General features: G+C 63.2%; 52 protein-coding genes and 3 pseudogenes (1 of these 55 only partly in view). 32 read left to right on the forward strand and 23 right to left on the reverse strand.

Annotated features, from left to right (window positions below):
- Positions 1–116 precede the first annotated feature (116 nt).
- Together AB4Y97_RS15350 and AB4Y97_RS15355 are read left to right on the forward strand one after the other, a co-directional pair.
- Positions 117–1,529, forward strand: coding sequence for a dipeptidase (locus AB4Y97_RS15350; protein WP_441999915.1), 1,413 nt, complete (start codon positions 117–119; stop codon positions 1,527–1,529).
- 411 nt (positions 1,530–1,940) lie between these two features.
- On the forward strand, positions 1,941–3,059 hold the full coding sequence (locus tag AB4Y97_RS15355) for an ABC transporter substrate-binding protein (RefSeq protein ID WP_441999916.1): 1,119 nt from the start codon (positions 1,941–1,943) through the stop codon (positions 3,057–3,059).
- Between the two features lie 215 nt (positions 3,060–3,274).
- Here AB4Y97_RS15355 and AB4Y97_RS15360 read toward each other — a convergent pair whose 3' ends face one another.
- The 8 genes from AB4Y97_RS15360 to AB4Y97_RS15395 form a co-directional block, all read right to left on the reverse strand.
- Complete coding sequence (locus tag AB4Y97_RS15360; protein ID WP_442000014.1) at positions 3,275–3,832, reverse strand: RES family NAD+ phosphorylase; 558 nt, start codon at positions 3,830–3,832, stop codon at positions 3,275–3,277.
- Between the two features lie 77 nt (positions 3,833–3,909).
- Positions 3,910–4,530 (reverse strand): helix-turn-helix domain-containing protein, encoded by a 621-nt coding sequence (locus AB4Y97_RS15365; protein ID WP_441999917.1) that lies wholly within the window; start codon positions 4,528–4,530, stop codon positions 3,910–3,912.
- A 548-nt stretch (positions 4,531–5,078) separates the two neighbouring features.
- Positions 5,079–5,450, reverse strand: coding sequence for a monovalent cation/H(+) antiporter subunit G (mnhG, locus tag AB4Y97_RS15370; RefSeq protein ID WP_441999918.1), 372 nt, complete (start codon positions 5,448–5,450; stop codon positions 5,079–5,081).
- Positions 5,447–5,728, reverse strand: coding sequence for a K+/H+ antiporter subunit F (locus tag AB4Y97_RS15375; protein WP_441999919.1), 282 nt, complete (start codon positions 5,726–5,728; stop codon positions 5,447–5,449). The genes mnhG and AB4Y97_RS15375 overlap by 4 nt, the downstream gene beginning before the upstream one ends.
- Positions 5,725–6,213: a Na+/H+ antiporter subunit E gene (locus AB4Y97_RS15380; RefSeq protein WP_441999920.1), complete on the reverse strand. Its 489-nt coding sequence runs from the start codon at positions 6,211–6,213 to the stop codon at positions 5,725–5,727. Before AB4Y97_RS15380 ends, AB4Y97_RS15375 begins: the two co-directional genes overlap by 4 nt.
- Positions 6,210–7,841, reverse strand: coding sequence for a monovalent cation/H+ antiporter subunit D (locus AB4Y97_RS15385; RefSeq protein ID WP_441999921.1), 1,632 nt, complete (start codon positions 7,839–7,841; stop codon positions 6,210–6,212). Before AB4Y97_RS15385 ends, AB4Y97_RS15380 begins: the two co-directional genes overlap by 4 nt.
- On the reverse strand, positions 7,838–8,182 hold the full coding sequence (locus AB4Y97_RS15390; protein WP_442000015.1) for a Na+/H+ antiporter subunit C: 345 nt from the start codon (positions 8,180–8,182) through the stop codon (positions 7,838–7,840). Before AB4Y97_RS15390 ends, AB4Y97_RS15385 begins: the two co-directional genes overlap by 4 nt.
- Positions 8,182–11,118 (reverse strand): monovalent cation/H+ antiporter subunit A, encoded by a 2,937-nt coding sequence (locus tag AB4Y97_RS15395; RefSeq protein ID WP_441999922.1) that lies wholly within the window; start codon positions 11,116–11,118, stop codon positions 8,182–8,184. The genes AB4Y97_RS15390 and AB4Y97_RS15395 overlap by 1 nt, the downstream gene beginning before the upstream one ends.
- Positions 11,119–12,132: 1,014 nt before the next feature.
- Between AB4Y97_RS15395 and AB4Y97_RS15400 the strand changes: the two genes are divergently transcribed.
- The 12 genes from AB4Y97_RS15400 to AB4Y97_RS15455 all read left to right on the forward strand — a co-directional run bounded on the left by AB4Y97_RS15400 (position 12,133) and on the right by AB4Y97_RS15455 (position 23,646).
- Entirely contained in the window at positions 12,133–12,543 is a 411-nt protein-coding gene (locus tag AB4Y97_RS15400; protein WP_442000016.1) for a helix-turn-helix transcriptional regulator, read from the forward strand.
- A gap of 224 nt (positions 12,544–12,767) precedes the next feature.
- On the forward strand, positions 12,768–13,748 hold the full coding sequence (locus tag AB4Y97_RS15405; RefSeq protein WP_441999923.1) for a phosphate acetyltransferase: 981 nt from the start codon (positions 12,768–12,770) through the stop codon (positions 13,746–13,748).
- A 3-nt stretch (positions 13,749–13,751) separates the two neighbouring features.
- The gene (locus tag AB4Y97_RS15410; RefSeq protein WP_441999924.1) at positions 13,752–14,960 is read left to right on the forward strand and encodes an acetate/propionate family kinase; all 1,209 of its coding nucleotides are present in this window, start codon (positions 13,752–13,754) and stop codon (positions 14,958–14,960) included.
- Between the two features lie 16 nt (positions 14,961–14,976).
- Positions 14,977–15,489, forward strand: coding sequence for a hypothetical protein (locus tag AB4Y97_RS15415; RefSeq protein ID WP_441999925.1), 513 nt, complete (start codon positions 14,977–14,979; stop codon positions 15,487–15,489).
- 45 nt (positions 15,490–15,534) lie between these two features.
- On the forward strand, positions 15,535–17,949 hold the full coding sequence (locus tag AB4Y97_RS15420) for a DUF3141 domain-containing protein (RefSeq protein ID WP_441999926.1): 2,415 nt from the start codon (positions 15,535–15,537) through the stop codon (positions 17,947–17,949).
- Complete coding sequence (fabI, locus tag AB4Y97_RS15425; protein ID WP_441999927.1) at positions 17,946–18,752, forward strand: enoyl-ACP reductase FabI; 807 nt, start codon at positions 17,946–17,948, stop codon at positions 18,750–18,752. The genes AB4Y97_RS15420 and fabI overlap by 4 nt, the downstream gene beginning before the upstream one ends.
- A 103-nt stretch (positions 18,753–18,855) precedes the next feature.
- On the forward strand, positions 18,856–19,965 hold the full coding sequence (locus tag AB4Y97_RS15430) for an AI-2E family transporter (protein WP_441999928.1): 1,110 nt from the start codon (positions 18,856–18,858) through the stop codon (positions 19,963–19,965).
- Positions 19,966–20,071: 106 nt separating this feature from the next.
- The gene (locus tag AB4Y97_RS15435) at positions 20,072–20,719 is read left to right on the forward strand and encodes a CoA transferase subunit A (RefSeq protein ID WP_441999929.1); all 648 of its coding nucleotides are present in this window, start codon (positions 20,072–20,074) and stop codon (positions 20,717–20,719) included.
- 4 nt (positions 20,720–20,723) lie between these two features.
- Complete coding sequence (locus AB4Y97_RS15440) at positions 20,724–21,425, forward strand: 3-oxoacid CoA-transferase subunit B (RefSeq protein WP_441999930.1); 702 nt, start codon at positions 20,724–20,726, stop codon at positions 21,423–21,425.
- A complete protein-coding gene (locus AB4Y97_RS15445; protein WP_441999931.1) occupies positions 21,422–21,904 on the forward strand; it encodes a hypothetical protein in 483 nt (160 codons plus the stop codon). Before AB4Y97_RS15440 ends, AB4Y97_RS15445 begins: the two co-directional genes overlap by 4 nt.
- Positions 21,897–23,132: an HlyD family secretion protein gene (locus tag AB4Y97_RS15450; protein WP_441999932.1), complete on the forward strand. Its 1,236-nt coding sequence runs from the start codon at positions 21,897–21,899 to the stop codon at positions 23,130–23,132. The genes AB4Y97_RS15445 and AB4Y97_RS15450 overlap by 8 nt, the downstream gene beginning before the upstream one ends.
- A gap of 166 nt (positions 23,133–23,298) precedes the next feature.
- Positions 23,299–23,646: a phasin family protein gene (locus tag AB4Y97_RS15455; RefSeq protein ID WP_441999933.1), complete on the forward strand. Its 348-nt coding sequence runs from the start codon at positions 23,299–23,301 to the stop codon at positions 23,644–23,646.
- Between the two features lie 167 nt (positions 23,647–23,813).
- On the opposite strand, the gene AB4Y97_RS15460 is transcribed toward AB4Y97_RS15455, so the two are convergent.
- The 3 genes from AB4Y97_RS15460 to ppk2 all read right to left on the reverse strand — a co-directional run bounded on the left by AB4Y97_RS15460 (position 23,814) and on the right by ppk2 (position 26,923).
- Positions 23,814–24,071 (reverse strand): hypothetical protein, encoded by a 258-nt coding sequence (locus tag AB4Y97_RS15460; protein ID WP_441999934.1) that lies wholly within the window; start codon positions 24,069–24,071, stop codon positions 23,814–23,816.
- 130 nt (positions 24,072–24,201) lie between these two features.
- A complete protein-coding gene (locus tag AB4Y97_RS15465) occupies positions 24,202–25,887 on the reverse strand; it encodes a SulP family inorganic anion transporter (protein ID WP_442000017.1) in 1,686 nt (561 codons plus the stop codon).
- Between the two features lie 196 nt (positions 25,888–26,083).
- Positions 26,084–26,923, reverse strand: coding sequence for a polyphosphate kinase 2 (gene ppk2 / locus AB4Y97_RS15470; protein WP_441999935.1), 840 nt, complete (start codon positions 26,921–26,923; stop codon positions 26,084–26,086).
- Between the two features lie 243 nt (positions 26,924–27,166).
- Here ppk2 and AB4Y97_RS15475 point away from each other — a divergent pair, with 243 nt between their 5' ends.
- From AB4Y97_RS15475 to cax, 3 genes are all read left to right on the forward strand, one after another.
- Complete coding sequence (locus AB4Y97_RS15475; RefSeq protein ID WP_441999936.1) at positions 27,167–28,252, forward strand: AraC family transcriptional regulator; 1,086 nt, start codon at positions 27,167–27,169, stop codon at positions 28,250–28,252.
- Between the two features lie 94 nt (positions 28,253–28,346).
- The gene (locus AB4Y97_RS15480; protein WP_441999937.1) at positions 28,347–28,703 is read left to right on the forward strand and encodes a hypothetical protein; all 357 of its coding nucleotides are present in this window, start codon (positions 28,347–28,349) and stop codon (positions 28,701–28,703) included.
- A complete protein-coding gene (gene cax / locus AB4Y97_RS15485; protein ID WP_441999938.1) occupies positions 28,681–29,814 on the forward strand; it encodes a calcium/proton exchanger in 1,134 nt (377 codons plus the stop codon). Before AB4Y97_RS15480 ends, cax begins: the two co-directional genes overlap by 23 nt.
- Positions 29,815–29,958: 144 nt before the next feature.
- On the opposite strand, the gene AB4Y97_RS15490 is transcribed toward cax, so the two are convergent.
- The 5 genes from AB4Y97_RS15490 to AB4Y97_RS15510 form a co-directional block, all read right to left on the reverse strand.
- A complete protein-coding gene (locus tag AB4Y97_RS15490; protein WP_441999939.1) occupies positions 29,959–30,432 on the reverse strand; it encodes a helix-turn-helix transcriptional regulator in 474 nt (157 codons plus the stop codon).
- 452 nt (positions 30,433–30,884) lie between these two features.
- Positions 30,885–31,034, reverse strand: coding sequence for a hypothetical protein (locus AB4Y97_RS15495; RefSeq protein WP_441999940.1), 150 nt, complete (start codon positions 31,032–31,034; stop codon positions 30,885–30,887).
- Positions 31,035–31,058: 24 nt separating this feature from the next.
- Positions 31,059–32,219 (reverse strand): M20 aminoacylase family protein, encoded by a 1,161-nt coding sequence (locus AB4Y97_RS15500; RefSeq protein WP_441999941.1) that lies wholly within the window; start codon positions 32,217–32,219, stop codon positions 31,059–31,061.
- 18 nt (positions 32,220–32,237) lie between these two features.
- A complete protein-coding gene (locus tag AB4Y97_RS15505) occupies positions 32,238–33,473 on the reverse strand; it encodes a Zn-dependent hydrolase (protein WP_441999942.1) in 1,236 nt (411 codons plus the stop codon).
- On the reverse strand, positions 33,470–34,678 hold the full coding sequence (locus AB4Y97_RS15510) for a diaminopropionate ammonia-lyase (RefSeq protein WP_441999943.1): 1,209 nt from the start codon (positions 34,676–34,678) through the stop codon (positions 33,470–33,472). Before AB4Y97_RS15510 ends, AB4Y97_RS15505 begins: the two co-directional genes overlap by 4 nt.
- Positions 34,679–34,783: 105 nt before the next feature.
- Between AB4Y97_RS15510 and AB4Y97_RS15515 the strand changes: the two genes are divergently transcribed.
- Positions 34,784–35,272, forward strand: coding sequence for an Lrp/AsnC family transcriptional regulator (locus AB4Y97_RS15515; protein WP_441999944.1), 489 nt, complete (start codon positions 34,784–34,786; stop codon positions 35,270–35,272).
- Between the two features lie 336 nt (positions 35,273–35,608).
- Positions 35,609–36,787 carry an acyl-CoA desaturase gene (locus AB4Y97_RS15520; RefSeq protein ID WP_441999945.1) on the forward strand — a complete coding sequence of 393 codons (1,179 nt, stop codon included), beginning with the start codon at positions 35,609–35,611 and terminating at the stop codon, positions 36,785–36,787.
- Positions 36,788–36,950: 163 nt separating this feature from the next.
- Here AB4Y97_RS15520 and AB4Y97_RS15525 read toward each other — a convergent pair whose 3' ends face one another.
- Complete coding sequence (locus AB4Y97_RS15525) at positions 36,951–37,529, reverse strand: L,D-transpeptidase (protein ID WP_441999946.1); 579 nt, start codon at positions 37,527–37,529, stop codon at positions 36,951–36,953.
- A gap of 252 nt (positions 37,530–37,781) precedes the next feature.
- Here AB4Y97_RS15525 and AB4Y97_RS15530 point away from each other — a divergent pair, with 252 nt between their 5' ends.
- A complete protein-coding gene (locus AB4Y97_RS15530; RefSeq protein WP_441999947.1) occupies positions 37,782–38,381 on the forward strand; it encodes a M15 family metallopeptidase in 600 nt (199 codons plus the stop codon).
- A 398-nt stretch (positions 38,382–38,779) separates the two neighbouring features.
- On the opposite strand, the gene AB4Y97_RS15535 is transcribed toward AB4Y97_RS15530, so the two are convergent.
- The 3 genes from AB4Y97_RS15535 to AB4Y97_RS15545 form a co-directional block, all read right to left on the reverse strand.
- Positions 38,780–39,253, reverse strand: coding sequence for a YidB family protein (locus AB4Y97_RS15535; RefSeq protein WP_441999948.1), 474 nt, complete (start codon positions 39,251–39,253; stop codon positions 38,780–38,782).
- A gap of 370 nt (positions 39,254–39,623) precedes the next feature.
- Entirely contained in the window at positions 39,624–40,088 is a 465-nt protein-coding gene (locus AB4Y97_RS15540) for a hypothetical protein (RefSeq protein ID WP_441999949.1), read from the reverse strand.
- 297 nt (positions 40,089–40,385) lie between these two features.
- Positions 40,386–40,724, reverse strand: coding sequence for an integrase (locus AB4Y97_RS15545; protein ID WP_441999950.1), 339 nt, complete (start codon positions 40,722–40,724; stop codon positions 40,386–40,388).
- 543 nt (positions 40,725–41,267) lie between these two features.
- On the opposite strand from AB4Y97_RS15545, the gene AB4Y97_RS15550 reads away from it, so the two are divergent.
- The 3 genes and pseudogenes from AB4Y97_RS15550 to AB4Y97_RS15560 all read left to right on the forward strand — a co-directional run bounded on the left by AB4Y97_RS15550 (position 41,268) and on the right by AB4Y97_RS15560 (position 42,708).
- On the forward strand, positions 41,268–42,023 hold the full coding sequence (locus AB4Y97_RS15550) for an SDR family oxidoreductase (protein WP_441999951.1): 756 nt from the start codon (positions 41,268–41,270) through the stop codon (positions 42,021–42,023).
- A gap of 106 nt (positions 42,024–42,129) precedes the next feature.
- Positions 42,130–42,471, forward strand: a pseudogene (locus AB4Y97_RS15555) (cupin domain-containing protein); the annotation flags it as partial.
- 12 nt (positions 42,472–42,483) lie between these two features.
- On the forward strand, positions 42,484–42,708 hold the full coding sequence (locus AB4Y97_RS15560; protein ID WP_441999952.1) for a hypothetical protein: 225 nt from the start codon (positions 42,484–42,486) through the stop codon (positions 42,706–42,708).
- Positions 42,709–42,832: 124 nt separating this feature from the next.
- Here the strand turns inward: AB4Y97_RS15560 and AB4Y97_RS15565 are convergent, their stop codons facing one another.
- Complete coding sequence (locus AB4Y97_RS15565; protein ID WP_441999953.1) at positions 42,833–43,366, reverse strand: GNAT family N-acetyltransferase; 534 nt, start codon at positions 43,364–43,366, stop codon at positions 42,833–42,835.
- 451 nt (positions 43,367–43,817) lie between these two features.
- On the opposite strand from AB4Y97_RS15565, the gene AB4Y97_RS15570 reads away from it, so the two are divergent.
- From AB4Y97_RS15570 to AB4Y97_RS15610, 9 genes and pseudogenes are all read left to right on the forward strand, one after another.
- Positions 43,818–43,964: a hypothetical protein gene (locus AB4Y97_RS15570; protein ID WP_441999954.1), complete on the forward strand. Its 147-nt coding sequence runs from the start codon at positions 43,818–43,820 to the stop codon at positions 43,962–43,964.
- A gap of 2 nt (positions 43,965–43,966) precedes the next feature.
- The gene (locus AB4Y97_RS15575; protein WP_441999955.1) at positions 43,967–45,259 is read left to right on the forward strand and encodes an epoxide hydrolase family protein; all 1,293 of its coding nucleotides are present in this window, start codon (positions 43,967–43,969) and stop codon (positions 45,257–45,259) included.
- Between the two features lie 91 nt (positions 45,260–45,350).
- Positions 45,351–46,391: an alpha/beta fold hydrolase gene (locus tag AB4Y97_RS15580; protein WP_441999956.1), complete on the forward strand. Its 1,041-nt coding sequence runs from the start codon at positions 45,351–45,353 to the stop codon at positions 46,389–46,391.
- 110 nt (positions 46,392–46,501) lie between these two features.
- On the forward strand, positions 46,502–46,945 hold the full coding sequence (locus AB4Y97_RS15585) for a hypothetical protein (RefSeq protein WP_441999957.1): 444 nt from the start codon (positions 46,502–46,504) through the stop codon (positions 46,943–46,945).
- 331 nt (positions 46,946–47,276) lie between these two features.
- Positions 47,277–50,039 (forward strand): decarboxylase, encoded by a 2,763-nt coding sequence (locus AB4Y97_RS15590; RefSeq protein ID WP_441999958.1) that lies wholly within the window; start codon positions 47,277–47,279, stop codon positions 50,037–50,039.
- A 54-nt stretch (positions 50,040–50,093) separates the two neighbouring features.
- Positions 50,094–51,785: an aspartate-alanine antiporter gene (aspT, locus tag AB4Y97_RS15595; protein ID WP_441999959.1), complete on the forward strand. Its 1,692-nt coding sequence runs from the start codon at positions 50,094–50,096 to the stop codon at positions 51,783–51,785.
- A 28-nt stretch (positions 51,786–51,813) separates the two neighbouring features.
- Positions 51,814–53,475, forward strand: coding sequence for a bifunctional aspartate transaminase/aspartate 4-decarboxylase (locus AB4Y97_RS15600; protein WP_441999960.1), 1,662 nt, complete (start codon positions 51,814–51,816; stop codon positions 53,473–53,475).
- Between the two features lie 324 nt (positions 53,476–53,799).
- The gene (gene aspT / locus AB4Y97_RS15605) at positions 53,800–55,485 is read left to right on the forward strand and encodes an aspartate-alanine antiporter (RefSeq protein ID WP_441999961.1); all 1,686 of its coding nucleotides are present in this window, start codon (positions 53,800–53,802) and stop codon (positions 55,483–55,485) included.
- Positions 55,486–55,777: 292 nt separating this feature from the next.
- Positions 55,778–55,959, forward strand: a pseudogene (locus AB4Y97_RS15610) (IS701 family transposase); the annotation flags it as partial.
- A 160-nt stretch (positions 55,960–56,119) separates the two neighbouring features.
- Here AB4Y97_RS15610 and AB4Y97_RS15615 read toward each other — a convergent pair.
- Positions 56,120–56,212: pseudogene (locus AB4Y97_RS15615) on the reverse strand (ACP phosphodiesterase); the annotation flags it as partial.
- A 72-nt stretch (positions 56,213–56,284) separates the two neighbouring features.
- Positions 56,285–56,316: the 3' end of a hypothetical protein gene (locus AB4Y97_RS15620; protein WP_441999962.1), read on the reverse strand. 1,579 nt of this gene lie beyond the right edge of the window; 32 of the gene's 1,611 nt are visible here — the last part of the coding sequence; its start codon lies beyond the right edge, outside the window; its stop codon occupies positions 56,285–56,287.

Consider the following 56,316-nt stretch of genomic DNA (forward strand, 5'->3'; position numbering starts at 1 on the left):
AGAGCGGCTCAAGGCGAGAGCTGCCCGCAGCCTCGAAGCCTTGGAAGCAGAACTCAAACCAGCCCTCGACGCCATCACTGCAAAAGATGCCCGAGGCTGGATCAGGCACGCCGGCTATGTCCTACACTGAAACCAAAAGCGCTTTAGTTCTGAAACGGCTCGAATCCGACCGCAAAGGGATCCTGTCGCGCCTTTATGAATTCGTGCGTCATCCCTCGGTCGGTGCCGATCCCGCCTACGCGGACGGCATGCGCGGCGCTCAGGACTTTCTGCTCGGTCGGCTCGAGGCGATTGGCCTTCGCAACGTGCGGCGCCTGGAGGCCGGTGGTCATCCGGCCATTTACGGAGAATGGCTCGGCGCGCCGGGCAAGCCGACTTTCCTGATCTATGGTCACTACGATGTGCAGCCGCCGGACCCGTTCGAAAAATGGTCCTCGTCGCCGTTCGAGCCCACCGTCAGGAACGAGCGCATCTACGCCCGTGGAATTTCCGACGATAAGGCTCCAAGTCACATTGCCCTGGAAACCTTGGGCGCGTTTCTACAGGAGGAAGGGAGCCTCCCGGTCAATGTGAAGGTGATGATCGAAGGCGAGGAGGAAACCGGCAGTGCGACGCTCGGAGCCCTGTGCCGGCGCTATGCCGACCTGCTGGCCGCCGATGCCGTCATCTCGGCGGACGGTGCGCGGTGGCGTGCCGATCTCCCGACGGTCACCGTCGCTTCTCGCGGCAATGCCGGTTTCGAGTTCACCGTCACGACGGCCTGCAAGGATCTTCATTCCGGTCGCTATGGTGGGGCTGTCCCGAATGCGCTTCACATCATCGCAGAACTGATCGCCTCCTTCAGAACTCGCGAAGGTGGGATTGCGGTAGAGGGCTTCTTCGATGGCGCCGAACCGCTCCACGAGCAGGAGCGAACCGCGCTGGCTCGGATCCCTTTCGACGAAGAAGCCTTCTACGCCGAGCTTCAGACGGCGCCGAGCGGCGAGCCCGGATACACAGCTCTGGAGCGTCTATGGCTTCGCCCGACGCTCGAGGTGAATGGCCTGTGGGGCGGCTATACGGGCGCCGGCAGCAAGACAGTGATCCCAAACGAGGCCCATGCCAAAGTGACCATGCGTCTGGTACCGGGGCAGACACCCGAGCATCTGGTGGAAATGGTGAAGAGCCATTTGTTGCGCCACTGCCCTGACGGCGCGACGATCACGTTCGGAAAGCCACGCGGCGGATCCAGAGCATATCTTCTCCCTTCGGATCACCCGCTGCTCGCGGCAGCAGAACATGCTCTGACGGAAACACTGGGCAAGGCTCCAATCCGGGTCCGAATGGGGGCGACACTGCCGATGACCGACATCATGGCTCGTGAGCTTGGCATTCATACCGTGATGTTCTCGTTCTCAACCTCGGATGAGGACTACCACGCTCCCAACGAGTTCTTTCGCCTCTCCTCTTTCGATGACGGGCTGAGAGCCTGGGTGAAACTTCTGCGCAGGGTGGGGGAGCAGAGGGAGGCTGACTATCGCCGGCCTTGACCACTCGGACGGGGTTGATGCCTGGCGGCACACCGAAGCCGCCGGCGTCTCTCCATGACGGAGTTCAAGCAACACGCACCGATACTGGCTTGCCGGTCCGGATCATGCGGTTGAGGGCCTCGACTGCGAGCGCCACCTCAGCCCTGCTGACTGGGATGGGAACGCGCCCGCAGCCCGGCCTCGTACTCAGGCCAGTTTGGGACCCGGTCTTTGGCTCGAAACGCATTCTGGGACAGAATACGTTCAATATGGGCTTTCCGAGGTAGAACCGTCTCCTAGTTCCCCCTCGATGCCACGCTACGGCCGTTTCGGTCGTCCGAATGGGACCGAGCGGCGCTGGCGGGCCAGAGGGATGTTCAGGGCGCAGACGCCTCAGGTGTGCCTCCCTGATCGATCGACTGGAGGAAGGTTATGAACGTTAGGCCGCTGCTTTCCCTGTCCATCCTATCTCTCCTGGCCGCGACCGGGGCTGCGCGTGCGCAGGATATCACCATCGCGGTTGCAGGCCCGATGACCGGCGCTGTCGCCTCGATCGGCGAGCAGATCAGGCACGGGGCCGAATTGGCTGCCGAGGCCATCAATAAGAATGGCGGTGTCAACGGCAAGAAGATCCAGATCTCGATCCAGGACGATGCCTGCGATCCGAAACAGGCTGTCGCCATCGCCAACCGTGTCCTGTCGGCAGGCATCAAGTTCGTCGATGGCCATGCCTGCTCCGGCTCGTCAATCCCGGCCGCCGAAGTCTATGGCGAGAACAACATCCTGATGATGAGCCCGGCTTCGAGCGCGCCGAAGCTCACGGACGATGCGGCGAAGAACGGCTATGCGACAATCATGCGGCTCTATGGCCGCGACGATGCGCAAGGCCGTTTCATCGGGCCGTGGATCAAGGACAACTACGGCACGAAGAAGATCGCGATCCTGCATGACAGGAGCGCCTACGGCAAAGGCCTCGCCGACGTGGTGAAGGAATCCCTCAACGCGGCCGGCGTGAAGGAAGTTCTCTACGAGGGCATCAATGCCGGGGAGAAGGATTACCGCGCCGTGATCAACCGCTTGAAGAGCGCAGGCGTCGAGTTTCTCTATTTCGGCGGCTACCACACGGAGGCCGGGCTCATCAAACGGCAGGCGGCCGATCAGCACTACCCATTCCAGCTGATGATGGGCGACAGCCTCGCCACGCCCGAATTCTGGTCGGTGGCGGGACCGGCGGGCGAGGGCACCCTGTTCACCTTCCCGACCGATGCCCGCGAGACCGAGGCTGCGAAGGGCGCCATGGAACAGTTCAAGCAGATCAACTTCGTGCCCGAGGGCTTCAGCCTGTTCTCCTACGCCGTGATCCAGGCGATCGCCGGCGGCATCGCCGCGGCGAACAGCACGGACCCGGTTGCCGTCGCGAAGGCCCTGCGCAGCACGAGCGTCGATACGGTTCTCGGGCCCGTCAGCTTCGACGAGAAGGGCGACGTCAAGAACCCGCACTACGACATCAATGTCTGGAAGGACGGCAAGTACAGCAAGCTGACGCAATAACGTCGACGAAAGCCTCTGTGAGGCGAAAGCCGAGCCTTTGCATGCCGTGACGATGGCCGTCAGTCCGGCCCGCAGCGTCTGCGCTGCGGTTGCACAAGTAGATCACTCCACCCGCCTTCGGTACAAGCCACCGGAGTCCCGCCACCGCACTCATTTCCACGTCGTCGAAATAGGGCAGGTTCCGACGCTCTCATGGGGAGTGACTGTGATACCTGCTATGCGGGTGAGAGGGATTTGCCATATGCATCGAGCAGGGCCGCGACCTCATGCAACATCGCCGTCAACGGCGTCGTCGACCTGATGTCGAATGCCATGTCAGGACGCTCGAAGAGAGCCAGACATATTTGGTTCGACTCGTGCCGGGACTGATACGCGATTCCGTCCAGCTGGTCCGGATGATCCCAGAGGGCGTCCGACCACAAACCGCATGGTTCGTAGGGACCCGTGGAGATCGCGTTGTCGGTGCCGACCGCTTGTAGGCCGGAACCATAAAGCTTCACGACGCGCAGTTCACGGCGGCAGGCCAGCTCCGTCGCGGCGCGGTCTGTAATCTCCGAGGTGGCGACCATCAGGCGCTGCGGGTTGCGCAGCAGCGTTTCCGCCACGGCACCAGCCCGGTTCAAGCCGACATAAAGCACGCCGAACCGGCTGCTCGCGCTGTCGAACCGGTAGGTCGGTGGGACACCAGGGCCGGGACCAAAAAACACCGTTCCGAGTGATGCCCGGTGGATCCGGTGCAGCACCGTGCCGGCCGGCAGGACATCGATCGGCAAGCTCTTGCTGCCGAGCCAGGCGGGCGGAGGGGGCGCGGCCCCGGTCGGTCCACGGCTCTTGGGAGGTTGTGAAGGGGTCACGCGAAGCCGTCGCCCTGAAACCCGCGGACCAGGCGCATCACCGGGTCGCGGTCGCCAGCTCTCAACGCCTCCAGCGGCGTCCGGCCCGCCAGGTTCGCGTCAGGGGCGAGGAGGAAGTCCAACGCCACCCAGGGACTTGCCGCACCGAAACCGCGCACGACGTCCGGAATGCCGGCCACGACCTCGCCGTTGTCGAACTGGCAGACCGGATAGCGCCAGTCGCTGCCCTCCCGCACCGCCAGCAGGGTGCCGGCGCGCCGGCGCTTGTCGATCGCCTGGCGGGTGATCCCAAGAATCTGGCCGGCCTCGTCCGCCGACAATGCGCCACCGGCCCGGTTCAGGAGTGTCTGACGGTGCTCGACGTTCCGGGCCAAGGCCGGCGCGAGCGGGTCGAGATCGGTGACGGCCGACCCGACCACCTCGGAGCGGCTCAGCAGCTGGGCAAGGGAGCCGACGTCGGTGGGGGCGGCGAGGATCTCCGTCAGGGTCTTCGTCGGGACGTTGCCGGCGATCCGCTCGAGCGCGGACAGGGCCCGGCGCAGGAACGCCGCCTGCACCGAGTCGGGCTCGGCGTGGACGTTCAACATGAAGCTGGACGATGCGGATTGGCGGGCCATAACAGCCTCCTTGGTTGTCTTAGTCATAAGATGGCAATGAAAAGGAAGATGTCAACCATATCGATCTCAGCCGTTGGCATCGCGGAGAATAGGATGATGAGCCGTCCCGCACGAAGGACAATGATCCACTCAGTCCCTTCCAAGGGGTTGGCCGAGCGGCGGGGCCCGTTCCTCGGTTCTACGATTGGCTTACCCGGAGTTACCAGATCCTGAGGCGGATGAGTAAAACGGCATTGTCACGTTAACTGCTGCTGAGCGTCATGAGGCGCCATCGTGGTGCGCTCACAGGATGTCGCAGTCGATGAAGCGACGGTACTGGCGGCGCTTGTCAGCCGCCTAGCGACATTCAAGCTGCCGATTCGTCGCCGCGCTGCCGCGCAACGCCATGGACAAAGTGCAGAAGAACGTTCTGCGCAAGCAGTTCTCCAGCCTCTATGCGCCGAAACGCAGTTCCTAAAGCCGCGAACTGGCGCGAAAAATGCCTATACTTCGAATTTGCGACAGAACCACGGAAAATCCCCAAGGGTATGTGGATCTACATCCCGGCCCTATCCAGAGGGCGGCAAGTTCTCTGCCACCTCCGCTGCGGGAACGTCCCTGCTGCCCTCGGTGCGGTCGCGATATAGGGCCGCCCGAACGAGCAGCATCAGGGTCGCCGGCGTGGTCAGGGTGACGAACGTGATGATCAGGATCTCGTGCACGACGGGCCGCGCCTCGATCACGCTGAAGAACAGGGCCGATCCAGCCAGGATGCTGGCCGTGCCCAAGGTCGTGCCGAGTGTGGGCGCATGGACGCGGGCATAGAAGTTCCTGAGCCGTAGCAGCCCGAGCGATCCGATCAGGGTGACGATGGACCCGAGCAGCACGAGAAGGGCAGTCAGCAGCGCGGCCCAAGCCGGCAGATCTCCCACGGCGCTCATTCGATCACCTCGCCACGCATGAGGAACTTGGCAAGCGCCACGGTCGAGACGAACCCGAGGAGGCCGATGATCAGCGCCGCCTCGAAGTACAGGGTGCTGCCGGTGCGGATGCCGAACGTGACCAGCATCAGCATGGCATTCACGTAGAGGGAATCCAACCCGAGGATCCGGTCCTGCGCGCGCGGACCCGTGATGATGCGGTAGGTCGTGCAGCACATGGCAAGACCCAGCAGGACCTGGGCGACAGCGATGGCCCATGTCAGGATGAGAGCGCTCATTCGAAGACCTCCATCAGCCGCCGCTCGTAGCGGTCCTTGATGAGCCGGGTCCACGCCGTCTCGTCGACGAGGTCCAGCACGTGCAGCAACAGGGTTCCTTTGGCGGCGTCGTAGTCCACCCAGATCGTGCCCGGGGTCGACGTGATGATGACGGAGAGGACCGCGAGCCCGTGACGGTTGCGCAGCGCAAGCGGAATGGTCAGGAAGCCCGCGTTCACGCCGGGTTCCCGGGAGCGGACGATGATCCGTCCCACCGCGAGGTTGGAGCGCAGGATATCGATCAGCACCATGCCCGCAAGCCGCAGGATTGCGCCGGGACGGCGGAAGCGCGGCTTCTCGGGCCGCAGTGTCGCCATCGCCCATGACGCCAGCACGGCGAGGACGCCTCCCAGGATGATATGGCCGGCCGAGACGCTCTGGTTCAACAGCAGCCAGAGGACGAGCAAGGCGGCCGAGAGCAGGGGGTAGGGGAGGAGCCAGTTCATGGGTCGCCTCCTCCCTGGGCCGGTCCAGCCCGCTCCGCCGACAGCACGCCCGCGACATAGCCTTGCGGAGCCCGGAGGGCCTGCGTCGTCGCTTCCATGTAGCGCATCGCCGGCCCGCCGCCGACGGTGAGGCCGAGGGCGAGCAGCAGGAGGGCGAGCACCGGGGCCATCTCGATGATCCGCACCCGGGGAACGCTGTCGTCCAAGCGGGCCCAGAAGCTGCTGATGCCGGACCGCGTCATGGCAATCAGCGTTGCAAGCCCCGACACGGTCAGAAGCCCGATCATTGTCCAGGTCGCGGCCTGGACCGCGGTGCCGTCCATTTTGAGCATCGCTGCCATGATGGCGAACTTCGCGACAAAGCCCGAGAGCGGGGGTAGGCCCGCGAGGAGCAGGGCGCAGGCGACGAAGCTGCCTCCCAGCAGGGCGATCGTCGCCGGAATGGCCACCCCGATCTCGTCCGCCGGACCATCGTCATCACCCTCGCCATAGGCCTCCATGGTGACGGCGAGCACATCGGCGCCGGGGTCGCGGATGCGCTCGACCAGTTCCACGAGAAGGAAGAAGGCGGCAATGCCCAAGGTGGAGCTGACCAGATAGAACAACGTGGCGCCGATGACCGCCACGTCTCCGGTGCCGATGGCGGCGATCAGCGTCCCCGATGAGACGAGCACGCTGTACCCGGCGAGCCGCGACAGGGACTGCGACGCCAGGATGCCGATCGTGCCGAACACGATCGTCAGCATGCCGCCGACGAGCAGCCATTCACCGCCGAACCCGGCAAGCGGCCCCGCCTCCGGGCCGAATACCAGCGTCCACAGGCGCAGGATGACGTAGACGCCGAGCTTGCTCATGATGGCGAACATGGCGGCCGACGGTGCGGACGCGGCGGCATAGGTCGTCGGGAGCCAGAAGTTGAGCGGCCATGCGCCCGCCTTCATCAGGAAGGCGGTGCCGAGGATCGCCGCAGCGGTGGCCACGAGGGCCGCATCTCCGGGCACAAGGGCGGGAACGCGGTCGGCGAGGTCCGCCATGTTGAGCGTTCCGGTGACGCCGTACGCCAGGCTGGCGCCGATCAGGAAGAGAAAGGAGCCCGTCAGGTTGATGACGATGTAGGCCAGGCCCGCCCTGACCCGGACGATCCCGTCTCCGTGCAGGACGAGGCCGTAGGAGGCGGCCAGCAGCACCTCGAAGAACACGAAGAGGTTGAAGAGATCCCCGGTCAGGAAGGCACCGTTGAGGCCCATGAGCTGAAGCTGGAAGATCGTGTGGAACCGCGGCCCGGCCCGATGCCAGCGCGCGAGCGAGAACAGCAGCGACGCGAGGCCCAGCACGCTCGTCAGCACCAGCATGAGAGCGGACAGCCGATCGAGCACCAGCACGATCCCGAAGGGCGCCGGCCAGTTGCCGAGCTGGTACACCCTCACGGCCGATCCCCCCGACCCCGCGGGCGATATGTCGGCCAGGCGGAGCAGCATGACCGACACGATCAGCAGGGCGACCGTCGTAGCCATCCCGATTCCACCCTTGAGGATGCGGCGGCGCTCGTCGAGGAGAAGCATCACGGCCCCGGAGACGAGCGGCAGCAGGATCGGCACGATGATGAGATGATCGTTCAAGCCCATCATCGTGTGTCCTCCCGGCCGTCGACGTGGTCGGTTCCCGTGAGGCCGCGGGAGGCCAGCAGGACGACGAGGAACAGGGCCGTCATGGCGAAGCTGATAACGATGGCGGTAAGGACCAGCGCCTGCGGCAGCGGATCGGCATAGAGCGTCGGATCGACGGCCTCGGTGGTTTCGAGGACCGGCGGCGCTCCGATCCGCAGGCGGCCCATGCCGAAGATGAACAGGTTGACCGCATAGGAGAGCAGGGACAGGCCGATGATGACCTGGAAGGTGCGCGGGCGCAGCAGCAGCCACACGCCCGAGGCGGTGAGGATGCCGACCGCGAGCGCGAAGATGAACTCCATCATGCATCCTCCTTTGCCGTTGTAGGCGTCGCGACAGGAATCCGCGGACGGGCGGCTCGCGGGGTTCGGACCGACTGGTGCGCCAGGGCGATCAGGATGAGCACCGTCGCCCCGACGACGACGACGAAGACGCCGAGATCGAACAGGAGCGCAGTGGCGGCGGGAACCTTGCCGATGATGGGGAGGTCCAGGTACCGGAAGTGCGAGGTGAGGAACGGATACCCGAAGAGCCAGGTGCCCATGCCGGTGAAAGCGGTGCAGAGCAGGCCGAGACCTGTCCAGACGATGGGACGGATCTTCAGGCGCGCCTCCACCCAGCGGGTCCCGCCCGCCATATACTGGAGGATGAGGGCGATCGACATGGTGACGCCGGCCGCGAAGCCCCCGCCGGGCAGGTCGTGCCCGCGCAGGAAGAGGTAAATCGCGACCAGCCCGATCACGGGGAAGAGCCACTGCATGATCAGCCCAGGGATCGTAAGGTAGTCGGCCAGGGTATCGCCAACGGCACGGTCCGGACTGGCCCTGTCGTGGGCATCCTGCACCTGCTGCTGCTCGGGCGCGTCGACACTCTCCGGCGCAGGGCGGAAGCGGCGCAAGAGGGAGAAGACGGTAATCGCCACGACGGCGAGCACCACGATCTCGCCGAAGGTGTCGAAGCCGCGGAAGTCGACCAGGATGACGTTGACGATGTTGCAACCGCCGCCTTCCGCATAGGCGTTCTCGACGAAGTAGCGCGAGATGGTATTCGGCAGAGGTCGCGTGAGCATCGCGTAGACGATCAGTGTCATGCCCGTGCCGGCCGCGATGGCGAGGGCCAGGTCCCGTCCCCGGCGCACCCTTGCCTGAAATCCGGCAGACAGGCCTTCGCCCGCGACCTCGATCCGCTTCGGCAACCAGCGCAGGCCCAGGAGAATCAGCACCGTGGTGACGATCTCGACGAGAAGCTGGGTGATGGCGAGGTCGGGCGCCGAAAACCAGACGAAGGTGATGCAGGTGATCAGCCCGGCCCCGCCCAGCAGGACCATGGCGGCGAGGCGGTGGTACTTGGCCTGATAGGCTGCGCCGATAGCGCAAAGGCTACCGACGATCCAGAGCAGGAGGAAGGCGGGGTCGAAGGCGCTGCCGGCAAGGGGACCGGCTTCCGGGTCGATCCGGTAAAGTGGCCAAAGGGCCGCAAGGACCGCGAAGGCCACCAACAGGCGCAATTGCGGCTGAAGCCGCTGGGTCCCGAACAGACGCTCCAGGGAGCGGGCCCACTTCCACGACAGGTTGACCAGCACGCGCTCGAAGATGCGCTGGCCCTTGAGGCGACGCACCAGGGGAGAACCGTCGATGCCCTTCGCGAGATAACCCTGCAACAGCCAGTACAGGAGGACGCCCCCCACCAGCGCGATCACGCTCATGAGCAGGATCTTGTTGAAGCCGTGCCACACGGCGAGGCTGTAGGGCGGGGTGTCGGGTCCCAGTACCGCCCGGACCGCCGTCGCGAGGAAGGGCTTGATGGTCATCGCCGGGAGGATGCCGACGAGCAGGCACACCAAAACCAGGACTTCGATGGGGAACCGCATCCAATGGGGCGGCTCGTGCGGCTTGCGCGGCAGGTCGGTTGCGGGCGGACCGAAGAACACGCCGTGGATGAACCGCAAGGAATAGGCGACGCCGAAGGCGCTCGCCAGCATGGCGAAATACGGCAGGGAGTGGTCGAGAAGCGAGTCGACGTGGAAGGCCGCCGCCTCGGCAAAGAACATCTCCTTCGAGAGGAAGCCGTTGAGCAGGGGCACGCCGGCCATGGCTGCGGCAGCGACCATCGCCAGCGTGGCGGTGATTGGCATGAACCGGAACAGCCCGCTCAGGCGCCGGATGTCGCGGGTGCCGGACTCGTGGTCGATGATGCCGGCGGCCATGAACAACGATGCCTTGAAGGTCGCATGGTTGATGGTGTGGAAGATCGCCGCCACGGCAGCCAGCGGGCTGCTGAGTCCGAGCAGCAACGTGATGAGGCCGAGGTGGCTGACGGTGGAATAGGCCAGCAGACCCTTCAGGTCCTGCTGGAAGATCGCCGCGTAGGCACCGAGGAGCAGGGTGCAGAGGCCCGCCGTCACGACGATGTAGAACCAGGCTTCCGTGCCGGACAGCACGGGCCAGAGCAGGGTGAGCAGGAACACGCCCGCCTTCACCATGGTGGCCGAGTGGAGATAGGCCGAAACCGGGGTGGGCGCGGCCATGGCGTGGGGCAGCCAGAAGTGGAACGGAAACTGCGCGCTCTTGGTCAGGGCGCCCAGCAGGACCAGGATCAGGGCGGGCAGATAAAGGCTGCTGCCGCGGATGCGATCCCCGGAGGCCAGCACCTCGTCGAGATCGTAGCTGCCGACGATATGGCCGATGAGCAGAACGCCGATGAGAAGACACAATCCACCGGTGGCCGTGACCGTCAGCGCCATGCGCGCCCCGTCACGGGCGCTGGCATTGTGATGCCAGTAGCCGATGAGGAGGAAGGAGAAGAGACTGGTCAGCTCCCAGAAGAAGACCAACTGAATGATGTTGCCGGACAGGACGATGCCCAGCATGGCCCCCATGAAGGCAAGCAGGAACGCGAAGAAGCGCGGCACGGGATCCTCGGGCGACATGTAGTAGCGCGCATACAGCGCCACGAGGAAGCCAATGCCGGTGACCAGCAGGGCGAAGAGCCAGGTGAAGCCGTCCATGCGCAGGGTGAAGTCGAGGCCCAGGGACGGCAGCCACTCGATGCCGATGCGCAGGACGCCACCCCGGTGAACGGCCGGATATTGGACGGCCGTCACGACGGTGCCGCAGAGGGCAATGATCCCGGCCAGGAAGGCGGCGCCGTTGCGGGCATCCTTTTGCAGGAAGGCGGCAATGAAGCTCCCGATGAAAGGAAGGGCGATGATGGCCAGGAGGGGCATGCCACTGGACATGGATTGAGCTATCTCCTTCCGGGTGGGGAGCGCGGATGAAACTCCAAGTTGGGGGCTATGCCACCCAATATGGTTGACGGGGGAGCCTGAAGCAACGGCGGCACCGGCAAAATCATCGTCTGGCCCTCCGCCCGGAGGGTGTCGGGCGACACTGCCCGGCTATATTCCGTTGAAGTGCCGTTAGCTTGGTTCTCAGGTCCGCCGACCGCCGACCGCCGACCGCCGACCGCCAACCGTCCACGGTCCTATATGCCCGGCAGCCCTCCTCGGGGAGGGAAGGCGAAGGCCAGGAAACCGCCGGGCAATTTCAATGTGAAGGTTCATCGCTGACGATGGACGCGCGCCGAGGCCATGGTGCTCGCCGCTGCATGGAGGGTGCATCTGTCGCGGATGCATGGGAGGAAAGTCCGCCTATATCAGGCCAGAATCCCGCTGGCCCGGCCCGCCGCACCCGATTCCACAGAGGAGTTTCCTGATACCCGCCTCAGGATCACCGGTGTCACTGAGCATTTTGGCGTGAGACAGCTGACTGAGCGCTTTCAGTGACTTGGCTTCCAGTCTGAGACAAATGTTTGGACATTTAACGTGAGACTCCAACTCACAAACGTTGTCCGGACTTGCAAACGTTGTCCGGACTTGGGCCCCCCGGACTTGGGCCCCGATGAGCCTTGCGCACCAAAGCCGGCGGCCGCCCGACAGGTTCTCACCCTCGTCAAAGGCAAGCCGCCCGAGGAAGGCGGCTAGTCGGAACAACCGCCTTCGGTTCCGAACTGTCAAGAGAAAGTCCTAAGCGGTCAAGCAGGCGGACAGGGAGTGACTATGATGTGGTCGGTCCGATAGCGGCAGGACTCCAGAAAGGAGGGAGGAGCGATGGAAATGCAATCCACCCGCAGGGCAGACGAGATGCAGTCAGGCCATGGCTTTGGTTCACTCACCGAGGATTTGCGCCGGGTGCTTCGGACCGAACTGCTCAGGGGCACGTGCTCCGCCGCCGAAATCGCGCGCCTTTTCTCGATGCACCGCCGCACCTTGCACCGACACCTGCGTATCGAGGGTCTCGCGTTCCGGCGGGTTGCCGACGAAGTCCGCTTCGAGATTGCGTGCGAGCTGCTGGCCAACACCGACATGGCGCTGAGCCAGATCGCGGCGGCCCTGAAATACTCCGAGTCGAGCGCCTTCACGCGCGCCTTCCGGCGTTGGTCCGGGCGGCAGACTCCGTCGGCGTGGCGCGCCAGCCACCCCCGTGTCCGGAAATCGCGGCGGCCCCGCAGGCCACATCACCCTCGTCCAGGCCCGGACGCCGGCGGCCCCCAAGCCGGTCGGGCAACCTTTACTGACCCGGTCATCCCGCAGGCAGAGGAGGCGAGCCATGCGTCTCCTTCAGGACGAGGCCGACCGCTCCCTTGCTCGGATCATCCGGGGTAGGCAAGGCGGGCTCATCGCTCATTTCCCGCCGGGCAGTCCTAAACTGTCAAAATATTGGCTCAACCGGTCAAGCAGCGGATATCGGGAAGGTCATACTCGCGTCTGCAGACAAGCCGGACGGTCGCGAAATTGGGCATGGGAGGCGTTCCTGCAAGCTCCTCGTAAACCCGGCGGCATCCTGGCACTCAATCGCCACAGCCCATCGGTATACGTGGGAGGTCATCATGACGGTTGCGGTTCCAGCCCCGGGCACGTCCCAACAGGGTCAGCGGCGGCACGACAAGTATGACCGGCTCGTGGTGGCTGCCCAGTCTCTCCCGAAACTGAAGGTCGCCGTGGCGCACCCTTGCGATGCGGCCTCCTTAAGCGCGGTGTTCGAGGCGGCCGAGCTCGGCCTGATTGAGCCGATCCTCGTCGGGCCGCAGGCCAAGATCAAGGCCGCCGCGGAGGCGCTCGGCAAGGATGTCTCCAGGATGCGCATCGTCGACGCGCCGTACAGCCATGCCGCTGCGGAAGAGGCCGTCAATCTCGTGCGGTCCGGCCAGGCGGAAGCCCTGATGAAGGGAAGCCTTCATACGGACGAGCTCATGGGCGCCGTGGTCCGCCGCGAGGGTGGGCTGCGCACGGCCCGCCGGATCAGCCACTGCTTCGTCATGGATGTTCCCGGCCACGAGACCGCGCTCATCATCACCGACGCGGCGGTGAACATCGCGCCAACGCTGGAGGACAAGGTCCACATCGTCCAGAACGCCATCGATCTCGCCCGGGCACTGCGGGTCGATCCGGTGCGGGTGGCGATCCTGTCGGCGATGGAGACTGTCAACCCGAAGGTGCCCTCGACCATCGAGGCCGCGGCTTTGTGCAAGATGGCCGACCGCGGGCAGATCACGGGTGGGATTCTCGATGGTCCGCTCGCCCTCGACAACGCCATCGACCTCGGCGCGGCGGCGATCAAGAAGATCCAGTCCCCGGTTGCCGGGCAGGCCAATGTGCTCGTCGTTCCGGACTTGGAGGCCGGCAACATGCTGGCCAAGAGCCTGACTTTCCTCGCCGACGCCGATGCCGCCGGCATCGTGCTCGGCGCCCGTGTACCCATCATCCTCACGAGCCGGGCCGACTCGACGATCACGCGGCTGGCTTCCTGCGCCGTGGCTTCGCTGGTGGCCGATGCGCAGCGCAAGCAACTCGCCATCCCGGAGGTCTGAGCCATGATCCCCGTCCTCATCGTCCTCAACGCAGGGTCATCGAGCCTCAAGTTCCAAGTCTATGACATGTTTGACGGCGCGGAGCCGCGGCTCGTCTGGAAGGGCCTCTATGAGGGCCTGGGGGCCGAAGCCCACTTCATCGTCAAGGACACGGACGGCGCCATCCTCGATGAAATGACGTGGAGCAGGGGCGACCGGATCGGGCACGAGGAGGCATTGATGCATCTCGTCTCATGGCTGCGCTCCCACCAGGAGGGGCGCAAGCTCGCGGCCATCGGGCACCGAGTCGTCCATGGCGGCGAGGCCTTCACCGCCCCGGCGCTGGTCGACGACTCCGTCATCCAGAGGCTTGAGGCGCTGGTGCCACTCGCGCCGTTGCATCAGCCCCACAACCTGGAGCCGATCCGGATCGTCCGCCGCCGCCTTCCGGGAATGCCGCAGGTCGCCTGCTTCGACACCGCCTTCCACCAGACACAGTCTGACATCGCGAGCCTGTTCGCCCTGCCGCGCGAGATGCGCGAGCGCGGCGTGCGGCGCTACGGCTTTCATGGCCTTTCCTACGACTACATCGCATCCGTCTTGAAGGATTACGATCCTCGTCTCGCCGAGGGACGGGTGATCGTTGCGCATCTCGGGAACGGCGCAAGCCTGTGTGCCCTTAAGGAAGGAACCAGCGTCGCCACGACGATGGGATTTTCCGCCCTCGACGGCCTTCCGATGGGAACCCGCTGCGGAGCTGTCGATGCCGGCGTCATCTTCTTCATGCTGCGGGAGATGGGGCTCAGTCCGGATGAGGCAGAGGGCGTGCTCTACACCAAGTCCGGCCTCCTGGGGGTTTCCGGCCTGTCGAACGACATGCGGGTCCTGCGGTCGAAGGCGGCGGCGAACGCCGATGCCAAGCGCGCCATCGACCTGTTCGTCTACCGGATCACGCGCGAGATCGGCTCGCTCGTTGCGGCACTTGGCGGACTGGACGGGTTCGTCTTCACGGCCGGGATCGGCGAGAACGACACGGCGACGCGGTCGGAAGTGATCGCCGGCCTGGCATGGGCCGGCCTCGCCTTGGATGAGGCCGCCAACCGCGGCGGCGGCCCGCGGATCTCCACCGGGCCCGGGCCCACGGCGTGGGTCATCCCCACCAACGAGGAACTGGTGATCGCACGGCAGACGCGAAGCGTGCTCGGCGCCACGCAGGCCAAACTTGCATCCTGAACGGGAGATTGATGTCATGGAAACGCTGAAGACGAAGCCGGAACAGTCAAAGGCCCAGCAGGAACTCGGCGACGAGACGTTCATGTCGGCCGCCGACCTGCGCAACTACATGACCGAGATGCAGATGGCGAAAGCCATGAAGTCGGTCGACGGCATGGATAAGGCCGGCCAAGCACGCGAAGCGCTGATCAAGCGGCTGGCTGAGCCCATCGACCTGACGCCTGAGCGCCTGAAGGAAATTGTGCAGCCGCTGAAGACGAAGCTACGGGCGGCGGCGGAACGCGGCCAGACCGAGCTGATGGTCATGCGGTTCCCCAATGCGCTGTGCACGGACCATGGCCGCGCGATCAACAACGCGGATCCGAGCTGGCCGGAAACCCTCACCGGACGCCCGCGCCAGGCGTACGAGCTTTGGCGCGACCAGCTTAGGCAGGCCGGGTTCAGGCTGAGCGCGCTGATCATCGAGTGGCCGGGCGGGTTGCCGGGCGACGTCGGCTTCTTCCTCAAATGGGGCGACACAAAGAAGTGAAAGAAGTGAGCTTCTTCGGAAGCACCTTTGGACAGGACAAGAGCAATGCGAGAAGTCGAATCCAGGACCGGAGAACGGAACGACGGCGGGCAGGCCGGGCTGACGGAGCTCGCCCGTTCGCAGGCGAAGGTCACCGAGGTCTACCACGAGCGGTGCACCAAGGCGGTTCAGCGCTACCTTGATGCCGTGAAAACCGCGAGCGAACCGTGGCTGGAGGGTTCGGCGCGTTCGGCTCCCCCCCTGGATCTCTGGCGTGACGCCAGTGCCTACTGGCTCGACTTCACACAGCGCTCGATCCTGTTCTGGGACACGCTGCGCCAGCGCGGCAACAACTGGATCGAGCATGAGAAGGCCGGCAAGCCGCCTCTTCTGGATTTCGACTGGGAGACCATCGCGGATGCCCGCACGTTCGAGCGGCCCGTAAACTACGCTCTGTTGCGCATCATTCCTCCGGATGGCATCAAGACCGATCCGCAGCGGCGACCCTTCGTCATCATCGATCCGCGGGCAGGCCACGGGCCGGGCATTGGCGGATTCAAGCAGGACTCGCAGGTCGGCGTGGCGCTCAAGGCAGGGCACCCGGTCTACTTCGTCAGCTTCTTCCCGGAGCCGGTGCCCGGGCAGACTCTGGCGGACGTCTCGCGTGCCGAAGCCGAATTCCTCCGCATCGTTGGCGAGCGTCATTCCAAGACCCGCAAGCCGGTCGTGATCGGCAACTGCCAGGGCGGATGGGCCTCCATGCTTGTCGGTGCCATCGAACCGGATCTCGTGGGGCCCATCGTCATCAACGGGGCCCCGATGTCCTACTGGGCCGGCAACGACGGCGAGAACCCGATGCGCTATGCGGGCGGCATGCTCGGCGGCACCTGGCCAGCGCTCCTGGCCAGTGATCTTGGCGCCGGCAAGTTCGATGGGGCCTACCTTGTCGAGAACTTCGAGTACCTCAACCCCGCTAATACCTACTTCGACAAGTACTACACCCTCTTCTCAAAGATCGACACTGAGCCGGAGCGCTTCCTGGAATTCGAGCGCTGGTGGGGGGGCTTCTTCCTGATGGACCGGCAGGAGATCAAGTGGATCGTCGAGAACCTGTTCGTAGGTAACAACCTCGCGGAAGGCGACGCGGAATGGTCCGAGGGGCGCGCCTTCGACCTGCGGGCGATCCAGTCTCCGATCATCCTTTTTGCATCGCTCGGCGACAACATCACGCCACCGCAGCAGGCCTTCAACTGGGTTGCGGATATTTACCCGACCACGGAAGCGCTCAAGGCGAACGGGCAGGTCATTGTCGGCCTGATGCATAAGAGCGTCGGCCATCTTGGTATCTTCGTCTCAGGCGCTGTCGCTAAGCGTGAGCACACGCAGATTGTCGACCTGATCGATTATATCGAGCACCTGCCGCCGGGCCTCTACGGCATGCAGGTCGAAGAGCTGAAGACGGACGGGAGCGTGCGCTACGACGTTCTGCTGACCGAGCGGCGCGTCGAGGATCTGCAGATCCTGCAGAAATACGGCCGCAAGGACGAGGTGCCGTTCGAGACAGTCGAGACGACCTCCGAGGCGTTCGCTTCCGCCTACGAGAGCTTCATCCATCCTCTCGTTGCTGCGATGGTGACGCCCGCAGGGGCGGCCATGCGGCGGACCATGCATCCCCAACGGGCGCAGCGATGGGCGATGTCGGATCTCAATCCCTTCCTGTGGCCGCTCAAGGGCGCGGCCGAGATGGTCCGGGCGAACCGCGCGCCGCGTGACAACAAGGGTCCGATGGCAATGATGGAGCGTTGGACGGCCGCCATCACGTCCGCCTCGTGGGACCTCTATCGCGACCTGCGCGACGCAGGGGTGGAGAACACCTTCTTCCGCACCTACGGCCCGACCAGCATCGGCGTGGCTGCGGAGCAGAAGGAGGCCGTCGCGGAGGAACCCATCGACGTGCGGAATGCTCCCCTGGTCAAGAGGGCGCTGTCGCGCCTTGAGGAGGGCGATCCGACGGAGGGCATCGTCCGCGCGGTGCTCCTGCTGATGAAGGCCGGCACCGGACGGCGGCGGCTCTCGGCCATGAAGCGGACTCGCGAGCTTGTCGGCAAGGATGTCGGTCTCCTCGAAATGCCGGCGGAGGCTGCCCGCGAGATCATCCGTGGGCAGTCCTACATCGTCGATTTCGAGCCGGTGAAGGCGCTCGTCGCGCTTCCGAAGCTGCTGCGGGCCTCCGCGGACCGGCGTCGGTTGCTCGACCTGCTCGACCGCCTTGAGGGCCGGATCGAGGCCAATCCAAAGCAGATCGCCTTGCTGGGCGAGATCCGGCGCCTCCTGTCCCGGGACGGTTCCGACGGCGAAGCGACAGGCAGTCCAATTACGGAGCCGAAGGCGGAGCCCCCCAAGCAGCTCCGGCCTCTGGCGGTGAAGCAGGAATCCGCTCGTCGAGCCCGCGACAACCGACGCGCGAGGGCAAGGCCATGAACGATCAACCTAACGAACTGACCAAAGCCGCCATCCAGTCGAAGATCCTGCACGGTAAGCGTGCCCTTGTCATCGGCATCGCCAACGAGCGTTCGATTGCCTATGGCTGCGCGCGGGTCTTCCGCCAGCTCGGGGCCGATCTTGCTGTGACCTACCTCAATGAGAAGGCCCGGTCTTACGTCGAGCCTCTCGCCAAGGAGCTCGGGGCCTCGATCTTCGCCCCCTGCGACGTCGGGCGGAACGGGGAACTTGAGGCCGTCTTCCAGCAGATCCGCGAGACTTGGGGCAGCCTCGACATCGCGCTCCATTCCATTGCCTTCGCACCGAAGGAGGACCTGCAGGGGCGCCTCGTCGACAGCTCGGACGAGGGCTTCAAGGTGGCGATGGACATCTCCTGCCACTCCTTCGTCCGCATGGCCCGGCTGGCCGAGCCGTTGATGCCCGAAGGCGGAACGCTCTTGGCGATGAGCTATCATGGCGCCAACAAGGTGGTCCCGAACTACAACCTGATGGGCCCCGTCAAGGCGGCCTTGGAGAGCGCCGTCCGCTATCTCGCCTATGAACTGGGCGACAAGCATATCCGCGTGCACGCCGTGTCGCCCGGCCCCCTGAAGACACGGGCTGCCTCCGGCCTCAAGGACTTCGATGTCCTGCTGTCCGAGGCCATCGCGCGCGCGCCCATCGGCGAATTGGTCGATATCGAAGACGTAGGTCTCACCGCCGCGTATCTGACGACGCCCTTTGCCAGAAGGCTCACCGGAACGACCACCTATGTCGACGGCGGGCTCAGCATCATGGCGTGATGCTGGTCCCATGCGTGAACATACGATCAAGAGGAGGTCCTACTGCCGTCTCAATCGCACCCTCTGCGGCGGGTGTTAGCGGCAGCCCAATCAGGAGGAAACCGTGCGCTCTGTGGATCCAGCCGAGGCCGTGAATTCCTGGGAGCAGACCGCTCCCCAAGAGGCGTCGTATGTCGAGAAGGCGCTTGGACTCATCCTGCTGCTAATCTTGGCCGTCGGCTGCATCCTTGTCCTGAAGCCGTTCCTGACGGCCATCCTTTTCGCCGTCATTCTCTGCGTGTCGACATGGCGGCTGTTCCGGCGGGTTGAGCACCTCCTCGGCGAGCGGCAGACGCTGGCGGCCCTGCTCATGACCCTGATGATTGCCGGCCTGCTCGTCCTCCCGCTTCTGGCCTTAGGCGCGAATCTGGCGGACGACGTCGCCCGGCTCGCCGCGGCTGTCCGCACCGCCATCGATCAGGGTCTGCCACCGCCCCACTGGCTCGGGCGCGTGCCCTTGGTAGGACCAGAGGCGGAACGTGTGTGGACCCAGATATCGCAGCAGGGCGCGGAGCTTGGGCCGACGCTCGCACCCTACGTACGGCCGCTGCGCGAGTGGGCGCTGCAACAGGGAGCATCGCTGCTCTCGGGAACATTTCAGGTCGTGTTCGGCATCGTCCTGGCCTTCTTCCTGTACCGCGACGGCGCCTATGCCGAGAGCCGCCTCGATTGGGCGATGTCACGGCTCGGCGGCTGGCGGGCGCGGCGCGTGCTGGAAACCGCCGGAATGACCATCATTAGCGTAGTCAACGGCGTTCTCGGGACAGCTCTCATCCAAGGCATTCTGCTCGGTTTCAGCTTCTGGCTGGCCGGCGTTCCGGGCGCCATCGTGCTTGGCGCTGTGGGCGTGGTCATCACCCTGCTGCCGTTGGGGCTTCTGCTGTTCTGGCTGCCCGCAGGCCTCTGGTTGATGTCCTCCGGCCACACGGGATGGGCTGTGTTCGTGATGGCGTGGAATGGCCTTCTCGTCGGCAATCTCGACAACGTCCTGCGTCCGTACCTGATCAGCCGCGGCATCAGGATGCCCATGGTGCTCATCTTTCTGGGTGTGCTGGGCGGCCTCCTGACGTTCGGAATCGTCGGGGTCTTCCTCGGCCCCGTGCTGCTCGCGGTCGCCCACACCCTGTTCCAGGACTGGGGGCGCGCCAGCGAAGCCGCGCCCGGTCCCGCCTGATCAACCGCAAAGGAGAGGCAGCCCATGGATCTTTCCGTTTCGAAGAGGCTCACCCCAAGCCGTTCGTGCAGAAGCAAATCGACGACATCGCAGTGAGGAGGCCGCAATGAAGACCATTACGCTTCCAGACGCCATTACGATGATCCCGGCCGGGGCCACCCTGATGATCGGCGGCTTCATGGGTGTCGGAACGCCGGAGCCGCTGGTGGACGAGCTCGTACGGCAGCAAAAGGGAGGCCTGACAGTCATCGCCAATGACACCGCGGCGCCGGGCATCGGCATCGGCAAGCTGGTCGATGCCGGGCTGCTCCGCCGGGTGGTCGTGAGCCATATCGGCCTCAATCCCGAGACGCAGCGGCAGATGCTGGCGGGAAGCCTGCAGGTGGACCTTGTCCCGCAGGGCACGCTCGCGGAGCGCATCCGTGCGGGCGGCTTCGGGCTCGGTGGCATCCTGACAGCAACCGGCGTCGGCACGGTTGTGCAGGAGGGCAAGCAGAAGATTGCGGTCGATGGCCGAGACTACCTGCTGGAGCCCGCCTTGCGGGCCGACTTTGCGCTCGTGCACGCCTTCATCGCCGACTACCTGGGCAACCTCTCCTACGTCCTCACGGCGCGCAACTTCAACCCGCTGATGGCCATGGCCGCGGACACGGTCGTCGTTCAGGCCGAGAACATCGTTCCCATCGGCGTCGTCTCACCGGACCACGTCATGACGCCCGCTCCGGTCGTCGACTACCTCGTTGCGAAAGGCTGAAGCCATGGACGCGCAATCCCTCATCGCCAAACGCATCGCGCAGGAGCTGCGGGACGGGATGCTGGTCAATCTCGGCATTGGCATCCCGACGCTCGTGGCAAATTTCGTTCCCAAGGGGATCCATGTCTTCTTCCAGTCGGAGAACGGCCTCATCGGCACCGGCCCGGTGCCCGAGCCCGGCATGGCGCTTCCGTGGCTGACCGACGCGGGCGGGAAACCCGTGACCGCCCTGCCAGGGGCGTCCACATTCGACAGCGCCATGTCCTTCGGGCTGATCCGCGGCGGCCATCTCGACCTCACGGTGCTGGGCGGCCTTCAGGTCGACCAGCACGGACGTCTCGCGAACTGGATGGTGCCGGGCAAGATGGTGCCGGGCATGGGCGGCGCCATGGACTTGGTGGCCGGTGCCAAGCGCGTCATCGTCGCCATGCAGCACACCGCCAAGGGCCGCCCGAAGATCGTCCGGGAGTGCTCGCTGCCGCTCACGTCGGACCGCCAAGTCGATCTTGTCGTCACCGAACTGGCGGTGATCGGTTTCCCGGAGGGCCGGGCAACGCTGCTGGAGACGGCGGAGGGGGTCTCGGTCGATGAGGTGCTTGCCGCTACCGAGGCCGACCTCGCGGTCCATCATGGGCTGACCAAAACGGATGGGGAGAGGCCCACCCCAGAGAGTGTCCCAACCTCTTCAATCGGAGAAACAGTATGACTGCGTCACTTCACCCGGCGGCTCCCCATCACCTGCCGGCGTTCATCACCGCGCCCGGCGAGACCGATGTCCTGATGGTGGTCGTGGCGGTGTTTCTGGTGCTTGCCGTGCTGGCGGTGGGACTGCTGTTCCTCCGCCTGCATACTTTGCCGGAGAGGATCGCCCATAGGGGCCACAAGCTGCAGTTCGAGATCGTCGCAATTCTGGGCCTGCTGGCGCTTTTCACGCATGTGCATCTGTTCTGGGTAGTCGGACTGCTGCTCGCATTGATCGACATTCCGGACTTTGGAAATCCGCTGCGCCGGATCGCCGGATCGCTTGAGAAGATTGCCGGCCTGAAGCCGGGCGCGGGCGCGGGCGACGCACCTGACGAGATCGGCGCCGCTGGCCCGCCGGCCGAAAAGCCGAGCGAAGGCGCTGCCGAGGTGCCGCCCACCATCACCCCCTCCCGGATATCCAAGGAGAAGATCCATGCTTGAGCTTCTTCTCTGCTCGCTGCTGACAATCCTGCCGGACTATCTCTACCGCCGCTATGCCCAGGGCAAGCGGCTCGGCAAGGAGATCACGCTCTACTCGGTCTGGTTCGAGCTGCGGTGGGGCATCATCGCTTGCCTGATGCTCACTGTGGGGCTGATCACGGTGATCTTCTACAATCACCCGGCGACCACGAACGCCACCGCATACTTCAGAACCATACCGATCCTGCCGGAGACCAATGGGCGTGTTGCAGAGGTCTATATCGACGGCGTGAGCGGTTCGGTCAAACAAGGAGCACCGATCTTCAAGCTCGACAGCTCGAAGCAGGAGGCGGCCGCGGAGACCGCCCGCCGCAAGATCGCCGAGGTCGAGGCCGAGCTGGTGGCGGCGCGGACCGATGTCGCCGCGGCCGAAGGCAAGCTGCTGGAGGCCAGGAGCGCCTATCAGCAGGCCGTGGACGAACTGGAGACCAAGCAGGAGATCTACCGACGCAATCCAGGCGCTGTCGCCACAAGGGACATCGAGAAGCTACAGGTCGCCGTCGAGGGGCGGCAGGGCGGCATTGACGCCGCCGTTGCCGCCAAGGAGCAGGCACAGACGCGGATCTCCACGCTGCTGCCCGCAGAGAAGGCCAGCGCCGCGGCCGAGTTGGCCCAGGCGCAAGTTGACCTGGACAAGACCGTCGTCCGAGCCGGCGTGAGCGGCGGGGTGGAGCAGTTCACGCTGCGGGTGGGCGACATCGTCAACCCGCTCATGCGTCCGGCCGGGATCCTGATCCCGGAGGGTGCAGGGCAGGGGCGCCTGCAGGCCGGCTTCGGACAGGTCGAGGCGCAGATCATGAAGTCCGGCATGGCGGCCGAAGCCACGTGCGCGTCGAAGCCCTGGACCATCATCCCGATGGTGGTCACAGGGGTGCAGGAATTCATCGCCGCCGGCCAGATCCGCAGCGGCGAGCAGCTGATCGAGGCGCAGCAGGTGACGCGGCCGGGAACCATCCTGGTCTATCTGGAGCCTCTCTACGACGGTGGGCTGGATGGGGTCACGCCCGGCAGCAGCTGCATCGCCAATGCCTATACCAGCAACCACGACCTGATCGCCTCGGGCCAGGTCGGCACCATAAAGGGTCTTGCCCTTCATGGTGTGGATGCCGTCGGGCTCGTGCACGCCATGATCCTGCGCATCCAAGCGCTTCTGTATCCGATCCAGACCCTTGTGCTCGGCGGGCACTGAGAGGCGAGGAGGGATGTTGTGGCGACCATGCGCGAGGCCATGGTGAATGACACGGCGCGCAGGGAGGCGGATTTTGCCATCAGTCGCCTGCAGCAAGTGAGGGCGACCCTTTCATTCCGAGTAACACTTCCATTCCGAGGAAAAGGTTCGTTCAAGGAGGACGATCATGGCCACCATGCCAAAGAAGTCGGCACTGTCGGACACGCTGCGTAGCATCAACGAATCCGCTTTGTCCGGCGACAGCGGCCGCGCCCTGGTGAACGCCACAGAAACGTGGTTCGCGACAGTCACCGAATGCCAGCGCGAGATGATGGGCTTCGTGTCCCTGCGCCTTGGGAAGGATGGCGAAACCGTCCGCAAGATGATGGGTTGCAAGAACCTTGCGGACGTGACAGCCATCCACTCCCGCTGGATCGAGGAAACCCTCCGCGATTACAACGCCGAGACCGCCAAGCTGATGGCCATCTGCACCAAGTCCGTGAATAGTGGCGGCCGCACCGGGACCGGGGGCTGACCGCCTCCAGCCCAGGATGTCACCAAGGCGCTTGAGCGCCCCTGAGTGACGGCAGTTGCCATTAGGTCGGAGATTTTCCCGCGGATCTGCTCATCGACAGCTTGACGCCGTTGGACGCGAGGTCGACCCGAAGTCTTCTGACCAGGCTTTCGTCAACCACTGGCCCTTCAGCGCCGGCCGGCGCGATTGACCGGACCGCCGCGGTTCATAGGGGTGCCGGGGCGAACTCCGACACCCGGGGCGCCGACACCGGGGGTTACCACAGCACGGCGAGCCACGGGCGCAACCGGACGCGCGACGCAACCCTTCGGCACACCGACTGTCTTGCAATAGACGATGGCGTTCGCGGGCCCTGCTGTCATGGATAAGGCGGTGAGCGCGGCTAGCGCCAGTCCGGCGCAGGACAAGGATCGAATGCGAGTCATGTCATTCTCCATCCAAACATTGCATTACGTTGCGTTCGCCCCGTCATCCGGCCCGGACCTTCCTGGCGCGGGCTTATCGGAACTGATGTCAAAAATCTAAGCTGTCCTCGTCTATGTCCATTCGCCCGGCTCACCCTCGGACCTCCGGATCTCCCTCATGGGCCTGGAAGTAGCGGGAAGCGGCCGCATCGATCGTCGGGAAGAACCGCGTCTCGCCGAACCGGGCTAACAGCCCGAATCTCTTCAGCTTGTCCTTGACCGGATCCTTGAGCTCGGCGAAGCGGAGCTCGATACCCTTTTCCTGCAACGCCTGATCCAGCTCGATGAGGGCATCGGCCGCGGTCACGTCGACGCTGGTGACGGGCGCCGCCGCGACCACCACGCACCGGACCGGGGTCGGCGACTCCGTCACCGCGGCAAGAGCGCGCTCGCGAAACAGTTCCGCATTGGCAAAGAACAAGGGCGCGTCCCAGCGGAACAGGACCAAGCCCGGAATTCGACGGGCCTCCGGATATCGTGTGATGTCATGATAGCCCTCGATCCCAGCTGGACGGCCCAGGACGGCGGAGTACGGGCGCCAGCCGTCCCACAGGAACTCGATGACGGCGATCACGATCGCCAGGCCGATCCCGGGAATGGCGCCGAGCACGGCCACGCCGGCGAAGCAGACCATCGACAGCCAGAACTCCCAGCGCTGGATGCGGTAGATCCGCCTGAGGTCAGCCACCTCGAACAACCCGATTGCGGAGGCAATGACGACTGCGGCCAGAGCAGAGGTGGGCAGATTCCGCAGGAGGTCGGGCGCCACGAGCAGCAGCAAGGCAATGGCGAGTGCGCCGACGATGCCAGTCAGTTGCGTGCGGGCCCCGGCGGCCTCGGCGACGGGCGTGCGCGAGCTGCTGCTGCTGATCGGGAAGCCCTGGAAGAAGCCAGTGGCCAGGTTGGCGGCTCCCAGCCCCACCATCTCCTGGTTGGGATCGACCCGGGTGCGTGTCCGCGCCGCATAGGCGCGGGACAGCACGCTGGTGTCGGCGAACGATACCAGGGCGACGGCGCAGCCTCCGATCAGCACGGGAATAACGTCGGAGATCCCGATCCAGGGAATCGCGAATCCAGGCAGGCCCAGGGGAAGCGATCCCAAGATTGCCACGCCATGGCGTTCCGCGAGGTCGAGTACGCCGACGAGAATGGTTGCGCCGACCACCGCGACCAGGATGCCGGGCACGATCCTGATGCCTCGCAGCATCAGGATCGTCGTCAGCGTCGCCGCCCCGACCGCGAAGGCGACCCAGTTCGTCCTGCCGGTCAGGATCGCTTCGCCGATGGCCCACAGGTCCCGCAGCGGTCCCGTGGTCTCGACCGAGAAGCCGAACAGCTTGGGGATCTGGCTGATCAGGACGGTTAGTGCGATGCCGTTCATGTAGCCGTAGCGGATCGGCTTGGACAGGAGTTCGGTCACGAAGCCCAACCGTGCCAGGCCAGCCAGGATCAAGACCGTCCCCGAGACGAGAGCCATCATGCCGGCCAGGGCCACGGCACGCTGCGGGTTCCCGCCCGACAACGGGAGCACCACGCCGAGGATGACCGTCGCAAGGGCCGAATCCGGGCCGAGGACGAGGATGCGGCTGGGCCCGAAGACGGCGTAGACCAGCAGCGGGACGACCGTGGCGTAGAGGCCGAAGATACCCGGCAGGCCAGATGCTACGGCGTAGGCGATCCCGACCGGGACCAGCATCGTCGCCAACACCAGCCCGGCCACAAGATCATGCCCCAGCCATGTCGCCTCGTATTGGAACAAGGTGCGCAGTCCGGGCATCCAACGCCGCCATCCGGCTTCATCGCGAGTCTCGCGGGCGGTCGGCGCCGTGTCTTGACCTCCTCCGCTCCGGGAGTCATGTCCATCCTGCCCATCCGCAGACGGCAGTCCGGCGGCATCCGCCCGGCCGGGCGCGGGTGGATTCAGTGGGTGGATGTCGGCCATGACGGCGCTCCCGGTTCCACTCCCATGGCGTTCAGTACCGTGCCGGCACGATGTTCCTTGCGGGCAGCCCGTCCTCGGCTCCCTTCGGTCTTGGATCGGGCTTCGGCACCTTCGGGAGTTCGACCTTGACCTTCCCGTAAGGGACTTGGCTGAGCAGATGCGCGATCAGGTTGAGGCGGGCCCGGCGCTTGTCGTCGGACGGGACGACGTGCCAGGGGCAGATCGGCGTGTCGGTGCCGCGCAGCATGTCCTGGTAGGCCAGCGTGTAGTCCCACCAGCGCCGCACCGACTCGGTGTCCATCGGGCTGAGCTTCCAATGCTTGACCGGATCCTCGATCCGATCGGCAAACCGCCGCCTCTGCTCGTCCTGGCCGACATCGAGAAAGTACTTGAGCAGAATGATGCCGTTGTCGACGATCTCCTGCTCGAACGACGGCACGAGCCGCATGAACCGCTCGTACTCGTCCTCGGTGCAGAAGCCCATCACGCGCTCGACCCCGGCCCGGTTGTACCAGGAGCGGTCGAACAGCACGATCTCGCCGGCGGCGGGGAAGTGGGCGACGTAGCGTTGGATGTAGAGCTGGCTCTTCTCGCGCTCGGTCGGCGCGGGCAGGGCGACATGCCGGAACACCCGGGGACTCACCCGCTGGGTGATCCGGCTGATCACTCCGCCCTTGCCGGCCGTATCGCGGCCCTCGAACACCACAATGATCCTGGCGCCTGTCGCCTTGACCCAGGTTTGCAGGCGGACGAGCTCGACCTGAAGCTGTCTCAGCTCGCTCTCGAATTCCTTCCGCTTCATGGGCAGGGCAGGATCATTCGTCGCTTCAGCCGCTACCCGTTTCGTCTTCATGACGTCTTGCCGGCTCATCCGCAGCCCCTCCGCGATCCGCAGGAGGGGTCATCATCGCACCGATGGGATTAGTTGGCTTGACGCTTTAGGACATGCCGTTGACAGGATGGGACAGCGGGAGTGAAAGCGGCGGGCCAATTCCGTGAAATGGCCTGAATCGTAGCTTAACCTAAGTTGATTCAACGGTGATCAACCTCCGGATTCGGGTATCCCGACCACGGTCGTGCGGTAATTACCCGAACACGGCAAGGGGCTGCGGCAATGACCGGGAACATTGAGCTTCCGTCTACCAGTACCGCCGTACAGCGTTCCCCATTGGCACCCCCGCCCGGCCGGGGGCTTCCTCCCGGCTGCATCCACCTTGGGGTTCCAAAGGAGATCGTCTCGACCCTGCGCGATCTCGGCATCGATCCCGATCCGGTTATTCGAGAGGTGGGACTTGACCCGCGCCTGTTCGACGATGCGGAGAACGTGATTTCGCATGCGGCCCTGGGCCGGCTGCTCACCCTGTGCGTGGCCCGCACGAACTGTCCGCATTTCGGGCTGCTGGCCGGGCAACGCGCCACGATCCTGTCCCTCGGCCTGGTCGGGCGCCTGATGCAGCATTCGGAGACAGTGGGTGACGCCTTGCGCGCCCTTGTGTCGAACCTGAGCATCCAGAACCGCGGCGCAGTCTCGGCGCTGATGATCGACAAGGACGTGGTTCTGTTCAGCTATGCGGTCTACCAGCCGGAGGCCGAGAGCGCGGACCAGATCTCGGATGAGGCCCTCGCTCTCGCGGTCAACGCGATCCGTGCCCTGTGCGGGTCTGGTTGGACCCCGGCCGAGGTGCTGCTGCCCCGGGCCGCCCCGGCGGACTTGGGACCATACCGGCGCCATTTCCGGGCTCCCGTCCGGTTCAACCAGGAGAGCGCCGCGATTGTCCTTCCGGCCCGCGACCTGGATCGTCGGATCCCCGGGGCCGATCACATGATCCGCGCCCTGCTGGAGGAACGGATCGAGCAACTGAAGGGTGGATGGGGATCCGAGTTCTCCGATGATATCCGGCGGTTGCTACGCACGCGGTTGACGAGCCATCGCTGCTCGGCAGGCGATATCGCCGATCTGCTGGCGATGCACCGCCGTACCCTGAGCCGGCGCCTGAAGGATGGCGGCATGGGCTATCGGGCGATTGCCAATGAGACCCGCTTCGAGATCGCGCGCCAGCTGCTGCAGGACACTGAGGTGCCACTCGGTCAGATCGCGGCGGCGCTTGGCTATTCGGAGAGCAGTGCCTTCACCCGGGCCTTCCGACGCTGGTCGGGCCAGACGCCGACGGCTTGGCGGGCCGAAGGCCATTTCGGGTGAGAGACCGGTGGCCCAAACCGTCAAGGGATTGTCCTCGCCGATCAAGCGCCGGGTTCCGGCAGGGCCAGAATAGGGTCCAGACAGTGAGGATGCCATGAAGTCGATGGTGGTGTCCGTTGCCATCGCAGGTTTCGCAACCGGGGCCATCGCCCAGTCGGGCCCCATGATCCTTGCCATGACCCGTGCCCAGGCCAAGGGGGGCGTGGCCTCCCAGGGTGCGGCCGTGCTGCGTACCGGGTCCGCGACCTACGACCGCTACGTGCGCAATGGGAGCTTCTGCGTACTCCAGGAAACCGCATGCCCGGCCTGGGTGAAAACGGTCGACGTCGCGCAATGTCCCGTCGGAGCGATTTGCCGCTCCATCGAGATCGATAACGGCGCTGAACCGAAGCGATCCGGCCCGCGCGAAAATACAGGGGGACGAGGTCATGACGGACAAGTCGTATCCTGACGTACACCCGGCGGCCGCGACATCCCTGCTCAGGCCTTCCCTCCTGTGGCTGCTGGTCCTCGCCCCTGCCGCCGCCCTTCTCGATCACGCCGGCAACGTTCCAGCCGGCCTCGTCTTCTTCTGTGCGGCGCTGGCCATCGTGCCGTTCGCTAAGCTCATCGTCCAGGGAACCGAACAGGTCGCCGCCCACACCGGTGCCGTGATCGGGGGCCTTCTCAACGCCACCTTCGGCAACCTTCCGGAGCTGATCATCACCATGGCCGCCCTGCGGGCGGGCCTCCTGGAGATGGTGCGCGCCTCGATCGTCGGGGCACTGCTCGCCAACCTGCTGGTAGCTCTCGGCCTGTCGTTCCTGCTCGGCGGCCTTCGTCATCACAGCCAGGAATATAACCCGAACGCGGTGCGGACCTACTCCTCGACCATGGTGCTGGCCTGGATCAGCCTGGCGCTGCCGAGCGCGTTCCACCGCGCTCTTGGAGCAGAACCTCACCTGGCCCAGCACGCCACCCTGGACCTCGTCGTGGCCATCGTCCTGCTCGGTCTCTACGGATTGTTCCTGCTTTACTCCCTGAGAACTCATCCAGAAACGTTCGCCGAACTGAATGCCCCGGCGTCGAACGGTGAGACCGGCAAACACCCCGGCGTCGCGCGGGGCATCGCGATGCTGCTAGTCGCGTCGCTCGGTGCCGCGTGGATGAGCGAGTTGCTCGTCGGTGCCGCCGAGCAGGCTGGCCACTCACTCGGCATGTCTCAGATGTTCATGGGCGTGATCGTGCTCGCGCTCGTCGGAGGCGCAGCCGAGTCTGGATCGGCCATCGCCATGGGCCGGGCCAACCGGGTCGACCTCAGCATCGGCATTGCCCTGGGAAGCTGCGTGCAGATCGCCCTCTTCGTTGCTCCCGTGCTGGTCCTCATCGCGCCGGCCATGGGACAACCGCAGTTCCAGTTGGTCTTCTCGCAGGCGGAGATGTGGATGCTGTTCGGGGCGGTGCTCCTCGGGGCGACCGTTGCGACGACGGGCCAGTCCAACTGGTTCAAGGGTGCTCAACTGCTGGCGCTCTACTTCATCATCGCGGCCGTCCTTTACTTGATTCCGGCTACCTCGCCGTAGAAGGTGGGCCATGCTGCGGACATCGTCACATTAACGGCCATTCGATAGAATTCGGGCTGAGCGGAGCATCGTTTTCAGGCGGTGCGCGCCACAGAGGCGATGTTCGCCCATGCCGCGAAGGCTGCGGCTTGCGCTTGACGCTCGTCAGCCGTGGTCAACCGATGGCGTCGCAGGGTATTCACCCTTGACGGTTATTCTGGCCGCATCCAAAGGCGTCATTCCATACCGGCGCTTGAACATCCGATTGAAAGTCGCTTGATCGGTAAAACCACAACGTTGCGCAACTTCACCTGCGCGAAGATTCCGATGCATCGTTGAGGTGAGCATCGCGTAAGCATTCTCGATCCGCGTGGACCAGATCGTGGCAGCGACACTCTCGCCGCGCGCCGCGAACAGGCGATAGAGCGTTGCTCGAGAACAACCAAGCGCTGTCACCAGGGTCTCAGATCCGAATTCGGAATCCCCACAATCGCGGCAAATGACGAGGCGCGCCGCTTGATAAAGGCCGTTCGGCAAATATTCATGATCGATCGCCCCGAACTCCGCCTGCAGCGCGGCAAGACCCATTTCAACCGCGCTCGAAAGTACAACCGCAATGTAGATGTCGCCCGCGCGCATATGGTGAACCCCAGCATGGACTAAGGTCGCGGATCGCCCTGACGCTAGCAAGCTGATCTTCTACGCATCAACCAATGAAGATGCTCTCGAGTACGGCGATTTCGACGACAGCATGAGCTATGGGGAACTGCGTAAACCGATCTCCGACCGGTCCATCAAATGCGTGCAGATCATGCAGCCTGAAGCAGTTGAGGTTTGGAAGAAGTACAAGAATAAAGCAGATCGCGTGCCCTATTAAGGACGAACCTTAATAGGGAGCCGGGCGTATTTATGATCAGGGTGCTTCCATGCCAACGTATGGAGGCCTTGGCTTGCGCGATGAGCCACGATTAGGCTGATCGCCGCTCCCCTCGTACCTCGCGCGGCATTCGCTTAGAGTTCAACGACCGAGGTACCGATCGGTCCGAGATGGGTTCAGCGCAAGAACTGTTCCTATTGACACGCCGGCGTTATCAACCAAACACAGCGACTTTCGAGAGAAGGTCGATCCCGCCGGCCTTGGTTCGGCGCATCTCGCGTCCAACGGCCGAGCGGAACACGCCTCGTGCAAGCTGGGCCAGCATTGCCATGGCTGCTGCCGCGAAGACCCACGACTTTATCATTCCCTTCTCCTCCGGTTGGCGCCTTTACGCTGAGCGCAGACGTTGCCGTGCAACGGCAGCATGGAAGCGAGCCCCGTAGAGCAGCCCATCATCATTGAAGTCATAGGCAGGGTTGTGCAGGGGCGCGGACTGCTTGCCGTTCCCGACGAAGGCGAAGCAGCCGGGCACGTGCTCCAGGAAACGGGCGAAGTCCTCCGAGCCCGTCATCGGCTCCCGCGCCGTTGAGACATGGTCCGGCTCAAACACGGTCCGGGCGGCCGCAAAGGCCGCGTCCACCAAGGCGGCATCATTCAGGGTCGGCACGAACTCCCGCGTGTAGGTCACCTCAGTGGCGACGTTGTAGGTCAGGGCCGTCCCTTCGGCGATGATGCGCATCTGCTTCTCGATTTCGGCGCTGACCTCGGGCCGGAAGCTGCGGGCGTCACCAAGGATGCGGGCAAGCCCGGGCAAGGCGTTGCGGGTGCCGTCGGTGGTCAATTCGGTCACTGACACGACGCCAACATCGGTCGGGCTGAGGCGACGGGACACGATGGTCTGGAGGTTCATCACGGTCGCACAGGCGGCGACGAGGACCTCGTTTCCCCAGTGCGGGCGGGCGGCATGGCCACCGATGCCTTTCAGGACGATCTCGAAGTTGTCCTCCGCCGACATGATCGGCCCCGCGCGCGTCTGGAAGTGCCCGACGGGAAAGCCTGGCATGTTGTGCAGGCCATAGATCTCCTCGAATGGGAACCGTTCCATCAGCCCGTCGGCCAGCATGGCGAGCGCGCCCTTGCCCCATTCCTCGGCGGGCTGGAAGACGAAGCGCACGGTGCCGTCGAACCCGTCTTCTTGGGCGAGGAGCTTCGCGGCCCCGAGCAACATGGTGGTATGGCCGTCATGGCCACAGGCGTGCATCGTGCCTGGGTTCTGCGAGCGGTAGTCCTGCGTGCCCTGTTCGGTGATGCGCAGGGCATCCATGTCGGCCCGGAGCGCAATCGCCCGATTGCCGCTGCCGCGTTTGAGGGTGCCGACGACGCCTGTGCCGCCCACGCCCTCGGTCACGTCATCAAGGCCAAACTCGCGCAGTTTGGCGGCGACGAAGGCGCTCGTCCGCTTCTCCTCGAAGCCGAATTCCGGATGGGCGTGCAGATCGCGCCTCCAAGCGGTCATTTCCCGTTCGAGAGCATCCAGATCCATGGCCATGGCTTTCTCCTTATTCAGTTATTCGGCTGCGAGGCGAATGACGACGTCGAGCAGGATGTTGGCGCCTGCAATGAGGTCGGCCTCCGGCGTGTGCTCGCGGGGATTGTGGCTGATGCCGCCGATGCTCGGCACGAAGATCATCGCGGCTGGCGCGATCCGGGCGATCATCTGGGCATCGTGGCCTGCGCCCGAGGTCATGCGCTTCGCGGTGAGCCCCCGTTCCCGGACGGCATCCTCCACCAGCTCCACAATCCTCCGGTCGAAGGTCACCGGCTCAAACCGCGCCAGCCGCTCGACCGAGATCGTGACCTCCTCGGCAGCCGCCAGCTCCTTCAGGTAGGCGGCCAGGGCTGCTTCCTCGGCCTGAAGGCGCTGCTCGTCGGGATCGCGCAGGTCCACCGTGAAGGTGGCGCGGGAGGGGATGACATTGATCGCGTTCGGCTCAAAACCCATGCAGCCCACCGTCGCGACAGTGGGTGTATTCGCGTTGCGGGCCCGATCGCGCAGGAAGGTAACCACGCGCGCTGCGGCATGGCCGGCATCCCGACGCATCGACATCGGCGTCGTGCCGGCATGGTTGGCGTCGCCGTCGATGGTGACACGCTGCCAGGAGATGCCTTGAAGGTTCTCGACCGCGCCAATGGGCACGCCCTTGCGCTCCAGAACGGGTCCTTGCTCGATGTGCAACTCGACATAGGCGTGCGGCTTGAGGAAGCCCGGTTCTTCGGACCCGGCATAGCCGATGCGCTCCAGCTCCTCGCCGAGAATGGTATCATCGGTGCCGACCGTCGCCAGCGCCTCCTTGACCGAGAGTCCTCCGGCATAGACCAGCGATCCCATCATGTCGGGCGCATAGCGCACGCCTTCCTCGTTAGTGAAGGCAGCGACCGCGATAGGCCGCGCGGGGACGTATCCGGCGGCCTTGAGGGTCTCGATCACCTCCAGCCCGGAGAGCGCGCCGTAACAGCCGTCGAAGATACCGGCATTGATGACGGTATCGATGTGCGAGCCGAGTAGGACGGGTGCTTCGTCAGCGTTGTCGGCATGTCTCCAGATCCCGAAGATGTTGCCGATGCGGTCGACGGCGACCTCCAAGCCTGCCGCGCGGACCCATGCGACGAAGGTATCGCGTCCGGCCTTGTCGGCGTCGGAGCCGGCGAGCCGCACCAACCTGTCGTCGCTATCCCGACCGATCTGCCCGAGCTCCCGGAGGCGGCCGAGCAGGCGCTCCGCGTTGATCGACAGCGTGTTCATGTGTCCGCCCCTTCGCCGCGGGTTGCGACCGTATCGGGCGCCATTCCGACCAACTCGGCGTAGCGCTCCGGATCGGTGGCACCTTCGGTGTTGATGAGGAACACGCGGGACGCTTCATCGAGATGGAGCGCTGCCCTGATCTCAGGATTCGCCGCAGCGCGAATGAGGCCGGCAAGGCCAGCACCGCCACTCTCGCCCGCCACGATGGCCGGATCATTCCCGGTAGGTCGGGCCAAGCGGTTCATCACCGCGACCGCATCCTCCTCGTCAACCATCATGAACGCATCCGCGACGCGGGACAGCACCCGCCAAGCAACCAGCGACGGCTCGTAGCATTCCAGCATTGCCATGACGGTCGGTTTGTCGTGGTCGATCTTGACCGGATGTCCCGCCCGCGCGGTTTCGAAGAGACAGGCAGCCCGCGCCGGATCGACCACGACGAAGGTCGGCCGGCAGTTGCCAAGCACAAGCGAGAGATGCCCCGCCACGGCGGCAGCGACGCCGCCGACGCCCGCCTGCACGAACACATGGGTCGGGGGAGCGGGAAGCTGGCGCAAGGCTTCGCGAACCATGGCGGTGTAGCCCTGCATGACCAGCCCTGGAATGCGCTCGTAGCCCGGCCAGGAGGTGTCGGAGACCACGGTCCAGCCCTTCTCGGATGCGACACGTGCCGCGTCCGCGACCGAGTCGTCATAGGTGCCCTCGACCCGGATCATCTGTGCGCCGAAGCGGGCGATGGCCGCCACGCGCTCATCACTGACGCCGGAGTGAACGAAGATGGCAGCCCTCGCGCCGACAAGTTGCGCCCCCTGAGCCACCGAGCGACCGTGATTGCCGTCCGTGGCACAAGCAAACGTCATCCCGGCCGCGATTGAGCGGACCTCAGGCGAGTTCAGCTCGGCAATGTCGATCTGACGGCCGAGCAGGCGGCTAGCTTCCTCCAGCACGAGCCGAATGACCGCGTAGGAACCACCCAGGGCCTTGAAGCTGCCGAGGCCCAGCCGGGAGCCCTCGTCCTTGATGTGGATCGCGCCCACCCCGAGTTCGACGGCCAGGGTTTGGAGGGTGTGTAGGGGCGTCGGGGCATGGTTGTCGCGATAGCTGAGATGCCGCTCGACCTCCTCGGCAGCCTTCACGCCCAGCGTCTCGGCATCGACCGGATCAAGGGGCTTACGGTAGTCGGAGTGCTGGTTGGGCAGGAACATCGCCGTCCTTCTAATGTGAGACGGCGAGAAGATATTGCACTTGGCACGAGAAAGGCGCTCTATTTGGGCCCTCTGGATGCAAGAATTTTTCGTGTAAGTGGGTCCGTGGTGTCCAAGTCTTTGTCCTCGATCACCCTCGACAGCTTTGATCTCGCAATCCTGAACATCCTCCAGCGCGACAATTCGACCCCACAGCGGGTCATCGGCGAAACCGTCAATCTGTCAGCGCCGGCCGTGCAGCGCCGCATCCGGCGGATGGAGGAGACCGGGATCATCCAGGCCAACGTCGCGATCATCGATCCGGCCCAGGTCGGGCAATCTATCACCATCTTCGTCGAGGTCGAGGTGATCAGCGAGACGGGGGAGCTGATCGATGCCGCCAAGCGGGAGTTCGCCTCGGTTCCCGAGGTGCAGCAGTGCTACTACGTCACCGGAGAGGCTGACTTCGTTCTGGTGATCGTGGTGCCGACGATGACGGCCTATGAAGCGCTCACGCGGCGCCTGTTCTTCGGCAATAACAACGTGAAGAGGTTCCGTACCTTTGTGGCCATGGACCGCGTCAAGGTAGGATTGGCAGTTCCGCTCCCGGGATGACCGGATACATCAATCCTTGCCGACTTCTGCGCAGCAGGGAACGACGGCTTATGGCACAGGGTTGACCTTAGCCTTCTTTCCGAGGTGCAGGAGTAAGCAGGCCTTCCAAGACGAGGGTCCTTCTTCCCAATTTGACCCGTTCCAGACCTTGTCAACCAAGGAGGAGAGCCAGCAAGTTCGCTCCCCCGAACAAGTCTCACTCGTCTCTCGGCAGCGCCCACTAAGTCGCACGAAGCCCGGCTTTCTCTCCCGATAGTTTATAGCTAAACAAATTCTCGGCGCGGCTTGCTCCCCTAACGGCAAGCCAAGCGCCACCTGACATCTTATGGGTTTAGAATGAGTTCCACGTCTCCCCTCAAGCAACAACAGCACGACGATCACCACGATCATGACGACATCGTCTACCCACAGACGATCCCCTTCATCCTCGTTCACTTGGCGTGCTTCGCCGCTATCTGGACCAGCGTGACCTGGGAGGCGGTCACCATTGCCGCCAGCCTCTATTGGCTGCGGATGTTCGGGATCACGGCCGGCTATCACCGCTACTTCTCGCATCGTTCCTACGCAACAAGCCGGGTGTTCCAGTTTATTCTCGCCTGTCTTGCGCAGAGCTCAGCTCAGAAGAGTGTACTGTGGTGGGCCGCCAAGCACCGGCACCATCACCTGTTCTCCGATACCGAGCATGACGTGCATTCGCCGCGCCATACGGGCTTTCTCTTTGCCCATGCCGGCTGGATCTTCGCGCGCAAGCACGACACCGTCGATCTCGTGAAGGTCGGCGACTTCACCAGGTATCCGGAGCTGATGTGGCTCCACAGGTACGAGCTGGTTCCTGCCGCCGTGCTCGCCGTGATCACCTTCCTGATCGCGGGCTGGCCGGGTCTTGTGGTGGGCTTTTTCTGGAGCACGGTGGCGGTCTACCATGCCACCTTCTGCATCAACTCGCTCGCCCACGTGCGCGGGTCCAAGCGCTATGTGACCGGCGACGACTCCCGCAACAACTGGCTGCTGGCCTTCTTCACCATGGGCGAGGGTTGGCACAACAATCATCATGCCTACCAGGCCAGCGTGCGCCAGGGCTTCCGCTGGTGGGAGATCGACCCGACCTTCTACATCCTCAAGGCGCTCTCGTGGGTCGGCGTGGTGTGGGATCTCAAGAGCCCGCCCGAAGCCGTTCTGAAGAACGAGCAGAAGCTCGGCTCGCGGGTGATCGACCGGGCCGCCGCCGATCTCGTTGCGACCTTCAACGTGGAGAGCATCACGGCCAAGGTGAGCCATGCCCTGGAAACCACCCCGAGCCTCACCGACCTACGGGTGAAGCTCACCGCGGCGCAGCACAAGGCGCATGAGGTGCTGGCTCATGTGCATCTGCCGCATGTTCCCACGCGGGACGAGATCTGGGCGCGCGCCTCGACCATGTTCGTGAAGACGCGCTCCCTGGATGACATCGTCGAACGGGCGCACCGCCTGATCCTGGAAGCGGTCGGCACCCGGCTGGTTGTCGCGGCAGGATGATGTACGTAAGGAGAGAAGGGGCGCATGAGGCGCCCCTTCTCTCATTCAGGACCCTGGACCCACAGCCGGCAAATGTCTCTTCCTGGCACGAGGCAGACCTTGGCTGGACTTCTTCATTGCCGGGTGAGCTGACCTTCACCATGCCCGTCTGAAAGCCTACGGGTCAGCGCAGCACCACGACCTTGGTGCCCACCCTCGTGCGGCTGTATAAGTCAATGACATCGGCATTTGTCATGCGAATGCACCCGGATGACACCGCGTAGCCGATTGTCTCCGGTTCGTTCGAACCGTGAATGCGGTACATGGACGAGCCGAGATAGAGAGCCCGGGCCCCCAGTGGATTGCCTAAGCCGCCTTTCATGTAGCGCGGCAGATCGGGTCGACGTCGCAACATCTGGGCCGGGGGGCTCCAGTCGGGCCATTCCCGCTTCATGCTGACGGTCTTCGTCCCATTCCAGGTAAAGCCAGGCCGACCGACCCCGATCCCGTACTGGATAGCCCGGCCCTGGCCGAGCACAAAATAAAGCCGCCGCTGGCTAGTCGAGATGACGATTGTGCCAGGCTGATGCGAACCGCCCCAGGCGACCACCTGACGGGCCGTCGGAGAGGACAGCCCGCCAAACAGGCGCTCGAGGAAATTCGCGGGGTGACCGCCGAGCGAAGCCACCGGTTGCGCCTGAACTGGCCCGGTGAGCATCGCCATACAAGCCAACCCCGCGACTCCGGGCAGGAAGTGAGACATGCGGGCCTCCCTTGTGCGATAGGGCACAGCTTCAACGCGGGAAGCCTGGCTTTCGGTTCCGTTCCGCCCGCATCCCGCTGCATAGCTGCATAACGGTGGACGGACTTTCATTAGCTCCGCTCTACGTCACGATGTATTCTTCGGAACAGCCGAACGGCGTCCCGTACCGCGGTCCGGTTCAGTGATGCCAGAGCGGCCGAAGTGTTCCACCTTCATTGGGCAACGTCGTGCTGCGACTATTGAGGTGTCGCCATGGTTCTCACCGTACGTTCCCTCCGGCTCGGATTGCTGATCGTCACCCTCTTTGACGTGGGCCTGTATGCCGTAGCGCAGGAGGAATCCGGCGTTGGTTCACGAAGATCTCCGGATGCCTCCACCAGTCCGTTCTACGGACCTGGTGGCGTCTATGCCAAGATCCCCACGAGGGATGAATATGGCCGGGATCAGCTCGCCATGTTCCGAGCGTGGAACCCGGACCCAACGGGAAACCATGAGGCTAACCTCGAGGCCATCAACCCGATGCTCGCCCATGTGGTGCGGAAGGCTCAGGTCGACAATCCCGGCCTGCGTTTCGTGATCGGCTCGGGTAAGCGCGACGACAAGCTACAACGCAGGGCGGTTGCCTGGGGCTGGTCCAAAACGCAGGAAAGCCCGCACCGGTCGGGCAACGCGGTCGACTTATGGCCGCTCGACCGGGAGGGTCGCGTCTACTTTGATCCGCAGACCCAGAGTCGGATCGCCGTCGCCTTGAAGAAGGCCGCCGCTGAGCTGGGAGTAGCCATCCGCTGGGGTGGCCATTTCCACGGCTTCAAGGACAGGGATCGCTCGCACTTTGAACTCGTGCCGCCATAACCGGAACAGGTGCCTTGCCGCCGCCCGGTGCGAGAGCCTGAGGCTGACCACAGCCGGACTTCCGCGTTCAAGCGGTAAGCCGACCTTCACTGACCCCAATCAAAGTCGCACTTTGACCGAGGCTGCCGTTTGCCAGGAGATCATGTACAAATACCGGGCGGTACGCCAGGATCTATAAGTCGTCTCTGGTGCGACGAAAGAGCGTCCGGAGTATGCTAAAGCATCGTGCGATGAAGGGGGCCGGCTCTTCGCAAAAACGATGCAGCAAAAAAGAGTTAGAGCTGGCGTTACGATACCATCGGAACACCGATGCTTTCTCCTTATCGAGAGCGCATCGTTCTTTGCGAACCGAAGGTCCGCGTCAGCGAAAAACCGGCTCCACTTTTCCGCACGATGCGCTAGCGGGACGAGATCTCCTGTTCGGTCGGTAGCCGTCCTTCCGGCGTGGACTGGTCGACAGCCCGCGGCAGGTCCCGCGACAATCGGGCGAGGATCTCGTCGCGCGAGAGCCCGGTCTGCTGGGAGAGAGTGGCCAGCACATCCGGCCCGATGGCCTGTTCAAGCTGTTGAGGGGCGACTTCTTTGTTCGGACCGGTGCCAATCCAGGATTCCACTGCTTCGCCCTGGCCATTCTGCCGGAACCTCTCCACCAGCTCGCCCAGTCCGCCGCTCAGCACTCCGCCGGCGCTTGTTCCGCCCAGGTTTCCGAGTAGCCCGCCCAAGCCGCCCTGCTGCTGGCCGGAGCCACCGGTTGCGCCGGCATTGCCCGGAGCTTGCCCACCGAGCATCTCCGCCAGCTTGTCGCGGTTCTGATAGCCGGCGATGGCAAGAAGCCCGAGAAGGGCGGTCATGGAGGGAAATCCGCGGCTCATATTGATGCTCCTGGTTGTCCGACAGAAACAGAGGCCACGTGGAAAGAGTTCCGGGAAGGCCGCAAAAGCCTCATCGATTGCGCTCACGGACGAGCTCCGGAACCCGCAAAATAGGAATCTCCCGGTTCCCACAACGAACGTCTGGCGTTGGCACCCTCCGGAAGGAGGGTGAGCGTCTGCAGCGGAGTGCATCGACGTTTACCAATCCGCTCGCAGGTGCACTCTGACCCAGAGCCGCTGTTATTCCTTCATGTCACAACCATGTCACAACGGAATGGTCGCAACCGGAAAGCGGCGCAGCTTGAAAATCGCAGACGGCCGGCTCCATAGGGAAGGGGTCTCCTGTCTCAATGATCATTTACAGTGCATCTCAATACACGCGCCCCGGCCGGTACGGTGCATCCCATTCGGATGGATCATCGTAGGAAGGGGACCGAGCCTCATCAGCCCGATCCCGTGGCGTAGGGCCACGATCCGCGTGAGGCATTGGTTCCGGTGAGCGCGGATTGTCTGCTCGATCAAGAAAGGCCAGCGTTCCCCGGAGGATGGACCGGGCCGTGTCAATCACACTGTCTGCAATGTCGCGCAGGCGCATGTCTCCAAGACGACCGCCGTCCTCCTGAAAACCACGATGGTGACCGTCGTGTCGGTACTGGTCGGCAGCGTAATGGTCCGGGCCACGATCCGGCATCAGGCCCGTGAAGAGGCCCGCGCCTGCAAGGACCATGAGCAGAACGACCGGCACGACAAGCCGGAAAGCCAGACCAATGAGTCTGGTGATGACGACATAGCCGATGATCAGGAGAATTGCCGCCGTGATGATGCCGGTACCCAAGTGTCTAGTGCCCTTGTCATATTGTGTGTGGCGAGCCTATCGATGATATCGGCGGCGATTTTGTGTCGACGCTTCTGTGTCATTGGGGCCGCACGTTGTCGGATGGGCGACCCCGCGCTCGCGGACTTGACGGTGTCGATAGATCCGCAGAATGCGACAACAGCATGCGTTCCATAGACCAAGGGATTAGCCCGATCGCGCGAAGCCAAGATCCCAGCAGGCGAGCGTACTGCGCGTCGTCATTGGCCTTTGCCGATTGATATGGCTTGGAAACAGCGGCTCGCCCTTATGCAGTTCCTACTTCTCGAGCCAGCGTCCTATGGCTTCGCGGGCCTGCTCCGTGATCTCGAACTGAACAGGCCGGCCCGTCTTTCGCTGCATGACAGTGGCTCGGGTCCGCACCCGCCCATTAAGGGCTACATCATCGACCCGGAGCGCGATCACGTCACAGGCGCGCAGCTTGCTGTCGAGCGCGAGGTTGAACAGAGCCAGATTGCGAACGCGCTGCGCCACTTGGAGCCTGACCCGAATGGACCAGATCTCCTTAGCCTTGAGAGGCGGCTTCGGACCAATTAGCTTGCCCCGGTTCCAAGGTGCTGTGGTTCGGCAAGTATGGTCGGCGATAGTGTCTTGCATTGCAGTGCTCCTGAAACGAAGCCCCCGCAATGAAGCTTGGCCGAAACGGGCGACAGAAAACCAAGTCTGGGCATTCTTACTAGATCTTGGGAAGGCAGCTTCCCGAGGCAATCAGGACGTTCCTTTCTTTTCGCCAATCTCCTCCTCTGACCCCAAGATGACTTTCCGCCCAGCGCTGGCAACAACCATCCGGACGCAGCTTTCACGCTGTCGCGGGAAGGCGTATCCTGTTCCCATAAGGTGAAGTCTCTGCGTTTAACCTGAGCTCCCGACGAGCCGCCTTTGATTGACACTTCGTCGACGTCGCTCCTGTACCGCGTGGTTGCGTACCCCATGGGAGGAGCCGATGGATCCCCGGAAATCCGCTGTGTCCGCTCTCACGGTTCTGCCTGCCGCGGCGCCGCAGACGTACCGGCGTGCGGTGCTTCCTCCGGCTTATGACCTCCTCCGGCGGAGCGCACCGCGTTCCGATCTCGTCGGGCTGCAAAGTGGCGCAAAGGGTCTCCAGCCGTCGACGAGGGAGGGCAAGGGAGGGTATAAGTCATGAAGATCGTCGTCATCGGCGGCACCGGCCTGATCGGCTCGAAGACCGTCGCCATTCTGCGCCAGGGCGGCCACGAGGTCGTCGCCGCCTCGCCCCAAAGCGGTATCAACAGCATCACCGGCGAGGGGCTCAAAGAGGCCATGGCCGGCGTGCAGGTGGTGGTCGACCTCTCCAATTCGCCCTCATTTGCAGACGAGGCGGTGCTGGAATTCTTCGAGATCTCCGGCCGCAACCTTCTTGCGGCGGAGGCCGCAGCGGGCGTCCGGCACCATGTCGCGCTATCCATCGTCGGAACCGACCGGACGCCCGACAATGGCTATTTCCGCGCCAAGGTTGCCCAAGAGAAGTTGATCGAGGCCTCCGGCATCCCCTATACCATCATCCGCTCGACCCAGTTCCTGGAATTCCTCGGCGGCATCGCCGCTTCAAGTGCGGATGGAAACATGGTCAGGCTTTCGCCCGGCCTCTTCCAGCCTATCGCGGCAGACGACGTTGCTGCCATCGTTGCCGATGTGGCGCTCGCGGCGCCGCGAAACGGCATCGTCGAAATCGCCGGCCCGGAACGAGCCCCGTTCAACGAAATCGTCGCCCGCTATCTGAAGGCGGTCGGCGACCCGCGTGAGGTCGTGAGCGACCCCGCAGCCCGATACTTCGGCGGCCGGGTCGAGGAGCACTCGCTCGTGCCGTTGGGCGAGGCGCGCCTCGGCCGCATCGGTTTCGACGAATGGCTCCGCCGCTCACAGGCGGGGGCCTGATCCCGCATCCGCCACCCGAAGGAGTGCTCCATGAAACGCCTCCTCTGTTCGCTGCTTGTCGCCACCCTGCCGTTCGGCAGCGTCCTTGCGGATGCAGCCGAAGGAAAAGAACGCCAGGGTGACCCTCGTCTACCAGCACGAGCTACCGAACGTCCTCGGCAAGAGCCTCAAGGGTGTGCTCGTCGAATATGGCCCGGGCGGTTACTCGCCTGGCCACACGCATCCCAAATCCGCCTTCATCTACGCGACCGTTCTTGAGGGGGCGATCCGTAGTCAGGTCAACGACGGACCGGTGACGATCTATAAGGCCGGACAGAGCTTCTCCGAGCTGCCTGGGGACCGCCACAGCGTCAGCGCCAATGCCAGCGAGACGCAGCCGGCCAAGCTCCTCGCGGTGTTCGTGGTGGACACGAACGAGGCGGAACTGACGATACCATTCGGAAACTGAGGCGACAGCGCCATGGCGAGAACTTACCGTGAAGTGGCAATAGAGGACATGCTGCGAACCGGCGAAGAAGCGATGAGCGGCGTGATTGACTGGTGGGGAGACCTGCCGCCGTCGATGAACGAAGCGATCGAGCAATTTCGCACCCAACTTGGGGCGGCCATAGATTCCGTAGAATTCGTTAAACGGGCGCTCGACAGAGAAGTGCCCGAAACCGACTACGGGGATGGCCCTCCCTGATGTTTGCCGTGGTGCGTGAGTCCGGTTATGGCGCTTTCCGGAAGTAAACCGTACGTCTGCTGAGGAAGGGGACGACAGACATTCCTGAGGCGTTGGCAATTTCCTCCTCTGACCCAAACCGGACTCAATCTGTTCCGAGGCAGCATAGTTCGCCTTTGCCACAGTTCCGTAATTCCCGTTCCGCGAAATCCGCTTGTAGGCTAGTGGACGAAGCTTGCTCCTTTGGCTCCAGCAGCTTTCTCATGAAGTAGCGGTTCGAGCCCCGGGGATGGTCGTCAAGGGCGCCAAACAGCTCAAACCCATTCTTCTCGTAGAAGCCGCGAGCCTGAAATCCGAACGTATCGAGCCACAGACCAACGCAATTCCGCTCCCGCCCTACCTCCTCAGCCTTCCGCAGGAGTAAGGTGCCAATATTCTGTCCCCGGCACTGCTCAGGCACAACGAGGTATTCGATGAAGACCCAGTCGAAGGCTGATTTGCCCCACAAGCCTCCGACTGTCTCTCCAGTGTTCGGATCACGCAGCAATAACACAAGCGGCTGGAAGTGAGAGGGCGGGCCGTTGCTGCGGTTGTAGGCGATGAGAGGCTTCAGGATCGCCTCGCGGTCAGCAGGGCCTGGGGTCTCACTCATGACGATTTCGGGCAGGCTCTGGCTCATCCACGCTCTCTGTCTTCTGGAAGGATCACCAGCTTTAGCTGGTGAGGGTAGACTGCACACTTGGGCGGTTTCCAATCGGTCCCATAAACGGCCATACCTGAAATGGTGACCGCAAGCCATTAATGGGTAAAGCACACAACGAGCGCCAGGCTCGGAAGGTCTCAAAATCGCACTGGGCTGACCTTAGCCTTCCTTCCGAGGTGCAGGAGTAAGCAGACCTTCCAAGACGAGGGTCCTTCTTCCCAATTTGACCCTGAACTGCCCTTCCGCTCAGCGATGACAATGACAGACCGAGTGCCGCTTTCCCGCCATTACAAGACGGTGTATCCTGTTCCCGTAAGGCGAAGTCTCTGCGTTTGACCTAGGCTCCCCGCCGAGCCGCCTTTGATCGCCAGCTTTGTCGACGTCGCTCCTGTACCGCGTGGTTGCGTACCCGAGGGAGGAGTCAACCATGTCGCTCATCGACATCTTCGCCTGGATCGCTTTCTTCGCCCTCGTGGTGATCACCATCGCAGTCTTGGCCGCTGGCCCTGATCCAGCCCTATGCCGATCTTCTCGCCCAGCACGCAAGTTTGCTTGTCGACCAGAGAGAGAATGACGATGTCCTTTCTGACTACCTCAGCCGCAGTGCTTCTGGCCACGTCAGCAGCTGCGCTCGCCGTCAGTCTGATCCCTACGCAGCTTGCCGCGGCGCCCGCCGCTCCGGGCACGGCGACTGAAGACACAGCGATCCGGCCGTTTACGTTCCGCGCGTCCGACGAGGAGCTTACCGATCTCAAACGGCGGATTAAGGCGACCAGATGGCCCGGTCAGGAGCTGGTGGCGGACGACACGCAGGGCGTGCGACTTGCGACAATGCAGAAGCTCGCCGACTATTGGGCGAACCAGTACGACTGGCGCAAGGTCGAGGCGCGGCTCGCCGCACTGCCGCAGTTCGTCACCAACATCGACGGTGTCGACATCCACTTCATTCACGCCAAATCGAAGGACCCGAACGCGCTGCCGGTGATCATCACGCATGGCTGGCCGGGTTCGATTATCGAGCAGCTGAAGGTGATCGACCCGCTGACCAACCCGACCGCTCATGGCGGGACCGCGGCGGACGCGTTCGACGTCGTCATTCCCTCGATTCCGGGGTACGGCTTTTCCGGCAAGCCCACGGAGCTTGGATGGGACCCGCAGCGCATCGCGCGCGTCTGGGCCGTCCTGATGGACCGGCTGGGGTACAAGAAATATGTCGCACAGGGCGGTGACTGGGGCGATGCCATTTCCGAGCAAATGGCGCTTCAGAAGCCCGCGGGGTTGCTTGGCATCCACACCAACATGCCGGGAACCCTCCCTGATAACATTTCAGTGGCGCTTGCCGGCGGACCATCGCCCACTGGTCTCTCGGCTGACGAAAAATATGCGTGGGACCAGCTGGACTTCTTCTACAAGCACCGTGTGGGTTACGCGCAAGAAATGGGCAACCGTCCGCAGACGCTCTACGCTCTGGAGGATTCGCCCATCGGCCTTGCCGCGTGGATGCTTGACCATGATGCAGCCAGCCAGAAGCTCATCGGACGAGTCTTCGACGGGCAGTCGGAGGGGCTCACGCGTGACGATATCCTCGACAACGTCACGCTCTACTGGTTGACGAACACGGGTGTCTCATCGGCGCGCCTCTTTTGGGAGAGCAAACTCGCATTCTTCGCCCCCAAGGGCGTCACCATTCCGGTCGCGGTGAGCGCTTTTCCAGACGAAATCTATACCGCCCCGCGCAGTTGGACCGAGAAAGCGTTTCCCAAACTGATTTATTACAACCGGCTTCCCAAAGGCGGGCACTTTGCGGCCTGGGAGCAGCCGGAACTCTTCAGCACGGAGATCCGAGCAGCGTTCAGATCACTGCGTTGATGGGAAGGAGATGGGCGGCGTGCATGCAGTGTGCGCCGTCGTCTCCCGCCCCACGAGGCACATCGGTTCTGGTCCAATTGAGGAGAGGTCGATGTCCGAAGACGTCAATCACAATCGTCGTCGCTTTTTGAGCACCGTGGCCATGACTGCCGCTGCGGCCGAATTCGCCATGATGGGTTCGGCGGAGGCACAATCCAGCGGAGCATCGCCCGCGATCAGGCCGGGGCCGAATACCTCGTTCAGTTCTCTGAAGCAGATCGATGCCGGCGTCCTGAATGTCGGATACGCTGAAGCTGGCCCTGCCAATGGCCCTGTGGTCATTCTTTTGCATGGCTGGCCCTACGACATTCACAGCTATGTCGATGTCGCCCCGTTGCTGGCCTCGGCGGGCTACCGGGTGATCGTGCCGTATCTGCGCGGCTATGGTCCGACCCGCTTTCTTTCAAGCGACACGTTCCGGAACGGCCAGCCGGCGGCGCTCGCGGTCGATATCACCACGTTGATGGATGCGCTCAAAATCGAGAAGGCGATCCTCGCCGGTTTCGATTGGGGCGCGCGCACGGCCAACATCATCGCCGCACTCTGGCCGGAGCGGTGCAAGGCCATGGTATCCGTGAGCGGTTATCTGATCGGCAGCCAGGAAGCCGGCAAGATGCCGTTGCCGCCGAAGGCCGAGCTTGAATGGTGGTACCAGTTCTATTTTGCCACGGACCGTGGCCGCGCCGGCTATGACAAATACCGGCACGATTTTGCCAAGCTCATCTGGCAGCTCGCTTCACCGAAATGGACTTTCGACGATGCCACATTCGAGCGCACGGCGGCGTCCTTCGACAACCCGGATCACGTCAGCATCGTCATCCATAATTACCGCTGGCGGCTCGGCTTGGCAGCTGGCGATCCGAAATATGACGATCTGGAACAGCGGCTAGCGGAAAGCCCGGCCATCAGCGTGCCGACCATTACGATGGAGGGCGATGCCAACGGCGCCCCACACCCGGACGCCAGCTCCTATGCCCGGAAATTCACGGGTAAATATGCGCACCGACTCGTCACGGGCGGCGTCGGGCACAATTTGCCTCAGGAAGCGCCGCAGGCCTTCGCCGCGGCTGTGGTCGACGCCGATCGCGCTTGAGCGGCCATAACCTAGCAGGCCCCTCAGATTTCAGCGGCGGGTGCAGGCACCTGCGACGGGGCACGATAGATCCCGGGTTCAATCCTGCACCTGAAAGGAAGGAGGCATTCATGCTTAATTTCCAACATGCTCTTCGTCATGGTTCGGTGGCCCTTGTGGCAGCGCTCGCATCGGTGCTGGCGACACCGAGTTGGGCCGCGACGGGTACTGTCCGTATCGGGATCGCCAAGGCGGGGTTCATCGTCGGCGTCGGCGGGGGCAACGGGACGCTTGTCTTCAAGGGGCACCGCTATCCGCTGAGCGTCGGCGGCTTGAGCGTCGGTGCGACAATCGGGGTATCGAAAGCCGACTTGGCCGGACGCGCCTATAATTTGCGCCGGGCGTCCGACATTGCCGGCACCTATACTGCCGTCGGCGCGGGAGTCGCCGCCGGCGGTGGCGCATCGGGCATGCGCCTTCAGAACGCGAGAGGTGTCGTTCTCGATCTCCACGGCCGCAACATCGGACTCGAATTCAATGCCAGCGTGAGCGGAGTGGAGATCAGCCTGCGCTGAAGTCGAATGGTCCTTCTGAGCGCTCTCGGCGGCCATCTCGCCCAAGGAGAAGATCGCCGGACCTGGGGAACAGATGCAATACTTGGTCATGCCTACGATGCAGACGCTGGCCGGACATGGTCGGATTTGCGACTAGGTCACAAAAAAAACAAGAACTTATCCCCATGTGTCAAAGTCGGAAAGCTCTGCTTGTGTAAACTGCAGTGTAGAGGCGTCCATACGCGTATTCTCCGTTTCTCCGCGCCCTGATCACGTTGCCGGCGATCGGTTCGCCTTTGCACAAACGCATAGGCGTCAGGCCTGACAGCGGGCGATCCCGAAGGAGGAGGCCATGGCAGCGCGTTCGAGTCGAGACACGTACTCCATTGATCACTTCTTCTCCATGCCATCCGCTCGGCTTGATCGATGGCGCGAGGTGCATGCGGCTGCGAGGGCTTGGGTCAATCGCGAGGCAGAGCGGCGTGCCGTCGAGGTAGCACTTGATGAAGTCGGTATCATTGAGGAGTATTACGCGTTCCCTGGCTCGGACCTGATGGCGGCGCTTCGCCAGCGTCTTCAGAACGGCGATGCCAGCGGCTTCGCCTCGCTTGCTCAGCGCATTTCGCTTGCCGTCATCACGGGTAACTACAAGCGCGATCCCAGCGAGTGGCAAATGACCAACGAATCCCTGGCGGAACCTGTCGACTTGCTTCCCCCGACGCTTGGAGTCGGGCAGCAGGCTCGTCCATATTTCGAGCTCCTGGTGGTGACACCGGCCCCTGCCGCGCGATGGCCGCATATCGCCGCTGAGTTCCGTCGGCTGCGGCGGCCAGAGGACGCGTTCATTTACGAACTCGTCTCCGTTGGCAGCCTCGAGGATGCGATCTGCGCCGCGGTGATCAACCCCGACGTGGCGGCGGTGGCGATCTACGAAGGTTTTTCCTTGGAGTCGCGCCACGACGCCCCCATCCTCCGCAGCGTCCTCGCCGCACAAAAAGAGGCTTTGGAGAAGGCAGATCAAAGCGACAGGGCTTTACGTCTCGCCACCGGACTGAAGTCAATCCGGCCAGAGCTCGACATCTATCTGCTCTCCGACAGACGCGTGGAGAAGCTCGCCGGCGATCCGCGCGCGGCGATGATCCGCCGAGTCATGTACCAGGTCGAGGAACCGCTGGAACTCCACCTGTCCGTCCTGGAGGGCATCGCGGAGCGTTACGAGACACCGTTCTTCGACAACCTCAAGCACTATGCGCAACGCCCGGTCAGTACGTTCCACGCCCTGCCAATCGCCAGGGGTAAGTCCGTATTCAAGTCACCGTGGATCCGCGATATGGGTCAGTTCTACGGCATCAACCTGTTTCTGGCGGAGAGCAGCGCAACGACCGGCGGCCTCGACAGCCTGCTTGAGCCGACAGGCAACATCAAGCGTGCGCAAGACATGGCGGCGCGCGCATTCGGCGCCGACCATGTGTTCTTCGTGACCAATGGAACCAGCACGTCAAACAAGATGGTGCTTCAGGCGCTCGTTGCGCCAGGCGACATCGTCATTCTCGACCGCAACTGCCACAAATCGCATCACTATGGGCTCGTGCTGAGCGGAGCCCAGCCACTCTATGTCGAAGCCTTCCCGATGCCCGAGTTCTCGATGTATGGAGCGGTTCCGCTGCGCACGATCAAGAAGGCGCTGCTCGACCTCAAGGCGGAAGGCAAACTCGACCGCGTCAGGATGCTCGACCTGACCAACTGCACTTTCGATGGCCATATCTACAACACGCGCCGTGTCATGGAGGAGTGCCTCGCGATCAAGCCCGACCTCATCTTCCTCTGGGACGAGGCATGGTTCGGCTTTGCCCGGTGGTCGCCGTTTTTCCGGCCGCGAACCGCGATGGGCGCGGCAGCCAACATCGAGGCCTGGATGAGAGGACCGGACGCCCTCGCACAGTATGAGCGCCAGCACGCGGAGCTCGGCGAACGTCCTTCTCCCGACGCGCTGCTGGACACGCGCCTCATTCCTGATCCACGGGCGATACGGCTGCGGGTTTACCAGACGAATTCCACCCACAAATCGATGTCCGCCATTCGTCAGGGCTCGATGGTTCTTGTCAAGGATGTCGACTTCCACACCGTCGAGGCGCAGTTCCACGAAGCCGTGTTCACGCACGCCTCGACCAGTCCTAATCAACAGCTTATCGCTAGCCTCGACGTTGCGCGGAGACAAATGGAATTGGAGGGTTACGGTCTCGTCATGAATGCGATCGAGATCGCTCTCGACATTCGTAGTGCAGTGAACAGCCACCCCCTGATCTCGAAATACTTCCATATCGTCGGCGCCGACGGGATGGTGCCAAAAGAGTATCGCTCCAGTGGCTTCGTTGATTTTCTCGCGCCGAGCACGCGATGGTCCGACCAGTTGCGGAGCATGCGGGAGGATGAATTCTGCCTCGACCCGACCCGCATGACGCTGGTCTGTGGCACCGCCGGCTTCGATGGCACAACCTTCAAGGGGGTGCTTGCATCTGAATACAATATCCAGGTCAACAAGACATCTCGCAACTCCGTGTTGCTGCAATCGAACATCAACAACACGCGCAGCGATGTCGCGCACCTTATCGGGGTCCTGTTGAAGATCAGTAGCGGTATTGAGACCCGCCTCGAACAGAGCGGCGAGGGTGAACGGAAGGTCTTCGAGGCTCGGGTCAGGAGCCTGATGAAGGATGTGCCGGATCTACCGAATTTCAGCAGGTTCCATGAAGCGTTCCGGCACAATGCGGGAAAGTCGACGTCCGAGGGCGACATTCGCAGCGCGTTTTTTGCCGCTTATGCCGCGGAGGATTGCGAGTTCGTTCAGCTGAACAGCCCGGAATGCGACCGCCGCCTGCGCGAAGGACCGGAGATGGTTTCGGCCAACTTCGTCATTCCCTACCCGCCGGGTTTTCCGATCATGGTGCCCGGACAGGTCATCACTCAGGAGACGATCACCTTCATGCGCAAGCTCGATGTGAAGGAGATCCACGGCTACGAGAAGGCAAAAGGGCTCAAGCTGCTCAGGCCCGACGCCATCATGGGCCGCCGCGCCGCCACCAAGACCGCCGGCAACAAGCCGCGAGCCGCATAGGAACCTCCGCGGCGAGGCGGCAGCATCCGCCGCTGATCGAAAGAGGAGAAGAGCATGTTCGAATGGTTCGCCAACACGCTTCGTACCTATCCTGAGATCGCTCTCTTTCTCTCACTTGGGATCGGCTACTATGTAGGTGGCTTCTCCTACCGCGGCCTCAGCCTCGGTGCCGTTACCTCAACCCTCATCGCCGCGGTTATCATCGGACAACTCGGCATCACAATTTCCCCGAACGTCAAGGCGACCTTCTTCCTGATGTTCCTGTTCGCCGTTGGATACGGCGTGGGCCCGCAATTCGTTCGCGGCATTGCCAAGGATGGAACACCGCAGGCGCTGTTCGCCGTCCTCGTCGCCATATTCTGTCTTGCCGCGCCCATCGTAGCCGCGCGAATCGCCGGGTACGATCTCGGATACACCGCCGGCCTCTATGCCGGCTCACAGACCATCTCGGCATCGATGGGGCTTGCTACGGACGCCATTAATCGCCTCGGGCTTCCGCCGGATCAGACCAAGGCTCTTCTCGACGCCATGCCAATCGCCTACGCCGTCACCTACATATTCGGAACCGTAGGCTCGGCCCTCATTCTCGCTCTGCTCGGCCCCAAGCTGCTTGGCATCGACCTTGTCCAGGCCTGCAAAGACTACGAAGCTCGCATGGGAGGCGGGAAGGAGCTCGGGGGAGAAGGCTCCGTTTGGCACCGCTGGGAGCTGCGCGCCTTTCGCTTACGGCCTAGCGCTCGCGCCGCCGGAATGAGAGCTGTCGAGGCAGAGGGTCTCGTCCCCGGCGCCCGCGTCTTCGTCGAGCGCATTCGCCGCAATGGGAAAATCGAGGATGCGACGGCCGATACCGTGCTGCAGGAGGGCGATACCGTAGCGGTGGCCGGCCCTCGCGAAACGCTGGTGAACCTCATCGGGCAGGCAGCCGAAGAGGTCGAGGATGCGGAACTTCTCGACGTTAAGGCAGAGGGCCTCGACGTTTATGTCACCAGCAAAGACGTTGATGGGAAGACGCTTTATGATCTTGCCCAGCTACCGGAGGCTCGCGGGGTTTTTCTCCGTCGCATTGTACGCGGTGCGGTCGCCACGCGCATCCCGATCCTTCCGAACACGGTGATCAATCGTGGTGATATCCTGACAATCGTCGGACGCACGCAGGATACGACGGCAATGGCCAAGCTTCTCGGCTATCCCGACCGGCCGAGCGATGTTGCGGACGTTGCGTTCATCGGGGGAGCCATCACGCTCGGCGCTCTCATCGGCGCCCTTGTCTTCAAGGCGGGTGGAGTGCCGCTCACGCTGTCGACTGCAGGAGGCGCCCTGATCTCGGGACTCGTTTTCGGCTGGCTGCGCTCGGTGAGGCCAGTATTCGGCCGGATCCCGTCTTCGACGGTCTGGTTCATGAACTCGATCGGCCTCAATATGTTCATCGCCGTGGTCGGCATATCGGCAGGCCCCGGTTTCGTAAAAGGGCTTCAAACCCAGGGCATCGGTCTGTTCATCTGGGGCATTTTTGCGACAGCGGTGCCGCTGATTCTCGCGATGTTCGCGGGCAAATACATCTTCCGCTTCGACCCTGCGATTTTGCTCGGCTGCTGCGCCGGGGCGCGCACGACGACAGCCGCGCTCGGCATGATCTGCGAGACCGCCAAGAGTCAGGTGCCGGCGCTCGGCTACACCGTCACTTACGCCGTCGGCAATACCCTGCTCACCATCTGGGGAATGATCATCATCATGTTGATGACCTAACGTTCACGAATTTAGAGAGGGAATAGCTATGGACGTCGTCAAACTGCGCAGCTTCGAGAAGTTGAGCCCGTTCGAAATCAAGGACGAACTTATCAAAATCGCAAAGCAGACAGCACAGACCTCGACACTGGCATTCCTGAATGCCGGTCGTGGGAACCCGAATTGGATCGCCACGATACCGCGAGAAGGCTTCTTCCTTCTCGGCCAGTTTGCCATCACGGAAAGCAGGCGCGTGATGGACAAGCCCGCAGGAATTGGCGGAATGCCAAAGGCCGACGGCATAGCTCACCGTCTCAATGCCTGGCTTGCCGAGCATAAGACATCACCCGGCGCCGCATTTTTGACCGAGATGGTCGCGTTCGCCGTCGAGAAATTCAGCTTCAAGCCGGATGCCTTCGTGCATGAGCTCGTCGACTCCATCATTGGCGACAACTATCCGGTCCCGGACCGCATGCTCGTCCACAACGAGCGGATCGTGCATGAATACCTGATGTGGGCGATGTGCGGTCAGCCCAGACCTTCCGGGCAGTATGACCTGTACGCAGTCGAGGGCGGCACGGCTGCCATGTGTTACATCTTCAAGTCGCTGAAAGCGAACCGGCTGCTCAATCCTGGCGACACAATCGCTCTCGGCACGCCGATCTTTACGCCCTATCTCGAGATGCCTCATCTTGAGGATTATGGCCTGAACGTGATCCATGTCGCGGCGCCGCAGGAGAATCGGTTCCAGTTTACCGACGCGGAACTCAAGAAGCTCGAGGATCCGAAAGTCAAGGCGTTCTTCGTGGTGAACCCAGGCAATCCCTATGCGGTCGCCATGAGCAAAGATACCATCGACAAGATTGTGCACCTGGTGGAGACGAAACGCCCTGATCTGATGCTGCTGACCGACGATGTCTACGGCACCTTCGTGAAGGGGTTCCGTGGATTGCTGGGGGCCCTGCCTCACAACACGATCGGAGTCTACTCCTATTCCAAATATTTCGGTTGTACGGGCTGGCGGCTAGGCGTCATTGCAATCCATCAGGACAATGTCTTCGACAAGGCCATCGCCGCGCACCCTGATAACATTCAGGAGGCGCTCGACGCCCGTTACGGCGCGCTGACCTTGGAGCCGCGCGAGATCAAGTTGATCGACAGGATTGTCGCCGACAGCCGCGACGTCGCGCTCAATCATACGGCCGGGCTCTCCCTGCCGCAGCAGGTAATGATGACCCTGTTCTCGTTGGCCGAGATGATGGACGAGGCCAAGACCTATCAGAAAGCCTGTATGGAGATCGTGCATGGCCGTTTGGACCGCATGGTCGAAGGACTTGGCATCGAAGTACCCGAGAACCCGCTTCACGATAGGTATTACGGGCTGGTCGATTTCGAGTTCTGGGCGAACAAATATGTCGGCCCGGAGGTCGTGGCCTACATGAAGGAGCACATTCACCCGCTGGATATCGTGTTTCGCCTCGCTGAGGACCATGGGATCGTGCTGCTGAATGGAGGCGGATTCTCTGCGCCGGACTGGTCGGTACGCGTCTCGTTTGCCAATCTCGACGATGAAGTCTACAGCCAGATCGGTCGCGCCACTCGGGCGGTCGCCCGTGGCTACCGTCAGACCTTCGAGGCCTACACCATGGCATCTAAGGAGGCGCAGGCGCCGCAAGCTGCACCGAAGACGGTTGCCGAGGATGCCAAGTGACCGCAGGCAGCAACCAATCGGGCATTCCGCCCCGTCGGCGGAAGGCCGAGCGGCTTGACAGGTTGTAACGAGGGGCTGCGCAGCCCCTCGGGAAGTAGCCGGAGGTCCACGGCGTTCGTAACGGAAAGCTTTGGGTGCTAAGCGAGGTTGCAAACGGTTCTGAAGGACCGTGTGTGAAGTGGGAGGCCTTCCAGCGCCTCATAATGGAAGACCTTCACAGTCGTGTCCTCGATCACCCGGCTCCTGCGCTCCGTCTGGCCATTCGCCCATAGAGCTGCGCGCAAATGACAGTGAGGAAAAATCAGGCGCCTGGAGGAGTTCAAGATGAACTACATCACGTCGGCCCTGCGCCATAATCCAGAGCTTGCGGTCTTTCTGACGTTAGCGGTCGGCTTCCTGATCGGGCGCATCAAATTTGGAAGCTTCAGTCTCGGGATCGTCGTCGGATGTCTGTTGGCAGGAGTGTTGATTGGCCAGCTCGACATCAAGGTTCCGCCCCTGGTCAAGACGATTTTCTTCGACCTCTTTCTCTTCACCACGGGTTACAAGGTGGGGCCGCAGTTCTTCCGCGGATTGAAAGGCGATGCCATTCCTCAAATGGCCTTGACCGTTATCGTGTGCGTATCTTGCCTGCTCACAGCGTTCGGTCTCTCGAAACTCATGGGATACGACGCTGGAACGGCGGCTGGCCTTCTTGCGGGAGCCTTCTCGGAATCGACGGTGATTGGCACCGCCGGGGAAGCAATCCAGCGCTTGTCCATTCCCGAAGCAGAGAGAACCGCGCTGGTTAACAATATCCCGGTTGCCTACGCGGTGACCTACCTCGTCGGAACGGCCATGCTGGTCTGGTACCTTCCCACGATCGGCCCCAAACTCATGGGCGTCAATCTTCGGGAGGAGGCGTTGCGAATGCGCTCGAATGTCGGGGGGGCAGGTGAGGCCGCAGAAGGTGTCATGTCCGCCGCTCGCACTTTCGATGTCCGTGCCTATCGCGTCACCAATCCGAATCTCATCGACAAGACGATCGCCACGCTTGAGAGCCTTCCTCAGCGAAGCCGCGTGTTCATCGTGCGCGTTCGGAGCGGAGACCAGATTCTGGAACCCGCGCCAGACCTCGTCATTCGGGAAGGCGATGTCGTTGCCATCATCGGCCGCCAGGAGATCCACGCGGTGCGCGGGGACACAATCGGCCCTGAAGTCAACGATCCGCACCTTCTCGACATTCCGATCGAGTCGCTGGATGTCGTGGTCACGAATCGGTCCTTGGACGGCAAGTCGCTCGCGGACTTGGCTCATCTCCCCTTCGCCCGCGGCGTGTTTCTCTCCAAGTTCACGCGGTCTGGACTCGACCTGCCCATTGCCCCGGAAAGCCGCGTCAACCGAGGTGATATGATGCGCCTCATAGGGGCCTTGCCGGAAGTCGAGCGGGCGGCCAAGGAGTTGGGCTACCCCGATCGACACACCTCCGAAACGGATATGATTTTCGTCGGGACAGGCATATTTCTCGGCGGTTTGGTTGGGTTGCTCTCAGTGGTGGTCTGGAGCGTGCCGCTGACACTGACCGCGAGCGGCGGTGCGCTGGTCATGGGCTTGGCCTTCGGATGGCTCAGGTCAGTCTATCCGTTCTTCGGCCGTATCCCGGAGCCGGCCATCTGGATCTTTGACACCGTCGGGCTTTGTACGTTCATCGGCATCGTTGGCCTGAGCGCCGGGCCGGGTTTCATCGCCGGGTTGCGGGCATCCGGCCTGAGCCTAGTCTTCGTGGGTTTGGCTTCAGCTCTCCTGCCTCATACGCTTGGGATCCTTTTCGGTCGTTTCGCGCTGAAGATGAATCCTCTCATCGTCTTGGGCGCCTGTGCCGGGGCCGGCACGATCACTGCTGCGCTGCGCGCCGTGCAGGATGAGGCCCAAAGCAGCGTCCCAGTGCTGGGCTACACAATCCCCTACGCCATCGGGAACATTTTGCTCACGGCTTGGGGACCCGTTATCGTTGCAATGATGTCGATCTAAAAGGTGGATTTCGCCCGGTTCAGTCTTGCGCTCCACTCTGTTGTTCCTGCACAGCCGGCCGAATAAAACCTACAGCATCGTTCTGTGCGGAAAACCGGGTCCACTTTCCCGCACGATGCGCTAGCGAAGCATTTGTCGATTGTTTCTTGGCCCTTCGCGGGATCGATTCTTGACAGATGAGGGGCCCTCACAAGACTGGGAACAGGATCCTTAGCACTGCTTTGGCAAGCCTGTGGGAACGGGGCAAGCCTGACGATTTTTCCAGCTGAGAGATCTCGATAAGAGATCCGCCATGAGCACTTCAGTCGCTTGGGAGCATGACCTCCAGCCCTGGCTTGAACCATTCCTCGCCCATCTTCATCATTCGGCGCGTCGGCGCATGTGCCCGCTCTAATCGGTCCCGGCGAGCGCAAGGGCCTTCAGCCCATTGCGGCTCGAGTGGCTCGCGCCGATTATGATCGACTGCATCACTTTGGAGAGCATGAGGAAATGTGGGGCGGTTGGTGGGTATGCTATGGCTGGGACCTGTGAGGCGGCAGACCATGGCCTCGAAACGATGTTTGTTTCGACACGAATCCAGACCGTACCGGGCGGCTGTATAAGATGCCCCACAATTCCTCATGCTCCCGTGCTCCGGAGCAAGACGGGGCAGCGCCGTGGCGAGCTTGCGGTTGATCGATTCCTTGGCAAGGCTGCCGACCAGATCGCCGACTTTGAAGGTGGTCATGGCATGCTCCTTATCAACGAACATGGGGCGGACGATGTTTGGAGGGTGAGAGCCAAATGCGGCCTGACAGCCCTACCGGCAGCCGGGGTTTCCGGCCTCCGGAA

Origin of the sequence: Microvirga sp. 2TAF3, assembly GCF_052114965.1 — a bacterium.
Taxonomy (GTDB): domain Bacteria; phylum Pseudomonadota; class Alphaproteobacteria; order Rhizobiales; family Beijerinckiaceae; genus Microvirga.

What these genes read in the sequence shown, in the direction of transcription:
- AB4Y97_RS15350 (WP_441999915.1), top strand. Translation starts at nt 117, where the DNA reads ATGTCCTACACTGAAACCAAAAGCGCTTTAGTTCTGAAACGGCTCGAA.
- AB4Y97_RS15355 (WP_441999916.1), top strand. Translation starts at nt 1,941, where the DNA reads ATGAACGTTAGGCCGCTGCTTTCCCTGTCCATCCTATCTCTCCTGGCC.
- AB4Y97_RS15365 (WP_441999917.1), bottom strand. Translation starts at nt 4,530, where the DNA reads ATGGCCCGCCAATCCGCATCGTCCAGCTTCATGTTGAACGTCCACGCC.
- mnhG (WP_441999918.1), bottom strand. Translation starts at nt 5,450, where the DNA reads ATGAGCGCCGTGGGAGATCTGCCGGCTTGGGCCGCGCTGCTGACTGCC.
- AB4Y97_RS15375 (WP_441999919.1), bottom strand. Translation starts at nt 5,728, where the DNA reads ATGAGCGCTCTCATCCTGACATGGGCCATCGCTGTCGCCCAGGTCCTG.
- AB4Y97_RS15380 (WP_441999920.1), bottom strand. Translation starts at nt 6,213, where the DNA reads ATGAACTGGCTCCTCCCCTACCCCCTGCTCTCGGCCGCCTTGCTCGTC.
- AB4Y97_RS15385 (WP_441999921.1), bottom strand. Translation starts at nt 7,841, where the DNA reads ATGATGGGCTTGAACGATCATCTCATCATCGTGCCGATCCTGCTGCCG.
- AB4Y97_RS15390 (WP_442000015.1), bottom strand. Translation starts at nt 8,182, where the DNA reads ATGGAGTTCATCTTCGCGCTCGCGGTCGGCATCCTCACCGCCTCGGGC.
- AB4Y97_RS15395 (WP_441999922.1), bottom strand. Translation starts at nt 11,118, where the DNA reads ATGTCCAGTGGCATGCCCCTCCTGGCCATCATCGCCCTTCCTTTCATC.
- AB4Y97_RS15400 (WP_442000016.1), top strand. Translation starts at nt 12,133, where the DNA reads ATGCACCGCCGCACCTTGCACCGACACCTGCGTATCGAGGGTCTCGCG.
- AB4Y97_RS15405 (WP_441999923.1), top strand. Translation starts at nt 12,768, where the DNA reads ATGACGGTTGCGGTTCCAGCCCCGGGCACGTCCCAACAGGGTCAGCGG.
- AB4Y97_RS15410 (WP_441999924.1), top strand. Translation starts at nt 13,752, where the DNA reads ATGATCCCCGTCCTCATCGTCCTCAACGCAGGGTCATCGAGCCTCAAG.
- AB4Y97_RS15415 (WP_441999925.1), top strand. Translation starts at nt 14,977, where the DNA reads ATGGAAACGCTGAAGACGAAGCCGGAACAGTCAAAGGCCCAGCAGGAA.
- AB4Y97_RS15420 (WP_441999926.1), top strand. Translation starts at nt 15,535, where the DNA reads ATGCGAGAAGTCGAATCCAGGACCGGAGAACGGAACGACGGCGGGCAG.
- fabI (WP_441999927.1), top strand. Translation starts at nt 17,946, where the DNA reads ATGAACGATCAACCTAACGAACTGACCAAAGCCGCCATCCAGTCGAAG.
- AB4Y97_RS15435 (WP_441999929.1), top strand. Translation starts at nt 20,072, where the DNA reads ATGAAGACCATTACGCTTCCAGACGCCATTACGATGATCCCGGCCGGG.
- AB4Y97_RS15440 (WP_441999930.1), top strand. Translation starts at nt 20,724, where the DNA reads ATGGACGCGCAATCCCTCATCGCCAAACGCATCGCGCAGGAGCTGCGG.
- AB4Y97_RS15445 (WP_441999931.1), top strand. Translation starts at nt 21,422, where the DNA reads ATGACTGCGTCACTTCACCCGGCGGCTCCCCATCACCTGCCGGCGTTC.
- AB4Y97_RS15450 (WP_441999932.1), top strand. Translation starts at nt 21,897, where the DNA reads ATGCTTGAGCTTCTTCTCTGCTCGCTGCTGACAATCCTGCCGGACTAT.
- AB4Y97_RS15455 (WP_441999933.1), top strand. Translation starts at nt 23,299, where the DNA reads ATGGCCACCATGCCAAAGAAGTCGGCACTGTCGGACACGCTGCGTAGC.
- AB4Y97_RS15460 (WP_441999934.1), bottom strand. Translation starts at nt 24,071, where the DNA reads ATGACTCGCATTCGATCCTTGTCCTGCGCCGGACTGGCGCTAGCCGCG.
- AB4Y97_RS15465 (WP_442000017.1), bottom strand. Translation starts at nt 25,887, where the DNA reads ATGCCCGGACTGCGCACCTTGTTCCAATACGAGGCGACATGGCTGGGG.
- ppk2 (WP_441999935.1), bottom strand. Translation starts at nt 26,923, where the DNA reads ATGAGCCGGCAAGACGTCATGAAGACGAAACGGGTAGCGGCTGAAGCG.
- AB4Y97_RS15475 (WP_441999936.1), top strand. Translation starts at nt 27,167, where the DNA reads ATGACCGGGAACATTGAGCTTCCGTCTACCAGTACCGCCGTACAGCGT.
- AB4Y97_RS15480 (WP_441999937.1), top strand. Translation starts at nt 28,347, where the DNA reads ATGAAGTCGATGGTGGTGTCCGTTGCCATCGCAGGTTTCGCAACCGGG.
- cax (WP_441999938.1), top strand. Translation starts at nt 28,681, where the DNA reads ATGACGGACAAGTCGTATCCTGACGTACACCCGGCGGCCGCGACATCC.
- AB4Y97_RS15490 (WP_441999939.1), bottom strand. Translation starts at nt 30,432, where the DNA reads ATGCGCGCGGGCGACATCTACATTGCGGTTGTACTTTCGAGCGCGGTT.
- AB4Y97_RS15495 (WP_441999940.1), bottom strand. Translation starts at nt 31,034, where the DNA reads ATGATAAAGTCGTGGGTCTTCGCGGCAGCAGCCATGGCAATGCTGGCC.
- AB4Y97_RS15500 (WP_441999941.1), bottom strand. Translation starts at nt 32,219, where the DNA reads ATGGCCATGGATCTGGATGCTCTCGAACGGGAAATGACCGCTTGGAGG.
- AB4Y97_RS15505 (WP_441999942.1), bottom strand. Translation starts at nt 33,473, where the DNA reads ATGAACACGCTGTCGATCAACGCGGAGCGCCTGCTCGGCCGCCTCCGG.
- AB4Y97_RS15510 (WP_441999943.1), bottom strand. Translation starts at nt 34,678, where the DNA reads ATGTTCCTGCCCAACCAGCACTCCGACTACCGTAAGCCCCTTGATCCG.
- AB4Y97_RS15520 (WP_441999945.1), top strand. Translation starts at nt 35,609, where the DNA reads ATGAGTTCCACGTCTCCCCTCAAGCAACAACAGCACGACGATCACCAC.
- AB4Y97_RS15525 (WP_441999946.1), bottom strand. Translation starts at nt 37,529, where the DNA reads ATGTCTCACTTCCTGCCCGGAGTCGCGGGGTTGGCTTGTATGGCGATG.
- AB4Y97_RS15530 (WP_441999947.1), top strand. Translation starts at nt 37,782, where the DNA reads ATGGTTCTCACCGTACGTTCCCTCCGGCTCGGATTGCTGATCGTCACC.
- AB4Y97_RS15535 (WP_441999948.1), bottom strand. Translation starts at nt 39,253, where the DNA reads ATGAGCCGCGGATTTCCCTCCATGACCGCCCTTCTCGGGCTTCTTGCC.
- AB4Y97_RS15545 (WP_441999950.1), bottom strand. Translation starts at nt 40,724, where the DNA reads ATGCAAGACACTATCGCCGACCATACTTGCCGAACCACAGCACCTTGG.
- AB4Y97_RS15550 (WP_441999951.1), top strand. Translation starts at nt 41,268, where the DNA reads ATGAAGATCGTCGTCATCGGCGGCACCGGCCTGATCGGCTCGAAGACC.
- AB4Y97_RS15560 (WP_441999952.1), top strand. Translation starts at nt 42,484, where the DNA reads ATGGCGAGAACTTACCGTGAAGTGGCAATAGAGGACATGCTGCGAACC.
- AB4Y97_RS15565 (WP_441999953.1), bottom strand. Translation starts at nt 43,366, where the DNA reads ATGAGCCAGAGCCTGCCCGAAATCGTCATGAGTGAGACCCCAGGCCCT.
- AB4Y97_RS15570 (WP_441999954.1), top strand. Translation starts at nt 43,818, where the DNA reads ATGTCGCTCATCGACATCTTCGCCTGGATCGCTTTCTTCGCCCTCGTG.
- AB4Y97_RS15575 (WP_441999955.1), top strand. Translation starts at nt 43,967, where the DNA reads ATGTCCTTTCTGACTACCTCAGCCGCAGTGCTTCTGGCCACGTCAGCA.
- AB4Y97_RS15580 (WP_441999956.1), top strand. Translation starts at nt 45,351, where the DNA reads ATGTCCGAAGACGTCAATCACAATCGTCGTCGCTTTTTGAGCACCGTG.
- AB4Y97_RS15585 (WP_441999957.1), top strand. Translation starts at nt 46,502, where the DNA reads ATGCTTAATTTCCAACATGCTCTTCGTCATGGTTCGGTGGCCCTTGTG.
- AB4Y97_RS15590 (WP_441999958.1), top strand. Translation starts at nt 47,277, where the DNA reads ATGGCAGCGCGTTCGAGTCGAGACACGTACTCCATTGATCACTTCTTC.
- aspT (WP_441999959.1), top strand. Translation starts at nt 50,094, where the DNA reads ATGTTCGAATGGTTCGCCAACACGCTTCGTACCTATCCTGAGATCGCT.
- AB4Y97_RS15600 (WP_441999960.1), top strand. Translation starts at nt 51,814, where the DNA reads ATGGACGTCGTCAAACTGCGCAGCTTCGAGAAGTTGAGCCCGTTCGAA.
- aspT (WP_441999961.1), top strand. Translation starts at nt 53,800, where the DNA reads ATGAACTACATCACGTCGGCCCTGCGCCATAATCCAGAGCTTGCGGTC.